At 65.7% G+C, this 47,855-nt stretch carries 42 protein-coding genes; 23 read left to right on the forward strand and 19 right to left on the reverse strand.

Annotation, left to right across the window (positions count from 1 at the left end):
* Positions 1 to 180: 180 nt before the first annotated feature.
* Complete coding sequence (locus tag FV233_RS10555; protein ID WP_147897446.1) at positions 181 to 1,143, reverse strand: LysR substrate-binding domain-containing protein; 963 nt, start codon at positions 1,141 to 1,143, stop codon at positions 181 to 183.
* A gap of 301 nt (positions 1,144 to 1,444) precedes the next feature.
* On the opposite strand from FV233_RS10555, the gene FV233_RS10560 reads away from it, so the two are divergent.
* The 8 genes from FV233_RS10560 (at position 1,445) to FV233_RS10595 (ending at position 10,790) form a co-directional block, all read left to right on the forward strand.
* The gene (locus tag FV233_RS10560) at positions 1,445 to 2,638 is read left to right on the forward strand and encodes an ABC transporter substrate-binding protein (RefSeq protein WP_147897447.1); all 1,194 of its coding nucleotides are present in this window, start codon (positions 1,445 to 1,447) and stop codon (positions 2,636 to 2,638) included.
* 129 nt (positions 2,639 to 2,767) lie between these two features.
* Positions 2,768 to 3,643 carry a branched-chain amino acid ABC transporter permease gene (locus tag FV233_RS10565; RefSeq protein ID WP_147897448.1) on the forward strand — a complete coding sequence of 292 codons (876 nt, stop codon included), beginning with the start codon at positions 2,768 to 2,770 and terminating at the stop codon, positions 3,641 to 3,643.
* Complete coding sequence (locus FV233_RS10570) at positions 3,640 to 5,421, forward strand: branched-chain amino acid ABC transporter ATP-binding protein/permease (protein WP_147897449.1); 1,782 nt, start codon at positions 3,640 to 3,642, stop codon at positions 5,419 to 5,421. The genes FV233_RS10565 and FV233_RS10570 overlap by 4 nt, the downstream gene beginning before the upstream one ends.
* The gene (locus FV233_RS10575) at positions 5,421 to 6,158 is read left to right on the forward strand and encodes an ABC transporter ATP-binding protein (RefSeq protein ID WP_147897450.1); all 738 of its coding nucleotides are present in this window, start codon (positions 5,421 to 5,423) and stop codon (positions 6,156 to 6,158) included. Before FV233_RS10570 ends, FV233_RS10575 begins: the two co-directional genes overlap by 1 nt.
* 80 nt (positions 6,159 to 6,238) lie before the next feature.
* Complete coding sequence (locus FV233_RS10580; protein WP_147897451.1) at positions 6,239 to 6,940, forward strand: cyclase family protein; 702 nt, start codon at positions 6,239 to 6,241, stop codon at positions 6,938 to 6,940.
* A gap of 49 nt (positions 6,941 to 6,989) precedes the next feature.
* Complete coding sequence (locus FV233_RS10585; protein WP_147897452.1) at positions 6,990 to 8,399, forward strand: amidase family protein; 1,410 nt, start codon at positions 6,990 to 6,992, stop codon at positions 8,397 to 8,399.
* A gap of 185 nt (positions 8,400 to 8,584) precedes the next feature.
* Complete coding sequence (locus tag FV233_RS10590; protein WP_147897453.1) at positions 8,585 to 9,988, forward strand: MFS transporter; 1,404 nt, start codon at positions 8,585 to 8,587, stop codon at positions 9,986 to 9,988.
* Positions 9,989 to 9,992: 4 nt separating this feature from the next.
* The gene (locus FV233_RS10595) at positions 9,993 to 10,790 is read left to right on the forward strand and encodes an alpha/beta fold hydrolase (RefSeq protein ID WP_147897454.1); all 798 of its coding nucleotides are present in this window, start codon (positions 9,993 to 9,995) and stop codon (positions 10,788 to 10,790) included.
* A gap of 50 nt (positions 10,791 to 10,840) precedes the next feature.
* On the opposite strand, the gene FV233_RS10600 is transcribed toward FV233_RS10595, so the two are convergent.
* The 14 genes from FV233_RS10600 to FV233_RS10665 form a co-directional block, all read right to left on the reverse strand.
* Positions 10,841 to 11,608, reverse strand: coding sequence for a substrate-binding domain-containing protein (locus FV233_RS10600; RefSeq protein ID WP_147897455.1), 768 nt, complete (start codon positions 11,606 to 11,608; stop codon positions 10,841 to 10,843).
* Positions 11,609 to 11,964: 356 nt separating this feature from the next.
* Positions 11,965 to 13,284 (reverse strand): MFS transporter, encoded by a 1,320-nt coding sequence (locus tag FV233_RS10605; RefSeq protein WP_147897456.1) that lies wholly within the window; start codon positions 13,282 to 13,284, stop codon positions 11,965 to 11,967.
* Positions 13,285 to 13,378: 94 nt separating this feature from the next.
* Positions 13,379 to 14,224, reverse strand: a complete 846-nt coding sequence (locus FV233_RS10610) for an aspartate dehydrogenase (RefSeq protein ID WP_147897457.1) — start codon at positions 14,222 to 14,224, stop codon at positions 13,379 to 13,381.
* A gap of 176 nt (positions 14,225 to 14,400) precedes the next feature.
* Positions 14,401 to 15,480: an amidohydrolase family protein gene (locus tag FV233_RS10615; protein ID WP_246689958.1), complete on the reverse strand. Its 1,080-nt coding sequence runs from the start codon at positions 15,478 to 15,480 to the stop codon at positions 14,401 to 14,403.
* 1,123 nt (positions 15,481 to 16,603) lie between these two features.
* On the reverse strand, positions 16,604 to 17,476 hold the full coding sequence (locus tag FV233_RS10620; RefSeq protein WP_147897459.1) for a MaoC family dehydratase N-terminal domain-containing protein: 873 nt from the start codon (positions 17,474 to 17,476) through the stop codon (positions 16,604 to 16,606).
* Between the two features lie 34 nt (positions 17,477 to 17,510).
* Positions 17,511 to 18,626: a CaiB/BaiF CoA-transferase family protein gene (locus tag FV233_RS10625; RefSeq protein WP_147897460.1), complete on the reverse strand. Its 1,116-nt coding sequence runs from the start codon at positions 18,624 to 18,626 to the stop codon at positions 17,511 to 17,513.
* On the reverse strand, positions 18,626 to 19,789 hold the full coding sequence (locus FV233_RS10630; RefSeq protein WP_147897461.1) for an acyl-CoA dehydrogenase family protein: 1,164 nt from the start codon (positions 19,787 to 19,789) through the stop codon (positions 18,626 to 18,628). Before FV233_RS10630 ends, FV233_RS10625 begins: the two co-directional genes overlap by 1 nt.
* A gap of 202 nt (positions 19,790 to 19,991) precedes the next feature.
* Positions 19,992 to 21,536: a citrate lyase subunit alpha gene (gene citF / locus FV233_RS10635; protein ID WP_147897462.1), complete on the reverse strand. Its 1,545-nt coding sequence runs from the start codon at positions 21,534 to 21,536 to the stop codon at positions 19,992 to 19,994.
* Positions 21,536 to 22,414 carry a CoA ester lyase gene (locus FV233_RS10640; RefSeq protein WP_147897463.1) on the reverse strand — a complete coding sequence of 293 codons (879 nt, stop codon included), beginning with the start codon at positions 22,412 to 22,414 and terminating at the stop codon, positions 21,536 to 21,538. The genes citF and FV233_RS10640 overlap by 1 nt, the downstream gene beginning before the upstream one ends.
* A 10-nt stretch (positions 22,415 to 22,424) precedes the next feature.
* Entirely contained in the window at positions 22,425 to 23,708 is a 1,284-nt protein-coding gene (locus FV233_RS10645; protein WP_147897464.1) for a TRAP transporter large permease subunit, read from the reverse strand.
* Positions 23,705 to 24,292, reverse strand: coding sequence for a TRAP transporter small permease (locus tag FV233_RS10650; protein ID WP_147852822.1), 588 nt, complete (start codon positions 24,290 to 24,292; stop codon positions 23,705 to 23,707). Before FV233_RS10650 ends, FV233_RS10645 begins: the two co-directional genes overlap by 4 nt.
* Positions 24,293 to 24,322: 30 nt before the next feature.
* Positions 24,323 to 25,324 (reverse strand): TRAP transporter substrate-binding protein, encoded by a 1,002-nt coding sequence (locus FV233_RS10655; protein ID WP_147897465.1) that lies wholly within the window; start codon positions 25,322 to 25,324, stop codon positions 24,323 to 24,325.
* 500 nt (positions 25,325 to 25,824) lie between these two features.
* On the reverse strand, positions 25,825 to 26,577 hold the full coding sequence (locus FV233_RS10660) for an SDR family oxidoreductase (protein WP_147897466.1): 753 nt from the start codon (positions 26,575 to 26,577) through the stop codon (positions 25,825 to 25,827).
* A gap of 10 nt (positions 26,578 to 26,587) precedes the next feature.
* A complete protein-coding gene (locus FV233_RS10665; protein WP_147897467.1) occupies positions 26,588 to 27,751 on the reverse strand; it encodes an ABC transporter substrate-binding protein in 1,164 nt (387 codons plus the stop codon).
* Between the two features lie 159 nt (positions 27,752 to 27,910).
* Between FV233_RS10665 and FV233_RS10670 the strand changes: the two genes are divergently transcribed.
* The gene (locus FV233_RS10670; protein ID WP_147897468.1) at positions 27,911 to 29,035 is read left to right on the forward strand and encodes a zinc-dependent alcohol dehydrogenase family protein; all 1,125 of its coding nucleotides are present in this window, start codon (positions 27,911 to 27,913) and stop codon (positions 29,033 to 29,035) included.
* 140 nt (positions 29,036 to 29,175) lie between these two features.
* Entirely contained in the window at positions 29,176 to 29,874 is a 699-nt protein-coding gene (locus FV233_RS10675; protein ID WP_210249482.1) for a GntR family transcriptional regulator, read from the forward strand.
* Positions 29,875 to 29,982: 108 nt separating this feature from the next.
* Here FV233_RS10675 and FV233_RS10680 read toward each other — a convergent pair whose 3' ends face one another.
* Together FV233_RS10680 and FV233_RS10685 are read right to left on the reverse strand one after the other, a co-directional pair.
* Positions 29,983 to 30,393, reverse strand: coding sequence for a carboxymuconolactone decarboxylase family protein (locus FV233_RS10680; RefSeq protein ID WP_243962296.1), 411 nt, complete (start codon positions 30,391 to 30,393; stop codon positions 29,983 to 29,985).
* A 239-nt stretch (positions 30,394 to 30,632) separates the two neighbouring features.
* Entirely contained in the window at positions 30,633 to 31,433 is an 801-nt protein-coding gene (locus FV233_RS10685) for an N-acyl homoserine lactonase family protein (RefSeq protein ID WP_147897470.1), read from the reverse strand.
* A 293-nt stretch (positions 31,434 to 31,726) separates the two neighbouring features.
* On the opposite strand from FV233_RS10685, the gene FV233_RS10690 reads away from it, so the two are divergent.
* The 7 genes from FV233_RS10690 to FV233_RS10720 all read left to right on the forward strand — a co-directional run bounded on the left by FV233_RS10690 (position 31,727) and on the right by FV233_RS10720 (position 38,632).
* The gene (locus FV233_RS10690) at positions 31,727 to 32,953 is read left to right on the forward strand and encodes an ABC transporter substrate-binding protein (protein WP_147897471.1); all 1,227 of its coding nucleotides are present in this window, start codon (positions 31,727 to 31,729) and stop codon (positions 32,951 to 32,953) included.
* 1 nt (position 32,954) lies between these two features.
* Positions 32,955 to 33,815, forward strand: coding sequence for a branched-chain amino acid ABC transporter permease (locus FV233_RS10695; protein ID WP_147852815.1), 861 nt, complete (start codon positions 32,955 to 32,957; stop codon positions 33,813 to 33,815).
* Positions 33,812 to 34,834 (forward strand): branched-chain amino acid ABC transporter permease, encoded by a 1,023-nt coding sequence (locus FV233_RS10700; RefSeq protein WP_147897472.1) that lies wholly within the window; start codon positions 33,812 to 33,814, stop codon positions 34,832 to 34,834. The genes FV233_RS10695 and FV233_RS10700 overlap by 4 nt, the downstream gene beginning before the upstream one ends.
* Positions 34,831 to 35,574, forward strand: a complete 744-nt coding sequence (locus tag FV233_RS10705; RefSeq protein ID WP_246689956.1) for an ABC transporter ATP-binding protein — start codon at positions 34,831 to 34,833, stop codon at positions 35,572 to 35,574. The genes FV233_RS10700 and FV233_RS10705 overlap by 4 nt, the downstream gene beginning before the upstream one ends.
* Positions 35,564 to 36,289: an ABC transporter ATP-binding protein gene (locus tag FV233_RS10710; protein WP_147852817.1), complete on the forward strand. Its 726-nt coding sequence runs from the start codon at positions 35,564 to 35,566 to the stop codon at positions 36,287 to 36,289. The genes FV233_RS10705 and FV233_RS10710 overlap by 11 nt, the downstream gene beginning before the upstream one ends.
* Positions 36,290 to 36,398: 109 nt before the next feature.
* Positions 36,399 to 37,655 carry an alpha/beta hydrolase gene (locus FV233_RS10715; protein ID WP_147897473.1) on the forward strand — a complete coding sequence of 419 codons (1,257 nt, stop codon included), beginning with the start codon at positions 36,399 to 36,401 and terminating at the stop codon, positions 37,653 to 37,655.
* 29 nt (positions 37,656 to 37,684) lie between these two features.
* On the forward strand, positions 37,685 to 38,632 hold the full coding sequence (locus FV233_RS10720) for an NAD(P)-dependent oxidoreductase (protein ID WP_147852819.1): 948 nt from the start codon (positions 37,685 to 37,687) through the stop codon (positions 38,630 to 38,632).
* A 125-nt stretch (positions 38,633 to 38,757) separates the two neighbouring features.
* Here the strand turns inward: FV233_RS10720 and FV233_RS10725 are convergent, their stop codons facing one another.
* Together FV233_RS10725 and FV233_RS10730 are read right to left on the reverse strand one after the other, a co-directional pair.
* The gene (locus FV233_RS10725; RefSeq protein WP_348642235.1) at positions 38,758 to 39,774 is read right to left on the reverse strand and encodes a TAXI family TRAP transporter solute-binding subunit; all 1,017 of its coding nucleotides are present in this window, start codon (positions 39,772 to 39,774) and stop codon (positions 38,758 to 38,760) included.
* A 245-nt stretch (positions 39,775 to 40,019) separates the two neighbouring features.
* Positions 40,020 to 40,865 carry a helix-turn-helix domain-containing protein gene (locus FV233_RS10730; RefSeq protein WP_187277576.1) on the reverse strand — a complete coding sequence of 282 codons (846 nt, stop codon included), beginning with the start codon at positions 40,863 to 40,865 and terminating at the stop codon, positions 40,020 to 40,022.
* 414 nt (positions 40,866 to 41,279) lie between these two features.
* On the opposite strand from FV233_RS10730, the gene FV233_RS10735 reads away from it, so the two are divergent.
* The 6 genes from FV233_RS10735 (at position 41,280) to FV233_RS10760 (ending at position 47,701) form a co-directional block, all read left to right on the forward strand.
* Positions 41,280 to 42,290: an ABC transporter substrate-binding protein gene (locus FV233_RS10735; protein ID WP_246689957.1), complete on the forward strand. Its 1,011-nt coding sequence runs from the start codon at positions 41,280 to 41,282 to the stop codon at positions 42,288 to 42,290.
* 47 nt (positions 42,291 to 42,337) lie between these two features.
* On the forward strand, positions 42,338 to 43,489 hold the full coding sequence (locus FV233_RS10740) for an acyl-CoA dehydrogenase family protein (RefSeq protein ID WP_092044892.1): 1,152 nt from the start codon (positions 42,338 to 42,340) through the stop codon (positions 43,487 to 43,489).
* A complete protein-coding gene (locus FV233_RS10745; protein ID WP_147897474.1) occupies positions 43,486 to 44,616 on the forward strand; it encodes an acyl-CoA dehydrogenase family protein in 1,131 nt (376 codons plus the stop codon). The genes FV233_RS10740 and FV233_RS10745 overlap by 4 nt, the downstream gene beginning before the upstream one ends.
* A gap of 16 nt (positions 44,617 to 44,632) precedes the next feature.
* Complete coding sequence (locus FV233_RS10750; protein ID WP_244537305.1) at positions 44,633 to 45,880, forward strand: CoA transferase; 1,248 nt, start codon at positions 44,633 to 44,635, stop codon at positions 45,878 to 45,880.
* Entirely contained in the window at positions 45,877 to 46,680 is an 804-nt protein-coding gene (locus tag FV233_RS10755) for an enoyl-CoA hydratase-related protein (RefSeq protein WP_147853649.1), read from the forward strand. Before FV233_RS10750 ends, FV233_RS10755 begins: the two co-directional genes overlap by 4 nt.
* Before the next feature lie 205 nt (positions 46,681 to 46,885).
* A complete protein-coding gene (locus FV233_RS10760; RefSeq protein WP_147853648.1) occupies positions 46,886 to 47,701 on the forward strand; it encodes a class II aldolase/adducin family protein in 816 nt (271 codons plus the stop codon).
* The last annotated feature ends 154 nt before the right edge of the window (positions 47,702 to 47,855 follow it).

Below are 47,855 nucleotides of genomic sequence, written 5' to 3' on the forward strand. Positions count from 1 at the left end.
CCCCCGGGGCGGTACGCCTACCGCCGCCATAAGCTCCCCGCTGCCCTGCCATCCACTCAGCCGCTTTCGAGGCTCCCAGTCTAAAGGCAGGCTTTCATAATCAATACTGTTCGTTCGTTCGAGCCTGCGGCTGGGATGCCTTAAGTCGTCCTTGAAATATAAATGAACCCGAGCCACTTTTTACGCACGACTGCGCGCAGGCGCGGTACGGTCCGTTGGCTTAAGCCGGGCACGCCAGATGGAGCGCTCGACCAAATCTCCGATCACGCTCGCCAGAACCTCGGCGACAGCCTCGCTGCCGCGGGCGTTGAGAGTCCGCTGAGAGACGACCACGGAGAGCCGCCAGGATGGGGTCGGATCTACGATCGGGATAGCAACCATCTCTCCGCGCTCGATCTCCGCGGCCAATGCGAAGTGCGGCATGACAGTCGCAAACGCCTGAGCACGCACCAGCTCTGCGATCGCCGGCAAGCTCTCGCAATCCGTAGCAACTGGTGTGACGTCGTGGCGGGCCCCAAGCTGCTCAATCACGACCCGAAGGACGTTCGGCCGCCCTGGAAGTACGACAGGTAAATTCTGCTTGAAGACCTGTTCGAATTTGATTTCATGCTGCGCCGCCAGCGGGTGGGCTGCCGGGACGACGAACATCAGAGCCTCGACCATCATTTCGGTCCAAGCCACATGCTCGAAGGCCTTGTGGTCGTAGAGCAGCGCCACATCCAGGCGGCCGGATTGAATCCACTCGTCGAGCGTACCGCTCATGGCTTCGACGATGTGCAGTGTGATGTTGGGCAATGCCATCGCCATCGCGCGATGCAACGGCAGGGATAGGCCCCGGCAGGCCGACGTCGGCAGTCCGACCGAAATGCGCCCGCTCGGACTCGTCGATTGGGAGCGAACGCTTTCTTTGGCCCGCTCGACCTCTTGGAGGATACGTCGGGCATGCTCGTAAAATTTAAGACCCAGCTCTGTCGGTGTAACGCCCCGGGCATGCCGGAACAGCAACTCGATACCGAGCTCCTCTTCTAGATTTCGCATCTGTTGACTGAGAGAGGGCTGTGCGATCCGCAAGACCTCGGCAGCTCGAGAGACATTTCCGCTCTCGGCGATCTGGGCGAAATAGCGAAGCTGACGAAGATCCATGCTGATCCTATCGAATCTTCGGTAGCATCGGCGCAGCGCGCCGCCGATGTCAAACTGCTCTAGCGCTGTGCAATCTGCGCAAGCTATGTGCACGAGGGCATGTTTTTCGATGTGTTCACAGTGGCTTGGTGAGCGCATCCTCCGGTGTAAATCGCCTATGATTAATGCTCATAGGAAATTCCGATACCTCGTATCGGAATTTGGTCTTTGATGATGGCTGTATTCGGCGCGTAGACTTGCGTTAATTCGTCGAGCATCAGGGCCGAACCCGGGCTGCTATCTGGAAATCGGAGACCATAGCATGGATGCGCACAAGTATTTGCGCGGCCTCTCTCTGGCTGCCCCGCTGATACTCACTATCCCGGATGCGGCCCTGGCGCAGCAGGAGCCGTGTATCGGCAATTCTGCAGCGATAACTGGTCCTGCGGCCTTCGGTGGACAGGCCATCAAGATGGGTGCCGAGATCGCCATCGACGAGATCAACGCCAAGGGCGGCGTTCTGGGCAAGCCGTTGCGCTTCGTACAGTACGACGATGCGGGCGCTCCGCCTCGCGGCGTCGACAACACTCGCCGCATCGCACTCGCTGACAAATGCGTGGTGGTTCTGGGCGGCTACCACTCTACCGTCTCGGTGGCGCAGGTCGAGCCAGTCCATGCCATCGGCATCCCGTTCGTCGGAGTGCTGGCCGCCAACACCCAGGCGATCGAGAACGGTCGCAGCCCGAACTACATGTTCCGCGTCTCAGCCAAGGACAAATGGGTCGCCCGCTTCCTGGTGGAGCAGGCAGCGAAAGTTTCGAAGAGTGGCAAGATCGCGTTCTTCTACGAGAACACAGGTTGGGGCAACGGTGCGGTGCCCGATGTCAAGGCGGCGATCGCCAAGGCCGGCAAGGAGCTTGTCGCTACCGAGACCTTCAACTGGAACGATCAGGACATGACCCCGCAGGCGATCCGCGCACGGGACGCGGGCGCGGATGTGGCCCTTTTCTGGGCTCTCGACCGCGAGGGCAATCAGCTGGTCCGCTCGATGGACAAGGTCGGCTACAAACCCACCGTCATCGGCGCCTGGGGCATCGCCGGCAATCTCGGCGAGCTTGCTGGCCCACTCGCTAACGGCATCGAGGTTGTCCAGACCTACAGCTTCATGGGTGATCTCGACCCGAAGGGTCAGGCGCTCTGGCAGAAGGTTCAGGCCAAGTACGGCCTGAAGGATCCCTCGCAGATCAAGATGGGCTCCGGCATCGCCAACACCTACGACGCAGTCCACATCGTGGCTCAGGCGATCGAAAAAGCTGGCGCTTATGATTGGAAAAAGGTCCGCGAAGCTCTCTACCAAGTCAAGTACGACGGCTTGGTCGCCAAGTACGACCCCGCCTTCGACGCCTCCGACCCGGAGCGGCAGGACGCGATCTTGCCGAGCTACTACAAGCTGACCGTCTGGTCCGACGGCAAGCTGCTGCCGATTGGACAGACTCCCTACGGTAAGTCGAACTGAGGCACGCGCCTTTCACCCCTTCCCTAGCGGGAGGGCTGGGGCGGTTCGTCCGGATCCCCCTCGCCGGGCCGGACCGCCCCGACTCCTGTGGACGCTCTGCACGCTTCGCATTGAGAGGCCCGCGCAGTCATGACGACCGCCCTGCAGTATACCCTTTCGGGCCTGGCGATCGGGGGCATCTACGCCTTGGTCGCGCTCGGCTTCCACATCATGTGGTCGGCTGCCAAGGCCGTGAACTTTGCCCACGGCGATACTCTGATGATCGGCGCCGTGATCGCCGTGATGGGCCTTGACGCCGGCATTCCGCTGCCGCTCGCCTGCCTACTGGCAGTTCTGGCGGGGGGAGTATTCGGCGTCGTGCTGGAGCGCCTTGCGGTGCGGCCATTCATCGGCGCTAACGCCTCGATCGGCTGGATGCTCACCACCATCGCGGTCGGCATCATGGCGGAAGCTCTCGCCACCATGCAGTTCGGCGGCTTCTCACGCCCGCTGCCCTCGCCTGGCGTCGCCCGAGCAATCTCGGTCTTCGGAGCGGGCGTCTATCCTCAGGAACTGGTGATCCCGGCTGTCGCAGTGCTGGCGATGATCGGTCTGCACCTGATGCAGCGGCACACGCTCGTAGGGCGTGCGATGCAAGCGGTCGCCCACAACCGCCAAGCCGCGGCCCTTATGGGCATCGACGTCGACCGGATCGTGATGTTCTCTTTCGGTCTTGCCGCCCTGCTTGGCGCTGGAGCGGGCGTACTTGTTGCCCCCGTGATCCAGGCTTCGGCCAGCATGGGCGTGCTCCTGGGTCTCAAGGGTTTCGCGGTCGCGATCATCGGCGGGATCACCAGCGGGCCAGGCGTCGTCGTGGCCGGCCTCGCTTTTGGCATCATGGAGAAGTTCGTCGAAGGCTACGTCTCGACGGCGGCCCGCGAGATCGTCGGCTTCAGCGTGATGATCTTGGTGCTGCTCGCCTGCCCTCAGGGCCTGTTCGGTCGCCGGGAGATCTTCAAGGTATGAAGGCTCTCCACCTCATCGGCTTCGCGCTATTCGCCGCGATCCTCGTCGCCGTGCCGTTCACCTCCGGCAACGAGTACGAGCTACGCCTGTTCATGCTGTTCCTGATCTACGGCCTGATCGCGGTCGGTCTGAACGTTCTGGTCGGCCTCACCGGCCTCGTTTCGCTCGGGCAGGCGGGACTGTTCGCGCTTGGATCCTATGCCGGCGCGATCCTGGCGATCCGTCTCGGCCTGGACCTCGTGCTCGCGAGCCTTGGCGCTGCTGTCGTGGCGGGGGTCTTTGGCGCGGCGCTCGCTTATCCGAGCGTGCGCGTCCGCGGCGTCTATCTCGCCGTAGTGACGATCGCCTTCGGACTCATCGTCGAGAACGTCGCGATCGAGTGGCAGGGGCTGACCGGCGGCACCACCGGGCTCAGCGGCATCCCAGGCCCGAACCTACTTGGTTACCCCCTATCGGGTTACGCCTTCTACGCCGTGCTCGCCGTCACCCTCTTCCTGGGGACGCTCGCGACGCACAACCTGAAGCACTCTGGCTACGGCCGGGCGATGCTGGCTGTCTCTCAGAGTGAGACCGCGGCGCGCAGCCTCGGGATCGGCGCGACGGGTATCCGGACGCTTGCCTTCGCGGTCGCAGCTGTGACGGCGGGCGTGGCCGGCAGTTTCTATGCCTTCCTCAACGCCTACATTTCGCCAGACATTTTCACGTTCTCGGATTCCGTTCGCTTCCTGCTGATGGTGATCCTGGGCGGAGCGGCCTCGACCTTCGGGCCGGTGCTCGGGGCCTTCATCCTCACCTACCTGCCGGAGGTTCTGCAGCGCTTTGCGGAGTGGCAGAAGTTCGCCTACGGCGCGCTGCTCCTCGCCGTGATGTTCGGGCTGCCAGGCGGCATCCTCGGCACGCTCGGCAATGTCTACGCCCGGCTGCGCCCGGGTCCGCGCGGTGTCGACCCGGCTGACGGTACGGCCGCCACCGCGATCCTGGCTGGGCGTGCACCCGCCGCGCTGGAGACGAACGGTCTCACCGTCCGCTTCGGTGGCCTGACGGCTCTCGACGCGGCAACTGTCCGGGTCGCTCCCGGTGAGATCCACGCCTTGATCGGTCCGAACGGTGCCGGCAAGTCAACTTTCGTCAACACGATCTCGGGTTTCTATCGGCCGAGCGACGGTGGTGTACGTCTCGACGGCACCGAACTCGCCGGTCGGAAGGTCCACGACATCGCCCGGCGTGGCCTGGCCCGTACCTTCCAGAACACCGAACTGTTCGGACAGATGACGGTGCTGGAGAACGTCATGGTCGGCGGCTTCCATCATCTTGGCTACGGTTTGCCGAGCGCGATCCTGCGCACGCCCCGCTTCCGCCGTGAAGAGGCTGCTTGCCACGCCGCAGCCATCGGCCTGCTCGACTTCGTCGGCCTCGCGGACGCAGCTAACGAGCAGGCGCGCTATCTGCCCTTTGGCCATCAACGCCGTCTGGAGATCGCCCGGGCGCTCGCCACACGACCCCGGCTGCTTCTCCTCGACGAGCCCGCCGCCGGCTTGACCACCGGGGAAATCGACGAGCTGGAGGTCATGATCCGCAAGATCGCCGGACTTGGCGTGTCGGTGCTGCTGATCGAGCACCACGTCGACCTGATCATGGCGGTCGCCGATACCGTGACGGTACTCGACTATGGTCAGATCATCGCGAGCGATCGGCCGGACGTCGTGCAGGCCGATCCGCGGGTGATCGAGGCCTATTTCGGCGGCCCTTCCACCATCCTCAGCGAGGAGGCTGCTTGATGACCGACGCTCCCCTTCTCTCGGTCGATGACCTGGAGGTGCGATACGGCGCGGTCACCGCGCTGCGCGGCGCCAGCTTGAGCGTACGCCGCGGCCAGCTCGTCGCTGTGATCGGCAACAATGGGGCCGGCAAGACTTCCCTGATGCGCGGCCTCACCGGGCTTGTGCGGCCGAGCGCCGGGCGTGTCCTGTTCAAGGGTGAGGAGATCACGCGGCTTCCCGCCCACGCCAAGGTGGCTCGTGGCCTCGTGATGGTGCCGGAGGGGCGGCTGATCTTCCCCGACCAGACGGTCGAGGACAATCTCATCCTGGGCGCCTATGCTCACGGCGGTCTGAAGACGATGCGGTCGAAGGAGACCCTGGAACGGTCGCTCGCCCTGTTTCCGCGGCTGCGTGAGCGTCTTCGTCAGCCCGCAGGCAGCATGTCGGGCGGCGAGCAGCAAATGCTGGCCATCGCCCGCGGCTTGATGGCCGAGCCCGACCTCCTCGTCATCGACGAACTCTCGCTCGGCCTCGCCCCCCGGATCGTCGAGCAACTGATCGGCGTCCTGCGCGACCTCAACCGGCAGGGCCTCACCATACTTCTCGTCGAGCAGCTCGCATCCTACGCGCTCGCCATCGCCGACCACGCCTTCGTGGTGGCACAGGGGCGCGTGGTGCGGGACGGCCCGAGCGTGCTTCTCGCCCGCGATCCGGAGGTCATGGAAACCTTCCTCGGCAAGAAGAAAGCCGCCTGAGAACGACACCTCGAAGACCTGATCCGACGCGGCACCAGGCGGCGCTGCGAACGGTCTCTCATGCCCGATAAGGAACCGTCATGCCCCAGCGCGTCGTCGACCTGAGCCTCCTGATCGAGGACAACATGCCGGCCCACAAGCTCTTTCAGAGGCCGGTGCTCACCACCCATCTCAGCCACGAGAGCTCCGCTGCCCTTGGACTCGGCGTCCCCGGCGACGCAATGACGTTCCAGACGAACTTCATCGCGATGCTCGACCATGTCGGCACGCACGTCGATGCGTTCCTCCACGTGAACCCGAACGGCCAACCGGTCGACGAGATGCCGCTTGAGATGTTCATGGGTAAGGCGGTGTGCTTCGACCTGCGCCACATCCCCGACCTCGGCGACATCACGGTCGCCGATATGGAGGCGGCTGAGGCCAAGAGCGGCGTGAAGATCGACGGTCACATCGTCCTGCTCTGCACCGGCTTCCACGCTCGCAACTACCCGGGGCCCGACTCGGTCTGGAAGAACCCGCTGCTCACCGCGGAGGCAACCAAGTGGCTGCACGCGCGTGGCTCGAAGATGCAAGGCGTCGAGGGTCCCTCCACCGACAAGCCGAGTGACAACATTTTCGCCCAGCACCGTCTGTGCCGAGACCTCGGCATGAGCCATTGGGAGTGGCTGGTGAACCTGGAGGAACTCCTGGGCAAGGGCGAGGTCCAGTTCTTCGGCGTGCCCCTGAAGTTCAAGGGCGGGTCCGGCTCGCCGGTACGCGCCTTCGCCATCGTCAACGACTGACTCGATCGCGGCGCCTCTTGGGCGCCGCCCAAGACGGGAGGGTGGATCGATGACGGCCGAATTCGACTTCATGACCGCGCTCGAGTTGCGCCGGCTCGTCGCGACGCGCGCGGTCTCGCCGGTCGAGCTGACTGCGCGAGCCCTCTCGCTGGCAGAGTCCAGCCAAGCGACGCTAAATGCCTTCTGCCACCTGATGCCGGACGAGGCCCGCGCCGCCGCCCGGCGGTCCGAGGAGGCGGTGATGCGCGGCGGAGTCCTCGGGCTCCTCCATGGTCTACCGGTCTCGGTGAAGGATCTGATCGCGGTAGCAGGCGCGCCCTATGCTTCGGGCTCGCGCGCCATGGCGGGCAATATTGCGGCCGCTGATGCCCCCTCCGTCGAGCGGCTGCGGGCTGCCGGTGCGATCATCATCGGCAAGACCACGACAAGTGAATTTGGGGCCAAGCCGGTGGGCGACTCGCCGCTCACCGGAATCACCCGACATCCCTGGAATCTCGAAAAGACGCCGGGCGGATCGAGCGCCGGCGCGGCCGCCTCGGTGGCGGCCGGGATCACGCCGTTTGCCGTGGGGACGGACGGCGGCGGATCCTTGCGCATCCCGGCCTCGCTCACCGGGCTCGTAGGACTCAAGGCCCAGTTCGGGCGCGTGCCGGTCTGGCCAACATCGGCGACGCCGACGCTGGCCCATGTAGGCTCCCTCGCACGCAACGTGGTCGATGCGGCCCTGCTGACGACGGCGATGTCCGGCCACGACCCGCGCGATCCCTTCGCGGTGGCTGGCCCGGTGCCCGATCTTCTCGGCGCTGCGCAAGCTTCAGTGGCCGGCCTGCGCGTCGCCTGGAGCGCGACCCTCGGCTACGCCCGTCCCGATCCGGAGGTCGCCGCGATCGCCCGCACGGCCGCCCTGGCGCTCGCCGACCAAGGCGCGGTGGTCGAGGAGATCGACACCGTCTTCGAGACCGACCCGGCAGATCTATGGACCGCGGAATTCTACGCCGGCATCGGGACCAGGCTGCGCGGCATCCTCGAGACCCGCCGCGACCTGCTCGATCCGGCGGTCGCCGACGTGCTCGACGCCGCGCTCGCCCAGGAGATGCGTGGGTACTACGAGACGGTTTTCGCGCGCTACGCGCTGCGCGACCGCATGGTCCGCTTCTTTGCGGACCATGACGTCCTGCTCTCGCCGACCCTGCCGATCTCGTCCCTGGAGGCCGGCCGGAACATCCCCGAGGGGCTCGGCGACCGCAGCCTCGTCTCCTGGGCGTTCTACACTTATCCCTTCAACCTCACTGGTCAGCCTGCGGCCTCCGTCTGCGCGGGCCTTGCCGCGGACGGCATGCCGGTCGGTCTCCAGATCGTCGGCCGCACTCTGGGCGAGGCCGACGTGGTGCGGACGGCTGCGGCGATCGAGCGAACGCAGCCGCCGGGCTACAACATCCGACCAAACCAAGGCTGGTGAGAGGCCGTGCTGGTGGAAGCGGCCCAGGCCAACGGCTCGACCGAGGGGCCCAATGAGCCCCTCACCGCGCAACCCGTAGAACCGCATGCGCTAGACGCGCCCGGCGGTGCTGAGGATCTCTTGAACTCAGGCTGCTGAGATCAGGGCTGAAGCGCGCGACTGCAAACAACTCCGTTCTCAAGAAGATGCCCATTCGAGCATCCGATTATTCGATCACCATCGGGCTGATGATGACACAAGTACAAGCGGGCCAGTTGCTTGAGAGCCTCGACCGGTCGGATTTCACGGCGAAGCACTGGCGCATGTACGTGACCGCCGCGCTCGGCCATTTGTTCGACGGCTTCGACATCAACATGATGGGCTTCGCGCTGCCCGGCATCGTCGCGGCCTTCACGCTGAGCCCGGCCGAGGCCGGCGTCCTGGCCTCCAGCGTCTTCATCGGCATGCTGATCGGCTCGACCTGTGTCGGCTTCCTTGCCGATCGGTTCGGGCGCAAATGGACGATGGTCGGCTCGATCGCTGCCTACTGCGTCCTCAGCTGCGCCGTCGCGTTCGCCTGGAGCCATGACTCGCTCCTAGTGCTGCGGATCCTTCAGGGCATCGGTCTGGGCGCGGAGGTGCCGCTCGTGTTCACGTACCTCTCCGAATTCATCCCGGCCCGCCGACGCGGGCTCATGCTCGCCTCGACCGTTGCGTTTTGGCAGGGCTCAAGCTTCATCGCGGCGATGGTCGCCCTCCTCGTCATCCCGGCGTTCACGTGGCGGGGGATGTTCATCGCGGGAGCCGTTCCCGGCCTCGTACTGATCGTGCTCTGGGCGCTTTTGCCCGAATCCGTTCGCTTCCTCATCGCTCGCGGTCGCCTCGACGAAGCCGACCGCATCGTTGACGGCCTCAGCACCGTCGACCCGCGGACGCTGCCGCCGACCGTCCATCGACCGCCGGCCGAGCCGGCGCGCCTGAGCGCGATCCTGCGCGGCGGCTACTTCCGACCGACCGCGAGCATTTGGCTGATGCAACTCACCGGCGGGGCGGTGTTCTTCGCTGTGGCGATCTGGCTGCCGTCGATTTTCGCACGCATGGGCTTTCCGGTCGTGAAGAGCTTCGCCTTCACCGGTCTGATTGCGGGGACGGGCGCGCTGGGCAACATCGCGGGCGGCCTGCTGCTGGATCGCTGGGGGCGTCGCACGACCGTCCCGGTGTTCCTGTGCGTCGGTGGTCTCCTCATGTTTGCTTGGGGGCAGGCCACCGAGTCCTGGTCGATCCTTGGGCTCGGCGCGCTGACGGCGTTCTTCGCCTCGGGCGGTGCGGGCGGACCACTCTTCGCCTACACGAGCGAGGTCTACCCGACGCGGTACCGCGCCGTCGGGACGGGCTGGGCCGCGGCCTGGCAGCGGATCGGCGGGATCGTCGCGGCGCCGGCGCTCGGATGGATGCTGGGTAACGGCGCCCCCAATTACGCCTTCTTCACCGCCCTGGGCATGCTGCTGCTGATCGGAGGCGTCGGGGGCTACCTCCTCGGCTACGAGACCCGCGGTAAATCGCTGGAAGCGGTCACGGCGGAACTCTCCGGTACGACAGGTCAGGTCTAAGACGATGCCGCACTTCGAACGCGACGGACGCCGGCTGCACTACGAACTGCTCGGCCGGGGCGACCCGGTGATGCTGATCCACGGGTTCACAAACGCCGGCTGGTCCTGGATGAACCAGGTCGCCGCTTTGGTATTCGCCGGCTACAGCGTGATCGTGCCCGATCTCCGCGGGCACGGCCTGTCGGATCCGGCAACCGACGTCACGACCGTGGACGATCTGACTCGAGATGTCATCGGGTTGCTCGACCATCTCGCGCTCGAGCGCGTCTCGGTCTGCGGGTTGTCGCTCGGGGGCATGATCGCGCTGACGCTCGCGCTCGAGCAGCCGCAGCGGATTGACCGGCTCGTCGTCGCGAACTCGCGGGCTGCGTTCAACGACCCGGCGACGGCGGATCTTGTCGCCGGCTGGGTAGAAATGTTTTGTCAGCCGGGCGGGCCACTCAAGCGTTTTCAGGCGACGTGGCCTGTGATGCTCAATGCGGCGTACCGGCAGAGCTCGGCCGGACGAGCGACCTTCGCGACGTGGTGCCGCTTAGCCGAGCGACACAACGGATCCTCGCTCGCGAACGTTGCCCTCGGCATGCGCGCGTTCGACGTCGCCGGTCGCCTCCGGACCATCACGCATCCCACCCTGGTGATCGCGGGCGAGGAGGATAAGCTGTTTCCGCCCGCCGTCGCGCGCGAGGTCAGCAACGCCGTGGCCGATGCGCGGTTCACGGTCATTCCTGGGGCGGCGCATATCTCGTCTCTCGACAGCGCGGAGGCGTTCAATACCTGCCTGCTCGACTTCCTCGCCGATTGATCGAGACCGCTGAACCCCTTGATGATGCCTTGCTGGTACGGGTGCTCCGCTCAGTGCGGTGGGACGTTCCAACCCGCTTGCTTCAGCCGGGCGCTGCCGGTCGGTCCCGTCACGAAGGCGATGAAGGCGCGTGCCGAACGCTGGACCTGAGTCCGCGTCGTGACGGCGGCGGCGTAGGGCGTACTCGCGTTGAGGGCGTCGGGCAGGAAGCCCGCGAACGCCACTCCGGGTGCGTCGATGAGTTCGCTGGCTTGTGTCAGGCCGATCGTCGCCCTGCCCGAGGCGACGGCTGCGGCGACCTCGGCTCCGGTGGCGCAGAGAACGGCCTTCGCGTGCACCGCATCGATGAGCCCGAGTCGCGTCAACATCACGTCGAAGAAGGCGCCCGACGTGCCGCCACCCCTCGGATCGATGTAGGCCACGGTGGGTGCCGCGAGGAGCGTCGCACGAAAACCCGCCTCGCCCGTCAGGTCGGGGAAAGCGGTCCCAGACTTGACGGCGGCGCCGAGCCGCATGCGTGCGACTTCGACCTTGGTCTCCGCGCGAACGTCCCCGCGCGCGACGAGCGTGTCGACGCCGGCCGAGGCGGTCATGACCACGTCGGCGTCTTCGTGCGCGGCAAGCTTGGCGAGGACGCCGCCCGCATTGGTGATCGTCAGGACGAGGTGGTCGCCGGTCTGCCGCTCGAACAACGCGATGAGGTCGCGCAGGCTCGACGCGTAGACGCCCGTTGCAAGCACGCGGATGTCGGCGGCCGCCGCGGGCGTGCTCAGCACGGTCGTACAGCAAGCGATCGACAGAAGCTGAGCTCGGCGCATGGCATCTCTCCTTGGGCGTGACGCCTCCGTCTCGCGGACCAGCTGGGCGCGCTTGATTTTGCAGCACGGAGCGCCGTGCTCCACAAACCGTGGGTCGCGTCCGCCGTTGTCTGTCCCTTATTGGGGGAGCCCTCCCCCGTCCGAGCGCGGCCCCGGTGATGCGGGACCCGGTGGTACCCGGACGCGTCTCCTCGCGGCATCGCCGCCCAATCGCCCGGGGGGCAGCACTCCCGGACGGTGATGCCGGGCTGTCGGCTAGATGGCGAAGAGCGGGCGGTAATCGAAGCTAGGGCGTGCTGCTGACATCGTCTCGCGGAACTCCCGCCCGAACCGCGGTGCAGGGCGTCGTTTATGTGCTACGCCTGCTCGCCTGGCAGGACGGGGATCAACGGGGGGCGCGTGCGGCCCAGTCCCAACGCGAGCGCGGCGCCCGTGGCCGTGACCAGCGCGAGCGGCAGCAAGCCCAGCGCGTAGCTGCCGCTCGCGTCCTTGATCACGCCCATCAGATACGTTCCGATGAAGGCGCCGAGGTTGCCGATGGCGTTGACCTGCGCGATCCCGGCCGCGGACGCGCCCGGCGGCAGCCATTCCGTGACCAGCGCCCAAAACGGGCCTTTGACTGCGTAGGTCCCAAGGATTGCCAGGAACAGGATCCCGACTGTCGGCCAGAGCCCCTGCGCAGCCAGCGCTGCCGCGAGGCAGAGTGCGGTGAGCGCCTGAGGCCCGGCGACGTGCCAAGCTCGTTCCCCCGTACGGTCCGAGCGTCGGGCCCAGAGCACCATCAGCCCGGCCGCGATCCCGAACGGCACCGAGTTGAGCATGCCGATCTCCATCGTCGTAAGGCCGTAGGACTTGAAGATCTGTGGCTGCCAGATCGACAGGCACGCGCTCGCGCCGACACTTCCGGCGAAGATTAAGCCCGCCGCCATCACGCGCCGATCGGAGATCACCCGCCAGACGGAAGGCCGCACTGTTGGCTGCTCCGCGCGCTCCGCGGCCAGGCGTCCAATCAGCCAACCGCGCTGCGCCTCGTCGAGCCAGGGCGCTCGGTCCGGCCCCTCCGGCAGAAATCGCAGGACGAGCAGGCCGAGAACCACGGCCGGCGCCGCCTCGACGATTGACATCAGCTGCCAGCCGCGCAGACCCAGCCAGCCGTCGAGCCCGAGCAGGGCCGCCGAGATCGGCGAGCCGACGAAGTTCGACAGGGGCACGGCCACCGCGAAGAGGGCGATCACGCGGGCGCGGTAGGCCTTCGGGAACCAGCGCGTCAGGTAGAAGATCACGCCGGGATAGAAGCCGGCCTCCGCCGCGCCGAGCAGGAAGCGCACCGTGCAGAACGAGAGTGGGCCGATGACGAGCGCGGTGGCCGCGGAGATGAGTCCCCAGGTGATCATGATGCGGGCCAGCCAGAGGCGGGCGCCGAACCGCTCGAGCATCAGGTTGGAGGGCACCTCGAACAGGAAATAGGCGACGAAGAAGAGACCGGCGCCCAGGCCGAAGACCGAGGACGACAGGCCGGCATCGGCGTTCATCTGCAGGGCGGCGAAGCCGACGTTGACGCGGTCGATGAAGGCGACGAGGAAGCCCAGCATCAGGAGCGGCATGAGCCGCATCGTCACGCGCCGCATCGTTACCCGCTCGATCTCGGACAGGATCTCACCGCTCGCCGATGTCACGGACCGCTCCGGGATCTGAGAGACAACCGCGCGCGGCCTCGGGCCCAAGCGCGTGAGCGTGGCAGCACAGGGCGTGCCAGCCCGGATGGGTCCTTTAGGTCCCGACCCTGAGCGGGGCGGCGAGCTTGCGCAGGTAGGCGATGACCGACAGAGCGGTGATGCGACCCGTGCGGGGGTTCTCATCAGTCGGCACGTTCTCGATCGTCATCGAGAATCGCGCCGCGTCGGCCTCGACCTCGATGCGGTGGGTGTTGCGGTCGAGGATTGGGTCGGCCCAGATCTCGAGCTCGGTCCGATCCGGTCCGATGCCGGCGAGCGAGAGCGCGACCGCGACGTTGAGGTTTGTCGGAAACCCGCGGGCCGCCTCGCGTGGGCTGCCGGCAAAAACCCGCATCGGCTCGGTGATCCCAGCGATCTCGATGCCGTTTTCAACGAGGTAGGGCGCGCCGACGAGCCCGCGCACGGGCTTGCGGGTAATCATGCGCACCGTGTGGATCGTGCCCTCCGCGGCGGCCGTCACGGCGTCGAGGCCGAGCAGCGCGCCAGTCGGGACGACGATCTGCCCCCCGTGGGCGCGGGCGAGCTCCACGAGGTCCTCGTTGTCGAGGAGCGCTCCGCAGCTCAGCACGACGGCCGTCTTGCCCGCCGTCACGAACGGCCGCACGATCGCGGGGAGGTGCTGGGATGGTGCGCATTCCAGAACGATATCGGCCCGCGGCTCCAGGGCGTCGAACGCGGTGACGACCTCGGGCGGCTCGGCCAGCGCCGCGAGTTCGGCGCGAGCCTTAGCGGCGTCGCGGACCGCGACGGCGGTCAGGCTCAGTCCCGGTATAGCGCCCCCGTCGAGCGCCCGCGCTACGGCGCGCCCGACCGTGCCGAGGCCGGCGATCGCGACGCGGCCGCCTCGGACCGGCGACCTGGATGCTTCTTGCAGCGCCATTCTGGATTCCCATTCAACATGGCCGGGGAGGCTGGCCACAATCCGTCTGCATCGGCCATGCCGAGGAGCTGAATCGATTGGCCTCTATCGACTCCCGTCGCGGACCAGCGGGCAAACGCGCGGTCGCACAGAAGCCGTTCTGTCGGGCCATCTGTGTCATCAAATTGGATATTCGTTTATGGCATCAGATCGGCCGATTTAAGTTTGCTTGCGAGTCGCGGGTAGACCTTCAATGTATTTCCGGCGTAGATCTTCGCCCGGTCGGTGTCGGACACTTCAGCCGCATCGACATAGCGCTTGGTGTCATCGTAGGCGTGGCCGGTTTCAGGATCAGTGCCGTTCACCGCGCCCACCATCTCCGAGGCGAACAGCACATTCTCATGCGGCACGACTTTGAGCAGCAGGTCGATGCCCGGTTGATGATAGACGCAGGTGTCGAAGTAAACGTTGCGCATCAACTCGGACAGAGGCGGCCTCTTCAGGTCCTGCGCGAGACCTCTGTAGCGGCCCCAATGGTAGGGCACAGCGCCGCCGCCGTGGGGGATGATCAGGCGAAGCGTCGGGAAGTCCTTGAAGAGGTCCGAGGTGACGAACTGCATGAACGCACTGGTGTCACCGTTGATGTAGTGCGCGCCCGTCGCGTGGAAATTGGGATTGGCCGAGGCGCTGACATGCACCATGCCCGGCACGTCCAGTTCCACCATCTTCTCCCAGAGGGGGTACCAGAATCGATCGGACAGAGGTGGGTCCGTCCAGTAGCCCCCCGAGGGGTCTGGATTGACGTTGCAGCCGACGAAGCCGAGATCATTTACACAGCGCTCCAGCTCGGCCGTGCAGTTTTTTGGCGAGACGCCGGGTGTCTGTGGCAGCTGGCACACGCCGACGAAATTCTTCGGCATCAGGCTTGCGACACGGTGGATCATGTCATTCGATACGATCGACCAGTCGAGGCTGGTGCGCGCGGTGCCAATATGGTGGCCCATGCCCCCCGCCCGCGGTGAGAACAGGGCGAGTGAGATGCCCCGCTCGCTCTGAAGCTTCAGCTGGCGCCCGCTCACGCTCTCGCGGATCTCGTCGTCGCTCACTCGTAGACTGGACGGGCTCGGCGATTGAGCGGGGTCGTTGATGGCATCGATCTGACGCTTGCGCCAAGACAACAGGGCCGGCGGCTCGGTGGTGTAGTGTCCGTGGCAGTCGATCACGAGGCCTGTATAGCGGGGCCCCTGCGGCGCTGGCTCGGCGCGCGCGGTGTCCATCGTGATGGCCGCGGCGACAGCTCCAAAGCCCGCGAGGCCGCGGATGAAGCCGCGGCGCTGCAGGCAGCAAGGGCAGGCGGCGGCCCCGGTCGGGTCGGTCGCGGCGATCATCGCGATCCCCCCGCAGAAGCGCGTTGGACCAGGTGGGGTTCATCCGGACCTGACGGAGCCGCGAGGGCAGGACGAACGACAATCCCTAAACGTCGTAGCATGCCGGCGCCTCTAGATTTTATGCTTCAATCTCGACCGCACAACTGACGCCGCAAAGTCAAATTCGTCCAGTCGCACGGCTGACACCCCGTCCAGGTTCAGCGACGCATTTGGCCGAATGTCGCTCCCCATGGACCGGCAATCGAAGGAGGTCTGCAACTGAGCTGCCGATGATGTCACGACAACGCGTTCGAACACGATTGACCGGTGACCGTCGCTTCCCGGCACATAGCCGGCGCCCCGGAGCGACCGACTGGACGCGGCGCCAGAAATCGGCTTGCTGGGGATGTCGGCGCTGTGTTGCCACCGCGCTCGGGGCTTATTCTCGCCGCTAAATCCTCAATCAGCAAACGGCTCGCAGTTCGAGGATATGATCTGCGATCGCGCGTCGTTAAATTAATACGCGGGGTCGCAACATAAATCGATGCGTAGGTTTAATATTGACATGAAGCATGTTGGGTCTATTTTAATAACGCCGATACAAATGTGTCGGCGGCGCCTCACTCTTGGTTGCGGGATTGACTTTTACAACAAATCTAAAATCTTTTGATTGGTCCTGCTGTGCACAGCAGATAGCTCCTCTCGCACCACTTTTGCTCCTCTCAAACCCCTTCTCATCAGAGTGAGGCGTCTCTCAGTGGGGGCGCTCGATATCCGGGGGCCGCCTCGCCGCTTACCCTGCGGGTAGGACAACGCGAGTTTGCAAGCCGAACGGCATTGGTGAAAGGCGATCACCGAGTTTACGTAGGCGGACCGCAAGGCGTGAGGAACGGCTCGCCGCAGATCTCCAGTCCGAGTCAGAAAGCCAGCTGACCGAAACAGCCGGGTCTGATCGTTCGCGTTGAACAGGGTCATGACGCGTCTCAGTCAGAGGGCGACGTCGTTCAGCGCTCTGGCGAGAACCTCGAGGGCGTCATGCCGCCCCTCCGTGGCCCTCTGCCCGCATGCAAACCTCGTCGGTCTGATCCAGCGTCACACCGTCAAAACGGCCGTCGCCGTCGAGACGCCCACAGATGCGAAACGTCTGGTTGGCAGTGAGCGCGGACACGCCCCGGTGCATGAAGTGGCGCGGAACGTGGCCGATCAGCCGGGCGGCCTGATTCATCAGCAGCGTCGCCTGGATGGGACCATGCACGACTAGATCGGCGTAGCCCTCCACCTCGGTGGCGTAGGGGCGATCGTAGTGGAAGCGATGGCCGTTGAAGGTCATTGCTGAGTAGCGAAACAGGAGCGTGGGCGTCGCTACGATAGACAGTGTCTCCGCGTAATCCGACGGTAGGTCTCGCTGCGGCGTCGATGCCGCGACCGATGAGGCGCCCGGCTTGTCCCGGTAGACGATGTCTTGCTGTTCGCGGATGGCGACGCCGCGCGCCGTCGACACGACATGATCGACTGTTACGAAGCAGAGGCGACCGCTGCGGCCCTCCTTGAAGACGACGTCCCGCACCGTCTCACGGCGCGTCACCAGGTCATCCAGGCGCAGGGTGTCGAGAGTTTCGACCGTGCCACCCGCCCACATCCTTCGGGGAAGTGGCACTGGCGGCAGGAACCCACCCTTGGCCGCGTGTCCGTCCGGCCCGAGGGCGTCGGCCGGCGGCGTTTCGGGCGCCAGACACCAATGGAGCGCTGGCGGAGCAACATCTCCCTCCCCCGGTGCCAGAAGCTGCCCGAACGTAGCGTGGAACGCGTCGAAGATGCGCGGTGTGATCCGGTCTGCCTTCTCGCGCGACCGACCGATCCAGGATCGTAGAAGGTCGATGTCCACCGGCTCCGAGTTGCGCTTCATGGGATCACCCGTCGTCGCGAGGTCGGCCTATCGTTCATGGGTCGAGGAGGTTCGATCGGCCAAGTGACGGGACCGGGCCATAGGTGCGCTCCTCGCCCCGCACGACGGCAGCCGGGGCCGGGAAGGCGACGGGGCCGGTCGAGGTGTCCACGGTGATCCGCCGTAGGTGCGGATGGCTCGCCAACGCCTCCATATCGTTGACTGACGCGAAAGCGGTATCTGCCTCCGTCAGCCGGGCTGTCGCCTGGGCCTCGTCGAGGCCCCCAAAGGCGCGCGCGACCAGGGCGTCGGTCTCGCCGCGGTTGCGCGTGCGCGCGACGTTGGTGGCGAAGCGCTCGTCCTTAGCCACCGCGTCGTCGCACAGAAGTAGGGCGCAGAATTTCACCCATTCCCGGTCGCTCTGGATCGAGATTAGAATCTGTTTGCCGTCCCGCGTTTTGAATACGCCGTAGGGGGCGATGGACGGGTGCGCGAGGCCGACCCGCTTTGGCGACCGTCCACCCTCGTGATGCAACAGGGGCACGGTCAGCCAATCGGCCATCACGTCGAACATCGAGATCCGAATATCGGCGCCGCGGCCGGTAATGCCACGGGCAATCAACGCTTCCAGGATCGCCGCCTGCGCGGTGGCACCCGTGGCGATGTCCACGATCGAGATGCCGACGCGCGCCGGCTCGTCAGGGCCCCCCGTAATCGAGGACAGGCCGGACTCAGCCTGAATCAGCAAGTCGTAGGCCTTGCGACTCGCGAGCGGCCCCGTCTCGCCGTAGCCGCTGATCGAGCAGGCGATCAGACGGGGGTACTCGCCGCAGAGGGTCTCGACCCCAAGCCCCATCCGATCAAGAGCGCCGGGCTTGAGGTTTTGCACGAGCACGTCCGCTCCGACGATCATATCACGCAGTGCGCGTCTGCCTGCGTTCGTAGCGAGATCGAGAGTCCAGGATTCTTTACCGCGGTTGAGCCACACGAAGTAGCTGCTCTGCCCGCCGGGGACGACGTCGTCGTAGCCCCGGGCGAAATCGCCCTCCGGCCGTTCGACCTTGATCACCCGCGCGCCCGCATCCGCGAGACGGGCGGTGCAGAACGGCGCCGCCACCGCCTGCTCGATCGCGACGACAACGAGACCCTCGAGGGGAAGCCGCGTCGCCATCAGAACGACCGCGGCAGGCCGAGGATATGCTCGGCGACGTAGGAGAGGATCAGGTTCGTGGAGATCGGCGCGACTTGGTAGAGACGGGTCTCGCGGAACTTGCGCTCGACGTCGTACTCCGCCGCGAAGCCGAAGCCGCCGTGAAACTGGATGCAAGCGTTGGCCGCCTCCCAGGACGCTTTCGCCGCGAGGTACTTGGCCATGTTGGCCTGGGCGCCGCAGGGCTGGTGCGCATCGTACAATCGGCAGGCCTCGTAGCGCATCAGGTTGGCCGCCTCGATCTCGATGAAGCTCTCGGCGATCGGGAACTGCACGCCCTGATTTTGTCCGATCGGGCGGCCGAAGACATGGCGCTCCTTGGTGTAGGCTGTGACCTTGTCGATAAACCAGTACCCGTCGCCGATGCATTCGGCTGCGATCAGGGTGCGTTCGGCGTTGAGCCCGGTGAGGATGTATTTGAAGCCCTGGCCTTCCTCGCCGATCAAATTTTCGGCGGGGATCTCCAGGTCGTCGAAAAATAACTCGTTGGTCTCGTGATTGACCATGTTGAGGATCGGTCGAACGGTCATGCCTTTTTTCTGAGCTTCGTGCAGGTCGACGATGAAGATCGACATGCCCTCAGATTTCTTGGTGACCTGATTCAACGGTGTGGTGCGGGCGAGCAAAATCATCAGGTCAGAGTGCTGGACCCGTGAGATCCAGACCTTTTGCCCGTTGATCACGTAGCGGTCGCCTTTGCGAACCGCGAGAGTCTTGATGCGGGTCGTGTCGGTGCCGGCGGTCGGTTCGGTCACACCCATCGACTGGAGCCGCAATTCGCCCTCGGCGATGCGAGGCAGGTACTTGCGTCTCTGCTCCTCCGACCCGTGCCGGATCAGAGTGCCCATGTTGTACATCTGCCCATGGCAGGCACCTGAGTTGCCGCCTGAGCGGTTGATCTCCTCCATGATCACAGAAGCCTCGGTAAGCCCGAGACCCGAACCGCCGTATTCCTCCGGGATCAGGGCGGCCATCCAGCCGGCCTTGGTCAGCGCGTCGACGAATGTCTCAGGGTAGCCACGCGCCTCGTCGATCTTCCGGTGGTATTCCGCGGGGAACTCAGCACAGAGGCTTCGCACCGCATCGCGGATGTCACTGTAGCTGCCGTGATCGATCGTCTGCATGGTTCGTTCCCTGGACGTTTTTAATTTCGATGTCCGAACGTTGCCGTCAACGCATCGCATGGGGGCCGGGCACGTCCTGTGTGAGCCTGCCTCCAGTCCCTGGATGTCACGCGCTCACCGACGCCGAACCAGTAACGGCACCGGCATCGAGCGCGTTAATTCAGTCCCGTGCAGCGCTGACCGGCTGGGCTATTGAGCACTCTCATGTCTCAGGAACGGCACGCACGACGTCGATGACCGTCCCGTCTCGGTACTCGACGACGGCTACGATCCGACCGTCGTGGCTTCGGTCTCGGGGCGGAACTGGCGCCAGTTCCGCCGCACGGTTGGCCAATGAGTCGATGGTGGTGAGCGGTAGGCCAGCCGCGTGGAGCCGCTCGGCCAGCTCCGGGCGACGTGGGTTCACGGCGATCCCGCCGTCCGTTACGACGACATCCACCGTCTCGCCCGGCGTGGTGCGCGTGGTGACACGTTCAACCACCTTTGCGTGGCGCCCGGCGGCGAGCGAGGTCGTGATCACAGTCAACTTGGCGCCCGCCGCGGTATCGGCGTGCCCTCCGGATCCGCCCAGAATAACGCCGTCGGTCCCGGTGGTCACGTTCACGTCGAAGGCGCGGTCGATCTCGGCAGCACCGAGGATCGTGGCATCGATGCGGTTCACGACGCAGCCGCGGTTGTGCGGGTTGGCATACATCGAGGCCGACATGGTCTGATGCGCCTCGCTGCGGCGAAAGCTGTCCACCGCCGCGTGGTCGAAAGCCTGCACATCCATCAGCGCGCGGAACAGGCCGGCGTCGAACATCTCGACGATGCCCGCCGTGATGCCGCCCGCCGCGAAACTCCCCTGCACACCCCGCTCAGACATGATCCGCCCGAGGTATGCAGCCGCCGCCAGTGAGGCCCCCCCTGCCCCCGTCTGGAACGAAAAGCCGTCCTTCAAGAGGCCGGATGCCGCGATGACTCGGGCGGCCGTGTCTGCGATGCCGAGCGCGATCGGGTTCGTGGTCGCCATCGTCGTGCCTGAGACGATCTGCGATGGGTCACCGATCGAGTCCACGGCCACCACGAAGTCCACCCAGTCCTGGCCGATCTCGATCGGCACCGCGGGATAAGGCACGAGGGTGTCGGTGATCGCCACGACGCGTTCGGCCCCCTGAGCGTCCGTCACCGCGTAGCCGAGCGGACCGCAGGCTGCCCGGCCGACCGCGCCAGTGAGATTGCCGTAGGCGTCGGCGGTGGGCGCGGCGACGAAAGCCACGTCGATCCGGAGGTCCCCGGATTCGATGCAGCGCGCCCTGCCCCCGTGCGTGTACATCAGCACCGGACGCGCCAGGATGCCGTGCGAGACTGCCTTCGCCAGGGGCCCGTAGATTGTGCTCGCGGCGAGGCCGGTGACGACCCCGCTGCGGATATGGCCGATCAACGGCGCGTGGACCGGAAAGAGCGCGCTGGCCGCCACGGTGATGTCTCGCAGCCCCGCGCGCGCGACCGCGTCGAGGACGCGGTTGAGCACGCCGTCGCCGTTGCGCAGATGATGGTGGAACGAGATCACCGCGCCGTCGCGCAAGTCGCAGGCGCGAATCGCGGCGTCGATATTGGGCAGGACTTTGTCGGCTCCGGGCCGAGCGGCGTGCACCGTCCGGACGGCACGCGTCAGGGTGCCGAGATTGTCGAAAGCGCCCGTATAGGGTCGGACCGCTCCATAACCGGCAATCTCGGAGGGAAGCTCACGGACCGTATCGGCCATCAGGTGCTCGCGGACGCCAGGATGTCGGCGGCACGGCGCACCACCGGCGCGTCGATCATGCGCCCGTCGAGTTCGAACGCACCGCGTCCCTCCACCTGTGCAGCGATGTTGCCGGCCACGACGCGGCGCGCCCAATCGATTTCCACGGCCGTCGGTCCGAATCCTTCGTTGAGGATAGCCACTTGCGCCGGGTGCACGGCGAGCGAACCACGGAAGCCGAAGCGTCGGGCCCGCTCCACCGTCGCGCGAAAGGCGTCCAAATCGCGGTATGCACCGATGCTGTCGATGAAGCCGAGAGGTAAGATTCCTGCGGCCCGCGCCGCCCGCAGGACGGCAAAACTCGGCACCAGCAACGTGTCGGGGTCAGGCACGCCGCCCATCGCGGCGGCGTAGTCCTCGGGGCCGAGAGTCATGGCCGCGATGCGGGGGTGCGAGGCGATCGCGTCGAGATGCGGGAACGCCGCCGGCGTCTCGACCTGCAGGACGAGGCGTACGCTACCGTGCAGCATACCTCGCTCGGCCTCGATCCCGGCGACTGCGTCAGCCACTTCCGCAACGTAGCCGGCATGCTCGACCTTCGGTACGACCAGCGCGGTTAGCCCCGGCACCACCGCGGCCTCAAGGTCGCGCACGAGGTCGCGCAGGCCGTGATTGACCCGGACCATCGCCACTGCGCCATCGCGGGAGACCGCGCGGATCGCGTCCGCCAGCCGGTCGCGGGCACCGGCTTTTTCGCCGGCCGGCACGGCGTCCTCCAAGTCGAGGACCAGCCCGTCCGCACCGCGCTTGTGCGCGCCGTCAATGAAGCGCGGCACGTGCGCGGGCACGAACAGCAAGGAGCGCCAGCGCGGGGCTGGTTCCGGCGTCGGGGTGCTCATGGGCGTCTCCTCATATCGCCCCCAGCGCCCTGGGCAGCCACAGCGACAGGCCCGGCCAGTAGGTCACGAGGACGAGGAAGGCCAACATGGTCAGCAGCCACGGCATCACGGCGACGGTGAGTTCGGAGATGCCCATATGGGCGATACCGCTCGCGACGTAGAGGTTGAGCCCGACCGGTGGGTGGCACAGGCCGACCTCCATGTTCACCGCCATGATGATCCCGAAGTGAATCGGGTCGATGCCGAGCTTGATCGCGATCGGGAACAGGATCGGCGCCATGATCAGCAGGATCGAGGACGGCTCCATCACGTTGCCGGCGATGAGCAGGATGATGTTGACGACAAGCAGGAAGACCAGCGGGCTGAAGTTCATCGCGATGAGCCACGCCGCCATCGTCTGTGGGATGTTCTCCGAGGTCATCAGAAACGAGAACAGCACCGCGTTGGTGATGATGTACAGCAGCATCGCGCTCATGTTGGCGGAGGCCAGCAACACGCGCGGCACGTCGGAAAGTTTCAGGTCCCGGTAGACGAACACTGAGATGACGAAGGCGTATACGGCGGCGGTGGCCGCCGCCTCAGTCGGCGTGAAGATGCCGGCGTAGATGCCACCGATCACCATCACCACGAGGAACAGGCCCCAGGCGCTCTCCCGGAAGGCGCGCAGACGCTCCGTCCAGGACGCTTTCGGCATCCGGGGATAGCCGCGCTTCTTGGCAATGATGAAGGTGACGGCAGCCAGCATCGCCGAGAGCACGATGCCCGGCATCACCCCGGCCAGGAACAGGTTGCCGATCGAAGAGTTCGTCGACACCCCGTAGAGCACGAGGATGATCGAGGGCGGCACAAGGATGCCGAGCGCGCCCGAGGTGGTGATCACGCCGGCGCCGAAGCGCTTTGGATAGCCCTCGGCTACCATCGCCGGCAGGATGATCGATCCGATGGCGACCACCGTGGCGACACTCGACCCTGAGACGGCGGCAAAGAGGGCGCAGGCCACGACGCCCGCGAGGCCCAGTCCCCCCGGCCAGTGGCCGACGAGTGACGTGGTGAAGTTGATCATCCGCTTGGCGACGCCGCCATGAGCCAGGAAATTGCCGGCCAGGATGAAGAACGGGATCGCCATGATCGAGAAGTTTTCAATCCCGGTGAACAGCTTGAGCGCAACGCTCTCGATTGGCACCTGGGTCAGGGTGAACAGGAATGTCAGCACCGTCAGGCCGAGCGCGATCGAGATCGGCATGCCGGTGAGCATCAGGGCGATGAGCAGCCCGAAGATGATCAGTCCACTCATGCCGGGCCTCCCTCGCGCGCCAACTGGATCGGGTCGACGCCCTCGACGGTTTCGACGCCGTCGACATGGGCGTGATCGCGCGCTGGCAGGTGTCCCGTCCTGTAGAAGGTCCAGGCTACTTGCAGGAAGCGAAAGCACATCAGGTAGGAGCCGAGCGGGATCGCGAGGTAGACGATCCAGACCGGGATCTCCATGTCCGGCGTGGTTTGCTCGGTGTGGCCAATGCGCCAGACGAAGTTGGTCCCGAGCGTTCCGACAATGCCGGTAAACAGCGCGCCTGCTCCAAGGCTGACGAGAACCATGGTGCGACGCGCGCGCGGTGGCAGGCGGTTGACCAGCACGTCCACGCCGACGTGAATGCCGGTGCGCACGCCGTAGGCCGCCCCGAACTTGGCGACCCAGATGAACATGTAGATGCACAATTCCTGCGACCAACCGAAGTCGAGCCGGTCGGTATAGTCTTGCAACGCTGGGATGCCCGAGAGAAAGCGATGCACCACGGTGGCGAAGGTGATGACCGTGGCTGCCGCCATCAGCGTGCCGATCAGTAATTCTTCGAGCCGATCGAGAATCTTGAGGATCATGGTGTCGAGACCCAATAGCGGATTATCGGATCAGTTGTTCGGCGCGCCCTCGGCTTCCTTGTTCAGGGCCGCGACCAGGTCCTTGCCGACGCGCGAGGCCATCTCCTTCTGGACGGGGTTCAAAGCCTTGCGCCACGCGGCGTTCTCGGCCTCGGTCGGGGTGTAGACCTCAGTCTTACCAGTGGAGCGGATGTCAGCGAGCGCCTTCTCGTTCTGCTTGTCGGCGATCTGGTGCTCGTAGTCCGTCGCATCCTTGATCGCGCCCTCGAGCGTCGTGCGGATGTCGGCGGGAAGGCCGTCCCAGAAGCCCTTGTTCACGATCACCGCGTAGCCGACGTAGCCGTGATAGGTCAGGGTCGCGTGTTTCTGCACCTCGTTGACCTTCTGCGTGGTGATGTTGGACGGCGGATTTTCCTGGCCGTCGACCACGCCGGTCTGGAGCGCCTGGTAGAGTTCTGAGAACGCCAGCACCTGCGGCAGCGCGCCGACCGCCTTGAACTGCGCCTCGAGCACCTTCGAGGACTGGATGCGAAACTTCAGGCCTTTCACATCTTCCGGCCCGTGCATCGGCCTGTTGGACGTCAGGATCTTGAAGCCGTTGTCCCAGTAGCCGAGGCCCTTGATGCCCTTGGACTCCAGCTTCCTGAACAGGCCCTGGCCGATGGGACCATCCTGTACCTTCCGCAGCACCTGCTCGTTTGGAAAGATATAGGGGAGATCGAAGGCCTCAAATTCCTTGACGCCGAGCGGCCCGAATTTGCTCGTGGACGGCGCCAGCATCTGCACGGCGCCGAGTTGAAGCATCTCGACCTCTTCCTTGTCTTTATAAAGCGTGCTGTTCGGGTAGATCTCGACCTTGACCGCACCCTTGGTCCGCTCTTCGGCGAGTTGCTTGAAACGCTCCGCACCCTGACCCTTGGGCGTGTCTGTCGTCACGACGTGGCTGAATTTGATGACGATCGGACTCTGCGCTGCCGCCGGCGCGACGAGGGCGAGCGCACAGGCAAGCGTGCTTAAAATGTGGGCTTTCATCGACGCCTCCCGATGTGATCCCGCGTCGTCGCGCGGTTTGTATTTTGGATAGCCTTACAGCTGACAAAGCATGGGGCAAGTCCTAATGCCTGCCGCGCGCTGACGGATCGCGCGCATTCTCTAGGGTGCAGATCATGGTATTGGCGATGACGGTATATATCTGGGCTAAATCATAAGCGCCCTCGATACGTCGTGGGGGTCGGAGTGGCGGCGAGAGCTAGGCTGATGCTCACCGATGCCAGCATCATCGTCGCCCTCTTGCTCTCGGAACCTTCGCCTCTGGAAACCGAAGTCTGGCCAAAGCCAGTCTCCAGCGGACGCGCGGGGGACAGCTGTATTTGTCTGATGGGCCTTGCTCGCCCAAGTTTTCGTCAGGCGCCGGTGCGATATTTTTGTGCTTGAGCCCTCATTCGGCACCAAGTCGAGCGGTGAGTTTGAGTCACTGTCAAACGACCTCCGCTGATTTGGCGCCGAATCCCGGCGACCATCTGCAAAACAGCCTACCAGGCGGTCGTTCCGCCATCGGCTGTGAGCACGCTGCCGACGACGAACGCGGAATCGTCGGAGGCGAGGAAGAGAATGGCCCTGGCGATCTCGTCCGGCCGGCCCATGCGTCCGATCGGTGCTCGCCCGTCCAACTCACGCTGCATCGCCGCAGGATCTGGGGCAGCGGCTAGCATCTTGTCGAAGTACGGCGAGAAGATCGTCCCCGGGGCGATGCAATTCACCCGGATGTTCTGATCGATGTGGTCGAGCGCCATGGCCCTGGAAAGGGCGACCACGCCACCCTTCGAAGCGACGTAGGCGGCGCGGTCGCGAATGGCCGCGCTCGCGGTATACGAGCCGGTGTTGACGATGACGCCGCCGCCCTGTTTTTCCATCAGCGGGATGACCGTCCTGGCGCACAGATAGACGCCCTTCAGATTGGTGGCCATCAATGCGTCCCAGGCTTCTTCCTCGGTTTCGACGACCGAACCACGTGCCCCGTATCCTGCGTTGTTGACGAGAATATCGATCCGCCCGTGGCTTGCGACTGCCGCTGCGACCCCCGCCGTTACCTCGGCTGCACGTGACACGTCCATCTCAACGGCGGTGGCGCGATCTCCGATATCCCGTGCCGCCTGTTCGGCTGCCGCGCCATCGCGGTCTGCGATGACGACAGCTGCTCCCTCCGCGGCGAAGAGCGAGGCGGTCGCACGGCCGATGCCGCTCGCGCCGCCGGTAATCAGAGCGACCTTGTCGACGAGGCGCATGAGGCAGATCCTAGCTCTTCAGGTACGGGCAGCGGGTCTCGGATAGGGGCTGCATCGCGTCGCCGCCGGCGATGTGTCCGGTCAGCTTGTAGTAATCCCAGGGGCGTGCCGACTCCTTCGGGGATTTTACTTCGACGGTGTAGAAATCGTGGATCAGCCGACCGTCCGGCCTGATCTCGCCATCGCTGACGAACACGTCGTTGACGCGCGTGGCGCGCATTGTTTCTGCGACGACACGGCCATCGTCCGAGCCAGCTTTCGCGATGCCGCGCAAGTAGTGGAGCACGGAAGAATACACGCCGGCCTGGATCTGGCCGGGCATGCGTTTGGACCGCTGAAAAAAGCGCTGGCCCCAAAGCCTGCTTTCGTCGTTGCGATCCCAATAGAAGCCGGTCATGAGCAGCAGACCTTTGGCTTGCTCGAGGCCCAGGGCGTGTATGTCGCTGATCACCGCCCCCGGGAGAAATAGTTTCTGGTGAGATGTAATTCCAAATTCGTTCGCCTGTTTGACGCAATTTATCGTATCGCTTCCAGCATTCAGAAGCCCGATAACCTGCGCTCCCGATCCCTGCGCCTGCAGAAGGAAGGACGAGAAATCAGGGGAGGCAGTCGGATGCTGCGCGCTCCCCAAGACTCGACCCCCTGCACGCTCGACGCTCCGGGTCAGATCTGCGCGCATCTGATGGCCGTAGGCATAGTCGGCAACGATCAGGAACCACGTCGTCTTACCCTGATCCATGAGGATGCGGGCGGGGCCAACAGTGTTAGAGTAGGTATCGAGAACCCAGAGGAAACCTGTCTTCGAGCAGCCTTCGTTCATCAGTTGCCCGCTTGCCGGTCCGCATAAGAGCGTGATCTTCCCACGATCCGCAGCAAGGTGCTGGACGGCCAAAGCGACGGATGAGTTCGGCAGATCGGCGATTGCGCCAACGCCCTCCACATCGAACCATTGCCGCGCGATGCCGGCGCCGACATCCGCCTTATTTTGATGATCCGCTGAGATGATTTGAATCGGCCGGCCGAGTACTGTGCCGCCAAAATCTTCGGCCGCCATCTGGGCCGCAATGATGCAAGTCGGGCCACTGTAATCCGACAGTGAGCCGGACAGGTCGCTCAGGACGCCTATCTTGATCGGGTCCGCCGCCGAGGCCGGCCCGGTGAGCAGCGCCGGCATGCACAAACTGCTCGACGCCCCGGCCAGCACAGTGCGACGCGTCAAGTATCGGCGTTCCGCCACCATCGGTGACCCTCCCGTGAGAAGCGCCGATTCCGGCTATTCACACTGACCTACCAGCTGTATGACTGTATGACAATACGTTCGAGGAGAGGCCCAGTGAGATCTCGGTCCGCCGTTCTGCGCGCCACGCCATGCGCGAAGCCCTATGCGCAGACCTTGCCCTTGACGATTGAGGAGATTGAACTCGACGATCCGGGTCCGGGAGAGGTGCTGGTGCGCGTTGCAGCGGCCGGACTGTGCCATTCGGACCTCTCGGCCATGAACGGCGATCGCCCCCGGCCCGTCCCGGTGGCTCTCGGGCATGAGGCGTCAGGCGTCGTGGCCGGCCTCGGTGCGGGCGTCGACGATCTTAAGGTTGGCGATCATGTGGTGATGTCGTTCCTGCCGACTTGCGGTGTCTGCGGTCCCTGCGCGGAAGGGCGTGGGGCACTGTGCGAACCGGGGCACGCAGCAAACGGGCGCGGTACGCTGCTGTCCGGGGCGCGGAGATTTCACTGCGACGGCATTGAGCTCAACCATCACAGCGGTGTCTCGGCCTTCGGCGAGCATACTGTCGTCTCACGGCGCTCGGTCGTGCGGATAGGCCAAGACATCCCCCTCGTCGAGGCTGCCTTGTTCGGTTGTGCGGTCATGACGGGCGTGGGCGCCGTCGTGAACACTTGCGCAGTGCGCCTCGGCGAGAGCGTAGCCGTCGTCGGACTCGGTGGTGTCGGACTCTCGGCCGTGCTTGGAGCGGTGGCGTGCGGCGCCAATCGCATCGTGGCGATCGACCTTTCGCCGGCCAAGCTTGACGTAGCACGCGAGATCGGCGCGACGGATGTGTTCTTGGCTGATGCGCCCAACGTCATCGAGGCCGTCCGGGACCTAACGGGGGGCGGGGTCCACTATGCGGTGGAGATGGCGGGCTCGGTTCAGGCCTTCGATCTTGCGCTGCATGTCACTCGCCGCGGCGGCATCACAGCAACGGCGGGACTGGCGAATGCCGCCCAACGGTTCCAGATCCCGCCGCTGGCTCTCGTCGGCGAGGAGAGGGTCATCAAGGGCTCGTACATGGGCAGCTGTGTGCCCTCCCGCGATATCCCCCGCTTCATCGACCTATGGCGTCAAGGTCGCCTGCCGGTGACGCGGCTTTTATCGAGCACGGGACCGTTGATCGATATCAACGCGGCATTCGACCGGCTCGACCGAGGCGAGGTGATCCGACACCTCGTTGTGATGTGAGGCGGCCTGTAGACGATCGCTACGTGTCAGCCATTGGAAACGAAGGATATTTGACCCCGTGGCCCATCGAAGAGGATGACACGCCTGGACCCGTACTCCCCACCCAGGCATCGTAGCGCACTGTGACGGATTGAATGTCGATGAGTGATACTCTGCGGGTAGTCCCCACGCCCATGCGGCGGCAGGTCGAGGAGGGGCTTCGCTCGGCGATCGTGAGCGGGCGCTTCCTGCCCGGAGAGCACCTGTCCGATCGCGTACTCTGCGAGTTGACGGGGGCCAGTCGTAGCGTGGTGCGAGAGGCCGTCCGGCTGCTCGAGGCGGAGGGGCTGGTCACGGTGCAGCCCAACCGCGGCCCGTTCGTCGCGCATCTCTCCGTCGAGGAAGCCTCGCAGATTTACGAGCTACGCAGCGTACTGGAGGCGTTGGCCGGTGAAGGGTTCGCGTTGCGTGCGACCGACGAGGAGCGCCGTGCGTTGCGAGAGGTCTTCGAGGAACTCGCTCGCTGCGGACCAGACACTGAGCGGGAGACCCTGCTTGCGATCAAGCAACGGTTCTACGGAGGGCTGCTGAAGGGCGCGCGCAATGCCTATGTCGCCCGCATGCTTGAGCAGCTGATGAACCGCAATATGCAACTGCGCGCGATGTCGTTGTCGGATCCAGGGCGCCTGCCTTGGACGATCAAGGAGATCCGGCGGGTCGTCGAGGCGATCGAGCGACGCGATCCCAACGAGGCATTCATTGCGTGCCGTGAGCACGTGCAACGGGCTGCAGACGTAGCGCTTCGGATCCTGCGAGCGCAGCGAGACGTCCCCTTGAGTGGGCCATCTGGCAGCGACTGAGAGCGAGCGCGTGCCCCGGTCTGATCGCCTGCCGGGAGGGGAGCTCGATGCTCAGGCGACGTATGTGCCGTGAATGGCCGCAAAGCGCGACATCCACGGCCGCCACGATCAGGCGGGCCCGACGGGCTCACCCGAAACCGCGCCCTCAGCCTTCAGCACCTCGTGTGCGGCTTTGAAGGCATCGAGGCCCGCAGGGATGCCGCAATAGACGGTCGCGTGAAGCAGGATTTCCTTGATTTCCTCCACGGAGACGCCGTTGGCGAGCGCGCCCTTCACGTGAAGTTTCAACTCAGCTGGCTTGCTGAGCGCGGTGAGCATCGCGAGGTTGAGCATGCTGCGCGTGCGCCGATCGAGGCCGTCGCGCGTCCAGGCGTAGCCCCAGCACCACTCGGTCGTGATGCGCTGAAACGCCATCATGAAATCGTCGGCCTTGGCGAGCCCGCCATCGACGTATTCTGCGCCGAGTACGGCGCGCCGCACCGCCAAACCCTTCTCGAACTGTTCGCTCTCAGCCATCACACCCGCTCCACACCACAGACCGATCGAACAGTCCGCAATCACATACTGTATGTCAATAAGACAAATGCGATCGGTAATTCAGTCGGAGGTCGCGCTCGTGGCGCGACAGCGATTTTTCGTCTCGCGTGACATCGTTTCACGCCACCGGTCGCTCAGCGGGGAATCACGCTGGATTGCAGCATTCCCATCGGCGCCTCCACGCCCATACGGGCTCGGTATGGGCTGCATGTCCGTGAACACTAGGCAGATGGCGGCACGTGAAGTTGAACGGCCTCGACGTCAGGCCGGTCGAGGCGTGGATAGCGCGCCATCACCAGTGGATCGTGTCCCGGAATGATATGCGCTTCGCTCTCGGCGAGTTCATGGAGGCGCGCCCAGCTCTCGGCCATCGCCGCCACGTCTACGACGATCGGGTAAGGATTTCCGGTCTCCATATTGGCGTAATAGTGCGCGGCGTCGGAGGCCAGCACGACGGCGCCCCGGATGGTCTCGACGCGCACGCATTGCAGGCCGCGGGAGTGGCCTGGGACGAGGTGCACCGACACGCCGGGAAAGAGCGTTGCGTCGCCGTCGGTGAAGCGCACCCGGCCGGCGTAGACCCGCCGGACCATCTCAACCACGTCTTCGACCGCGAAAGCGTTGCGTAGCCGGCCGTGGCACATGCAGCGGCCGGTGGCGAAGGCCATCTCCGCGTCCTGGAGGTGAAATCGCGCCGCGGGAAACGCCGGCAGATTGCCCGCGTGGTCGTAGTGCAGATGCGTGATGATGACGTCGGTGACGCTTCCTGGCTCGACGCCGACCGCACGCAGCGCATCGCCCGGGTGCTGCAGCAGGACCCGGCCTCGGGCACAGGCTTCCGCCTCGCCAAAGCCCGTATCAACGAGGATCGTTCGCTCCTCCGAGCGCAGCAACCAAACAAAATAGTCCATCGGCATTGGCGTATCGTGCGCGTCTTGGTTGCCATCTGGTGGGAAAATGAAGTTTTCGTGCGCAAATCTGGCATGGGTGGCGTAACGGATCGCAAGGACTTCGTAGGTCATCGTTCTCTCAACCCCCCTTCTTCGCCTGAAACAGAGCCGTCAGGCTGGGCATTCAATTCGTGAAATCGTGGGCCTCTGGGTCTGCCCCGTGGGTCAGCGTGTTGGCGAAACGCCAGAGGCAAGCCCCCAACCCAAATGTGACCACCGTGCTACCCCGCGGACGCGAGCCTCTGCAGTCGACAATCCACACTGTCTTACAATCAGATTGACGGAGTGTCGATTGACGCGCTGCGACCGGTTTGACAGTGTGCCGGTCAACGATGGGCCGAACACGGACCACTGGGAGGACGACAATGTCGGACAATGCCGCCGGAGATCGGCGTTTGCGGCTCGACCGGAGGCAGTTGGTTGGCGCGCTGGGCGGAGCGGTCGCGGCGCCCTTCCTGATCCGGAGCGCGCAGGCTGCTTCAGCGGTTAGCATTGGGGTTATTCTGCCCCTGTCCGGAGCGAATGCTCAGTTCGGGGTCAATTCCCGGAATGGCATCCAGCTCGTTGCAGATCAGATCAACGCGGCCGGCGGTATCAAGAGCCTCGGCGGCGCTCGGATTGAACTCGTCGTGGCGGATGCCACCTCGACGCCGACGCAGGCCGCGACAGTCGCGCAGCGCATGATCACTCAGAACCGAGTTTCGGCGATCCTCGGCGCATTTGCGTCGTCGCTGACACTCGCAATTTCCGAAGTGACGGAGCGACGCGATATCCCGCTCCTGACGATGTCGTTCTCGGACCAGATCACCGAACGCGGCTTCAAGAGCGTGTTTCAGGTCGTCGCCAAGGCTTCCATGATCGGCGCAGCTCAGTTCGATGGAACGCTTGCGATCGCGAAAAAGGCCGGGACCGACCTGAAGCAGGTCGCGATCCTGTTCGAGGATACCGCCTACGGGACATCTCAGGCCGGCGGGCTGCGCAAGGCTGCGGCGAAGGCCGGCGTGCAGGTCGTGATGGACGAGGGCTACCCGCTCGGCATCACCGACGTGACCCCGCTGATCAATAAGCTGCGCACATCCGGTGCCCAGGCGGTGTTTCCGGTCTCCTACCTCAACGACAGCCTGCAGATCATTCGGGTGATGCGCCAGCAAGGGCTGACCATCCCGGCGATCGGCGGCGCGGCGGGCTACGTCATTCCGGACTTCAAGAGCGGTCTCGGCGAGTACGCGGAGGGCATTCTCTCGATCAGCCCCGCAAGCTGGGACCAGGATCCAGCACTGACCGACGCGTTCAGCCAGCGCTACGGCTACTTCATGGTGCACGAGGCGCTGGAGCACGCGGTCTGCCTCGACGTATTGGCGCAGGCCTTGGAGAAGGCCGGCAAGTCGGACCCGGCCTCCCTGCGCGATGCCCTACACGGCACGCGTTTCGATGGCGGCTGGACCAAGGTGATGACCGGAGGGGCCGTCCAATTCGATGCGGCCGGTCTGAACACGCTGGCTGAGCCGTTGATGGTGCAATGGCGGGGCAAGGAGCCCGTCACCGTTTGGCCGGAGCGGTTCGCCAAGGCTCAGCCGGTCTGGAAAGCCTGACGTGGCGCTCATCCAGGCCATTCTCGACGGGATAATGATCGGCGGCGTCTACGCCGTGATCTCGATCGGTCTGACGCTGGTGTTCGGCGTGATGGGCATCATCAACTTTGCCCAGGCCGAATTTCTCATGCTCGGCATGTTCATCGCGTGGTTTGCCTGGGCCAAGCTCGGGCTCGACCCGCTGATCGGCGCCTTCTTGGCCTTCGGACTCGTCTTTCTCCTCGGCCTCGCCGTGCAGCACTGGCTGGTCCGTCGGGTGATGCGTGCGCCCGAAGTCGCGCAGATCTTCCTGACAGTCGGCTTGCTGATCGTTCTGGAGAACGCCGCGCTGCTCGCCTTCGGCTCAGATTTCCGCTCGGTATCGACACCCTACCAAACCGCCGCTCTCCGGCTCGGGCCGCTGTTCATCAGCGTGCCCTATCTCGCCGCCTTCGCGATGTCCGCACTCAGTGGCCTGGGGCTGTGGTGGTTTCTGCGGGTGAGCTGGTTCGGCCGGGCGATGCGGGCGACAGCCCAAGACCCGATGGCGGCGCGGTTGTCGGGCATCGACGTCGACCGGATGCGTCGCCTCGCTTTCGGCCTCGGTGTCGGGCTCTCCGCGTTCGGAGGCGCGGTGATCCTGCCGTACCTGACGGTCTATCCCACGGTCGGCAGCCAGTTCACGGTCTTGATGTTCACGGTGGTGGTGCTCGGTGGCCTGGGCAGCGTGGCGGGCGCCGTGGTCGGTGGCCTCGCGGTCGGGGTGATCCAATCGCTCTCGGGACTCGTCTTCCCGATCCAGCTTCAGAACCTCGTGCTGTTCGTGGTGTTCATCGCGGTCCTAGCGGTTCGCCCCGAGGGTCTTCTGGGGAAGGCGCGATGAGCGTCTTCGCCACGTCCCTGCCCTCAGCGCGATCTCCGCTCTCACGGCTATTTGTGCCCGCCGCGGCGCTCGCGGTTGCGCTGATCGTGCCGCTCGGGCTCGACGGCGACGGCTACGCGATCCGCGTCATCGCCCTGGTGTTCCTGTTTGCGGCACTGGGCCAGAGCTGGAACATCGTCGGGGGGCTCGCAAACCAGATCTCGCTCGGGCACGCGGCCTTCTTCGGGATCGGTGCTTACACCTCGACGCGACTCCTGATCGACTTCGGTCTGTCGCCCTGGTTCGGGATGCTCGCCGGCGGCGTCTTCGGGGGAGCCGCCGCCGCCTTGATCAGCCTCCCGACGATGCGGCTGCGCGGCCACTATTTCGCCCTCGCCACCCTCGCCTTCGGGGAGGTCATGCGCGTCGTCGCCAACGCCTGGACCGGCCTGACCGGCGGCCCCGTAGGCATTTCCGTTCCCTATTCTGCGCCGGGGCTGTGGATGCTGAGCTTCAAGGGCACGCTCCCGTTCTACTATTTGAACCTCGCCGCACTCGTGGGGGTGACGGCGGTGTTTGTCGGCATCCGCCGCTCGGCCTTCGGCTACCGACTCCGCGCCGTGCGAGAGGACGCGAGCGCCGCCGAGGTCGTTGGCGTCGACACCGCGCGTATCAAGATCCAGGCGGCCGTGATTTCCGGGGCGTTGACCGCGATGCTCGGGACGCTCTACGCCCAGATGAACTTCTTCTTTGATCCCGACGCGGTGTTCGGTGCGGCGCCGATCTCGGTGCGCATCGCCCTCATCGCGATTGTAGGCGGCATCGGTACGGCAGCGGGCCCGATCCTCGGTGCGATCCTGATCGTGTCGTTGGAAGAGATCGCCAACGTACTGCTCTCGGGTCAGGTCGCCGGACTGTCGAACCTCGTCTACGGCGTGATCCTGATCTCGGTGATCATGATTCAGCCGCACGGACTCGTCGCCTTCGGTCCAGTCTTCCGGTGGCCCCGGCGCGTCCCAGCCGTGGATGCACCGAAGTGACCGCGCCGGGCACGCCGATGAGCCCGATCCTGGAGTTGCGCGGCGTCGGCAAGCGCTTCGGCGGGCTGCAGGCGCTTCAGGATGTGAGCTTTGAGGTCCGGCGTGGGGAGATCTTGGGTCTGATCGGCCCGAATGGCGCCGGGAAAACCACCCTGTTCTCGACACTGGTCGGCCTGCACCGGGCGGATGCCGGGACGATCCAGCTGGAGGGCCGGAATCTCGTCGGGCTCAAACCCCACCGGATCGCACGGCTCGGTCTGACCAAAACCTTCCAGAACGTCGCGCTGTTCATGGACACGGACGTTCTCGACAACGTCGTCATCGGCGCTTTGCTGCACCACCCGTTGCCCGAGGCACGCGTCCGCGCGCTCGCCTGCCTGGAGCGCGTCGGGCTCGCCAGTATCGCGCACAAACGGGCGGGCGATCTCTCGTTTCCCGAACGCGCCCGCGTCGAGGTCGCCCGTGCCCTGTCGACCGAGCCGAAGTTGCTCCTGCTCGACGAGGTCATGGCGGCGTTGAACGCCGTGGAGATGGCGGAGATGATGGACCTGATCCGGGCACTGCGTGCGGACGGGCTCACCGTCATCGTGGTCGAGCATCACATGAAGGCGATCATGGCGCTGTGCGACCGCATCGTCGCGCTGAGCTTCGGCCGGCTGCTGGCGGTGGGTTCGCCAGACGAGATCGTTCGACACCCCGATGTCGTCACCGCATATCTTGGGCGCGCCTATGCCGAGTGAGGCCGTCGACCTCCTGAGCGTGCGCGACCTCCATGCCGGCTACGGCAAGGCGGACATTTTGCACGGCGTCTCCCTGCGCGTCGGCGCGGGCGAGTTCGTCTGCGTCATCGGAGCCAATACCGCGGGCAAAAGCACGCTTCTGCGGGCGATCTCCCGCCTCGTGCCCCGGGCACGTGGGGCCATCAGCTTTTGCGGCACCGACCTGATGTCTATGCCGGCCCACGCCGTGCCGGCGCTCGGCATCGCCCACGTGCCCGAAGGGCGTCACGTCTTCGGTGACATGACGGTCGAGGAGAATCTGTGGCTCGGCGCGTTCAGCCGGCGGCGGGAACCGAGCCTCAGCGAGCGGATCGAGACGGTCTACGCCCTCTTCCCCCGGCTCGCCGAGCGGCGCAGGCAGCGCGCCGGCTCGATGTCGGGGGGCGAGCAGCAGATGGTGGCCCTCGGGCGCGCGCTCATGCTCGCCCCGGGTCTGCTGATTCTCGACGAGCCAAGCCACGGACTCGCGCCGATCATCGTCGAGGAACTGCACCGAGCCCTATCCGACATACACGCCCAGGGAACCGCCATCCTCTTGGTGGAGCAGAACACGGCGCTCGCCCTTGATGTCGCAAGCCGGGGCTACGTCTTGGAGGCTGGTCGCATTGTGATCGAGGGGACCGCGGAGATGTTGCGGACCAACTCGCAGGTGCGAACCGCCTATCTCGGGATCTGAGCGCCGGATGTCCCATCTCCCTTTCCAGGCTGCCGTCAGAACAAATGACCATCCGGCCGAGGGGGCGGTGCGTTTGGCTGCCTCCTGGGCAACGGGCTGAGGGACCGAGATGCTGGATTTTATCGCGACGCTGACAGCGCGCCTCCCCCACGCTTTAGACGATCCCGAGTTGCGGGCGTCGGCGCGTGGCCTGGACGCGCGCGTCCAGCTCGCGTGCGGCGACGCGGCGGTCGACCTCGTGTTCGCGCCGGATACGCCGACGCGATGGTGTGATTCCGCCGGCGGCGTTGTCGACGTCGCTCTGACCGCGCCGCCGGCCGTTTGGGAGGCCGCCCTGGCGCGGGTGCCGCCGCCGCGGCACCAGTCCTTTACCGCCCTGCAACTGGCAAATCCCGACGCGACCGTGTCGGGCGACCCATTGCGGGTGGCCCAGGCGCGCCCGGCCCTGGAACGGTTGCTTGAGGTCCTGCGGCTGGTGGTCGGGCCAGTCACCACCGGTGGTTCGCCGCCTCAGCCGGTCGCCCGGGACATGGGCCAGGTGATCGGAGGCTACGTGTCCCTGACCACTCAGGAGGGGCCGTGCGAGGTCTTTTTCGAGACGGCGGGCTCTGGGTCACCGGTGGTATTCCTGCACACCGCCGGGGCGGATTCGCGGCAGTACGGCGCGTTGCTGTCGGACGTGGCATTGGCGAGGGACTGGAAGCTCCTGGCATTCGATTGCCCCTTTCACGGGCGATCGCTGCCACCCCTGGATTGGGACGGGGGCGCGTACCGTCTCGACAGCGTACGCTACGCTTCGTGGGTCACGACGTTTCTGGAGACCGTTGTGGCGGCGCCAGCGATTCTGGTCGGCTGCTCGATGGGTGCGGCGATCGCCCTCACGGTCGCTGCCGACCGCCCCGACCTGCTGCGGGGAGTCATCGCTCTGGAAGCGCCGCTGCGCTCATCGGGGCGCCGCAACCCCTATCTCGCCCATGCGGCCGTCTCGGGGGGAATGCACAACAGCGCCTACGTGCGCGGTTTGATGAGCCCAACCAGCCCGGAAGCGTGGCGGCGGCGCGCCGCATGGATCTACGCGCAGGGTGGGCCGGGCGTTTATACCGGTGATCTGGCCTTCTACAGCGACGAGTTCGACGGGGCCCGGATCGCGCCGCGAATCGATGCGGGCCGGCTTCCGGTCCACCTCCTCACCGGGACCTACGATTACTCGGCCACCACCGACGATGGTGCGGCGCTCGCGGCCCTCATGCCGGGCAGTAGCTTCCACGAGATGCCAAACCTCGGGCATTTCCCGATGTCCGAAGACCCGGACCTGTTCCGCCCTTACTTCACGCGGGCACTCGAGGCGATCCGGGCTGCCGGCTGACGAACATCACATCCATGGAGGAGAGAACGATGGCGGACCACAAGATCATGCCACCCGCGACGCTCGGGTTTATCGGCCTGGGTAAGATGGGACTTCCGATGGCCGTACGACTGATCGAGGCCGGCTACGCCGTGCGCGGCTACGATCCAGCAGAGCAGGCCCTCGACAACTTGGTCGGCGCTGGCGGCACGGCATGTACGTCCGCCGCGGCAGCGGCGGCGGGCGCGGCGGCGGTGATCACCATGTTGCCCGATGGCGATACCGTGCGCCGCGTGGTTCTCGACGATACCGATCCGGTCGGCACGGCGATGACCCGGGGCACGGTCTTGATCGAGATGAGCTCCTCGGCACCACTCTCGACCCGAGCGCTCGGGGAGAGACTGGCGGGGGCTGGGATCGATGTCGTCGATGCGCCGGTCTCGGGCGGTGTGAAGAAAGCTGTCGCCGGTACTCTGTCCATCATGACAGGCGGTGAGCCGGCAGTGATCGAGCGCATCACGGGCGTCCTGGACGCGATGGGCGGCTCCATGTTCCGAACCGGCGCCTTGGGTTCAGCGCATGCCATGAAGGCGCTCAACAACTACGTCTCTGCCGCCGGGTTGATCGCCGCCTGCGAGGCGGTGCAGATCGGCGCTGCGTTTGGCCTCGACCCAGAATTGATGACGGATATTTTCAACGTCTCCACCGGCCGCAACAACTCTACTGAGAACAAGCTCAAGCCCTTTATCATCACGGAAGCCTACAATTCGGGCTTCGGGCTCGCGCTCATGACCAAGGATATCGGTATCGCGGTTGATCTCGCCAAAGAGCTGGCGCGGCCCGCACCCTTTTCCCAAGACGTCGTCGCATTCGCCCGCCGCGCTCTGGAACAGCTGGGCCCCGCCGCCGATCATACCGAAGTCGATCGTTATCTCAAGAACTTGGCCGCCAAAGCTGTTGGTGAGCCTGGTGCGTCAGCACAAACCCTTAAGTCATAGTGACACCAGGAACGCCGCAACGGTACCCCCTCACTGTTGCCCCTTAAAAGGGTCAGAGGTGCTGGCTAGGGCCGGGTCCTCGCAGTGCTACGCGAGAGACTGCGGCCGGGAAGGCTCCGCGGGGCTCACTGCGGAACGGCGCCGATCTCCCGCAGATAGATTGCGGTCGCCGGATGCAGCCACGCGGCCGGCACGTTCGAGACCAGGTTGCGCGGATCGCTCTCGTGTCCCTGTGCATAGTGGCGCGCCAGCGTGTTCCGCCCCTGATCGATCGCCCGCACGAGGCGCGAGACGTAGGCGTCATCGAGCCCTGGCCGGCCTAGAATGAAGCTCCAAGAGCCGACGGTCTCGATCGCCGCGTCCTGTCCCTTGAACGAGCCCGCCGGGACGGTCAGGCGTCGCAGCGACGAGCGGAGCGCGAGGATCTTCGGGACTGCTTCCGGCGCCGGGCCGAAGAACCGAGCGCCGCCGGGCGCGTCCGCGAGGGTCTTGAAGCCCGGCCAGCCGAGGCTCGCGCCCCACAGGGCAGCCGCTCGGCCATCGCGGACTTGAACGGCGCCGTCGCCGGCATCGTCGAGAAGGATCGGGCGGATGTCGTGCTCGGGATCGATGCCTGAACCCAGGAGCACGGTACGCCCCATCAGCGTAAAGCCGGAGGCGCGCGTGCCGAGCGCGACGGCGCACCCGCGCAAGTCCGCCACGCTGTGGATTGAGCTGGCCGTCGGGACCACGAACAACCCGGGCGATGCGTCGATCGGGGCGACGACGGTCAGGCCGGGTCCGGAAGGTGGCTGAGCATTCAACGCGTCGAAAGCGTACTCGCCCTGCACGAGGGCCAGATCGAGCTTGCCTTCCCGCAGCAGTGCGAGGTTCTCGGTCGAGCCCTTCGTGATGCGAGGCTCGATCGTCAGAGCGGGATCAACCTCGTTGACCGCTGCGACGAGCGCGCGACCGAAGGCGGGGAACGAGCCTCCCGGCGTTGCCGTGCCAAGCACGATAGGGCTGTTCGCTGCGCCCTCCTGACCCCGGCTCGATGTCGGGGCGAGGGCTAGACATGCTAGGAGAAGACGGCGTGAGATCACGATAATCGGCCTTTCCGTGGATGAGCCAGACCGAACTACGCGACCGTCCCTGGACCGCACCGCGTCTTGTGCCTCGCACCACCATCTTGATGGCGGTGCCCCGGCCCTGCTCAGGAGGCCGAGATACGTGCCTAAGGTTGAGCGATAGGTCCGGTCGGTGATGGCCCCAGCCTATCGGCCGCACAGGAGGGAGCAGATGATCTTGAAGCTAACGGAGTGGTCGTCACGCCGCCTCACTCAGAACGAGCTGCCACGGCGCAATCGCCCCCTGCCCTGACTGGCCGCGGATATGCCGATTCATCGTCCTAGTCCATGTGTACGAGGAAACGTGCGATCGCATCGTGAATCAGCGCGACGATCTGTGCCTCCCGTCGCTCGAATTCCTCGAGCAGTCCTGAGACCGCGACGGCGAGGGGACGGCCCTTGCGGTCGATGCGGTTGGGTAGTGGCACCGCGATCGACCCGGCGCCGGACGTGACGAGGCCATGCGAGAAGAAATGGCCGTCCTGCCGCAAACGGGCCACGTTGGCCAAGACGGCTGCGACTTGAATCGGGGGTTGCTCGGGCGGGGCCTCCGCGTTCGTGCGCCGTACGAGTGGGCCGATCTCGGCATCCGGGATCCCGGCGAGAAGCGCGGTGCCGGTCGCCGACCACACCACAAGTCGGCGCGTGCCGGGTGGGACGTGAAAGCGCATCGCGGTTTGCGCCTGCAACACGTGGACGTACTGCGAGTAGATGGTGTTGCGTGCCGCTAGGATCACCGTGCCGCCCGTGCACTCGGACAGATGCTCGAGCATGCGCACGAGACTACCGTCGCGCACCGGCCCCTTGTCGAGCCACGCGCCCAGCAGCGCGACCCGCGGCGACGGCAGGAAGCTGCGGCTGTCGGCGTCGTAATCGAGATAGCCGAGTTGGGCCAGGCTCTTCAAAAGCATCGAGGTTGAGGATTGCGGAAAGCCTAGGCGTTCGGCAATCTCCGAGACCCGAGCTTCGCGCTGAAGCTCGTCGAACAGCTCCAGGATCTGAAGCACGCGGCCCGCGGACTTCACGAAAGCCAAGGAGGGACCGACTGCATCGGCCCTGACCAAGAGGTCCGTGCTCGAACCCGCTCCGGTCTTTACCCGAGGCGTGAAGCGGTCGGGGGCAATCATACCCGGCTCCAGGCCGGTAGTGCGAGGAGGCTGTGAACGGCCTCGAACGTGATATCCGCGCGCCGTGAAGCCCACCAATAGGCTGCCCGCCCGGCAATCATCTGAGTCGCCCGCAACTCGAACGAACATGGCGTTTGCGGCGCGATCTCATGGCATGTCCAATCATCGTGAATGGAGTACGGGCCGCTTGGGTCCAGCTGCCGTCATGAATGCATCACCGCATCCGCGCTCGACGACGTATAGTGCGAATCATCCGCCGCTCCATCACAGATGTGATATCGCTCAGCAGATCCACGATGACGGTTGAAGACCAATCCCGGCTCTGTCCTACTCGAGGGCGAGCGCCGGACAGTGATGCTGTCCGGACGTGCTGAGACCGCGCGCCAAGGGCGGCTCTGCTCGGGAGGAATGCCGATGTCGATCCGCCTCGCGGCCGTCGCCGCGCGTCTCGTCTCCGTGGCGCTGCTATTGTCCGCTTTGAGCGGACCGACCCTCGCCGAGACGAACACGGTCCGCATCGGCCTGCAATACGGCCTCGTCTACCTGCCGGTAATGATCGCTCAGAACGAAGGTTTGTTCGATAAGCGCGCCAAGGCGGCAGGCCTCGACGGGCTGTCGGTCACGCTGAGCCGCTTCAGTGGCTCGGCCGCGATGAACGACGCACTGCTTTCCGACAGCATCGAGCTGGGCACACTCGGCGCGACCGGCGCCTTGATCGCCTGGGACAAGACCCGCGGTCGTCAGCAGATCAAGAGTCTCTGCGCCCTCACTTCAGTCGTCTACACGCTGTTTACGGGCAAGCAGGGCGTTACCGCGCTGAAGGATTTTACCTTTGGCGACAAAATCGCGGTCCCAGCCTTCAACTCGCCGCAGGCTATCCTGCTGCGGGTGGCCGCAGCCCGGCAGCTCGGCGATCCGGCCAAGGCGGATACTCTGATGGTGAGCCTGCCCCACCCCGACGCCACCGCGGCCATGCGCGCCGGGCAAGGCATCGCCGGCTACTTCTCGACGCCACCCTTCACCCAGATCCTACGGGCGGATCCCAAGCTCCGGGCGATCATGACCTCCACCGGTCTGATCGGCGACAGTGACCCTACCGCCGCGACCCTGAACGCCAAGCAGGGCTTCGTCGACGCCAATCCCAAGGTGACGCAGGCCATCCTCGCCGGCATGGAGGACGCGGTTTCGCTCATCCGCAGCGACCCGAGGCGGGCGGCGGCGATCTACCTGGCTTCAGAGCAGGTGCAGATCGATCAGGCCCAGGTCGAGTCGACCCTCACCGACGGGTCCCTCGTCTACGGCGTGGCCCCGAAAGACATGGTCAACCTTGCCAAGGCGATGGCGGCGCAGGGGCTCCTGCGCAAAGTGCCGACCGACTGGCAAGAGCTCTTCTTTCCGGGCCTCAAGGAACGCGACGGAAGCTGAGCGAGCCATACGGGCGAGCCCCTGATCTGACAGACCACGGAGCAGAGATGCAGAGCTTCCGCTTCAGCGCCGAACCGCTCCCGGCCGAGGCCGAGGCGGCCCGTGCGGCCGTCCGGGTTTTTCTCGACGCTGAACTGGCGGCGGGGCACTTCGTGCCACATCGGACCTCGTGGACGACCTTCGACGCCGGCTTCAGCCGACGTGCCGGGGCGGCCGGGTTCATCGGCCTGACCATGCCGGAAGCGTATGGTGGCCATGAGCGGTCCGGCCTCGTCCGCTTCGTCGTCACCGAGGAGATGCTGGCGGCCGGCGCGCCCTGCGGGGCGCACTGGATCTCCGACCGCCAGTCTGGCCCACAGATCCTGCGGCACGGTTCCGAGGCGGCCAAGCGGGCGATCCTGCCGCGGATCTGCCGCGGCGAATGCGCCTTCGGCATCGGCATGAGCGAGCCGAACTCGGGCTCGGACCTCGCCGCCGTGCGCACCCGCGCGGCGCGCGACGGCGACGATTGGTTGATCAACGGCTCCAAGATCTGGACGACGAACGCCCATCAGGTCGATTACCTGCTCGCCCTGGTCCGGACCGGTGAGCCCGGACCAGACCGGCACGGCGGCTTGACCCAGTTCATCATCGACATGGCGGCTCCCGGGGTCACGGTGCGACCGATCCTCGACCTGTCAGGCCACCACGAGTTCAACGAGGTGTTCTTCACCGACTACCGCGTCCCGGACGCCATGATGGTCGGCGCGGAGGGCGAGGGCTGGGGGCTCGTCACGGAGGAACTCGCTTTCGAGCGCTCGGGGCCCGACCGCTTCCTGTCGGACTACCGGCTGCTCGTCGAACTCGTCGACCGGATCGGGCCGGAACCCGACCGGTTCCAGGCGGTCGAGACCGGCCGGATGGTGGCGCAGCTCACCGCGCTCCTCGGCATGTCGGCCTCGGTGGCCCGGCTCCTCGACAAGGGCGTCGTCCCTGGCGTTGAGGCGGCGCTCGTGAAGGATGTCGGCAACAGCTTCGAGCGCGCGGTGCCGGAGATCGCCCGGCGGCTCGTGCCGGTTGAGCCGAGCCTCACCGCGCAGGGCGAGCCGTTCCGTGAGGCGCTCGGCGGCGTGACCCTGCGGGCGCCCTCCTTCACCCTGCGCGGCGGCACCCGCGAGGTTCTGCGCGGGGTCATCGCGCGGGGACTGGGCTTGCGATGAACACGACCAACCACGCACAGGATGGGGCGGCCGACGAGGTCGCCGACATCGTCCTCGATCAATTCGAGCGGCTGCTGGCCCAGCATCTCTCGCCGCAAGTGCTGGCGGCCTGCGACGGTGCCGTGGACGACGCGGCCTGGCCCGCGGATCTCTGGAGGGCGCTTAACGACAGCGGTCTGCCGCTGGCCCTGGTGCCCGAAGCGGCCGACGGGATCGGCTTGGAGGCCAGGACGGCGGCCTTGCTGATCCGGCGCTGTGGGCAGGCGGCCTTGCCGCTGCCGCTACCCGAGACCATCGCGGGTGCGGCGCTCTGGGCGGCGGCAGGCGGCGGCGCGCCGGAGGGCGCCCTCACCTTGGTCCCAGCCGGCAGCCCCGTTCGAATCACGCGGCGGGCCGACGGTTTCGTCCTCGACGGGCGGGCGGCGCAGGTGCCCTGGGGCGGTTCGGTCGCGGCCCTGCTCGTGGATGCGATCGACGGCGCAGGCGTCCGCCACCTCGTGCGGATCACGGCGCCGGGCACGGTTCGTGATACGCGCCACAACCTCGCGGGTGAGCCGCGCGACGCCCTCGACCTCACAGGCTGTACCGCCGCCATCGACGAGGTACGGACAGCGCCGGACTGGGCCGCCGAGGTTGGTGTCGGCTCGGTGGAGGCAGCCGGCGCCTGGGTGCGCGCGCAGCAGTTGGTGGGCGCGATGGAGACCTGCCTCGCCTCCGCCCTCGATCACGCCCGCGAGCGGCAGCAATTCGGGCGGCCGCTCGCCAAGTTTCAGGCGATCCAGCACATGCTGGCCGAGGCCGCGGGCCACGTCGCGGCGGCGACTGCATCGGCTGATCTCGCTGCCGCGTGCTGGGGAGATGCGCGCTTCGTCCTCGCCACCGCGATCGCTAAAGCGCGCTGCGGCGAGGCGGCGGGCCACGTCGCCGCGATCTGTCATCAGATCCACGGGGCGATGGGTTTCACCCAGGAGCACCCGCTGCACCGCGCGACGCGGCGGCTGTGGTCTTGGCGAGACGAGTTCGGCTCCGACGCTCTGTGGCAGGAACGGATCGGGCGCGCGGTCTGCGCGGGCGGAGGCACCGCTCTCTGGCCAATGCTGGTCCGGCTGCGGGCCGGTGCCGGCTAACATGGGAGATCGCCGCGTGCTGGATCATTCCGCCGAGACGAAAAAGGCCGGTCCCCTGGCGGGCGTGCGGATCGTGGATCTCACCAGCGTCATCATGGGACCGTCGGCCACGCACATTCTGGCCGATCTCGGCGCCGACGTGATCAAGATCGAGACGCCGGAGGGCGATTCCTTCCGTCACTACCGGCCGGCCCGCAACGCTGGGATGGGCGGCAACTTCCTGCACCTCAACCGCAACAAGCGCAGCGTCCGCCTGGACCTGAAGCGGCCCGAGGCGCGGGCGGCCCTCGACCGGCTGATCGTGACGGCGGACGTCTTCGTGCACTCGATGCGCCCGGACGCGATCCTGCGCCTGGGCTACGGCTACGAGCGAGTCCGCGCGCTCAAGCCCGAGATCATCTTCTGCGGGGCCTACGGGTTCGGGGCTGACGGCCCCTATGCCCACAAGGCAGCCTACGACGACCTGATCCAGGCGGGCTCCGGCCTCGCCGCCCTCCAGACCGCCGCCACCGGTGAGCCCGGCTACCTGCCGACCGTGCTGTGCGACAAGATCGCCGGCCAGGCTATTGCCTGTGCGATCCTGGCGGCCCTCTACGAGCGTCGGGCCGGCGGCGTCGGGCAGGCGGTCGAGGTGCCGATGTTCGAGACGATGGTCGAGTTCAACTTCGTCGAGCACATGGTCGGCTACGCCTTCGAGCCGCCACTTGGGCCGCCGGGCTTCAACCGGGTGCTCAGCCCGAAGCGCAAGCCCTACCGCACCCAGGACGGCTATGCCTGCATCCTGCCCTACTCCGACCGGAACTGGCGCGACTTCTTCATCCACACCGGCCGGCTCGAATTCGTGGACGACCCGCGCTTCACCCCGCTCGCCGTGCGGGTGGAGAACATCGAAGTCCTGTACGCGCTGGTGGAGGAAGAGGCTCCGCGCAGGACCACCGCCGCTTGGGTGACGTTCTGCGATTCGGTGAGCATCCCGTGCATGCCCGTCCTCGGGTTGGAGGAACTGCCGGACGACGCGCACCTGAAAGCGGTGGGCTTCTTCGGGGCCGCCGAGCATCCGAGCGAGGGGCGCTACCGCACCATGCGCCGACCGGTTTCGTTCAGTGGCAGCGACTTCGCGATTCGCCGGCACGCCCCCCGGCTCGGCGAGCACACCGCCGAGGTTCTGGCCGAGGCGGGCCTCGACCCGGCCGAGATCGCTGCCCTCACCGGGGCGGCCGCCCCGCCGGACCCGTCCACGCAATCCGAGGAGACCGCCCGATGACGCTTGAGGCCGAGACACGCGGTGCGGGCGGAGACCTGCTGTTCTCCGTCGCGGAGGGTGTGGCGACCATCACGCTGAACCGGCCCGAGCGGAAGAACGCCTTCACCTTCCCGATGATCGAGGCCTGGACGGCGGCTCTGCAGCGCTGCCGCACGGACGATGCCGTCCGCGTCGTCGTCGTGACCGGCGCGGGCCCGGCTTTCTGCAGCGGTGGCGACATCGTCGAGATGGGCGAGCGCCTCGACCAGCCGCCTCAGCGGCGCAAGGACGAACTCTACGGCCGAATCCAGCGCATCCCGCTGGCGCTCGAGGACCTCGACAAGCCGGTCATCGCCGCTCTGAACGGCGTGGCCACCGGGGCGGGCCTCGACCTCGCGCTGATGTGCGACCTGCGCTACGCCGCGAAAAGCGCCCGCTTCGCCGAGACCTACGTCCGTGTCGGTCTGGTGCCCGGGGCCGGTGGCGCTCACTTCCTGCCCCGCCTCGTCGGCACCGCGAAGGCGCTGGAGCTGTTCTTCACCGGCGATTTCGTCGATGCGGAGGAAGCGCTCCGGATCGGCCTCGTCAACGGCGTTCACGACGATGTGGCCCTGATGCCGGCGGTCGGGGCGCTGGCGCGTCGGATCGCCAAGGCGCCACCGCTCACGCTGAGCCTGATCAAGCGCGCAGTCTATCAGGGGATGCGCAACGACCTGCGCACCAACCTCGACCTGATCTCCTCGCACTATGCGGTGATCACCGCGACGCCCGAGCATCGGGATGCGGTGCAGGCGTTCATCGGCGGGCGCAGCAAGCCTTGAAATGAAGGGCGCCCACTTGAGTGCTGGGGGGCTTCCGGTTGGGTTAACCCGCCCCCGTACGTGATGTGGGGAAGAGGACGTCCCAGGAACGAAAGCAGCAGAAGCAAAACAGCATCGGCATTGTGTCAGCCAGTTCCATTTTTTGATTAGACTGATCGCGAAAGATAATATCAAATACCATTCGAACGATTAAAGGACTCGCCAAATGAATGTTGCAGCCAAGCGGTCGGTGTACGAACCTGACCAAGCCGGTCTGGCTTTCCCCCGCTACCCCGTGTTCGATGATGCCGCGCAGGAGCGAAGGCACCGCAAGGTTCGGTTGGCGGCCGCCTGTAGGCTTTTTGCTGATCTGGGCTACGAATATGGATTCGCCGGCCACATCACCGTCCGCGACCCGGAGGATCCGAACCTCTACTGGACGAATCCGTTCGCCATGGAATTCGGGGCGGTCAAGGCGTCGGACCTCCTCCTCGTCGACCACGACGGCCGAGTCATCGAGGGCGCGCGTGCGGTGAACCGCGCCGGCTTCGTCCTGCACGCCGCCATCCACGAGGCGCACCCCGGCATCCTGGCATCGTGCCACTGCCACACGATCAACGGCATGGCTTGGGCCGCCCTGGGCCGGCGACTGGATCCGATCACTCAGACGGCCTGCGGCTTCTACGGTGATGGGCAGGCCCTGATCACCGAGGAAGCTGGCGCCGTGGTGGTGGAGCGCGGGGCCGGCCACAGCGTCGCCGCCGCGTTCGGACGCGACACCAAGGTCGCCATTCACCAGAACCACGGCCTGTTCAGCGCCGGCCAGGAGAGCATCGAGGAGGCCGTTTGGTGGTTCGTGGCCGCCGAGCGGGCCTGCGAGATTCAACTTAAGGCCGAGGCGACGGGCCACCCCCTGAAGCTCGTTCCCGAAGCCAACGCGGCGCACTCCGCCAAACACCTCGCCACTCCGTTCATGGCGTGGCTTCATGCCCAGCCGATGTTCGACCGCACTTTGCGCCAGCATCCGGACTTGATCGACTGATCGATTGCTGCACACCGCGGCGCGCGCATCTATGCCGAGCAACAATACGGCGCGGATCAAGAGCTCGCGGTGCCGGGAATGATTACGGCATCCTATGTCTTCAATTGTAATATAAAATAATCATACCGACTGCATCGGGAGGTGCGAATGGGCA

This window comes from Methylobacterium sp. WL7 (assembly GCF_008040085.1).
Classification (GTDB): domain Bacteria; phylum Pseudomonadota; class Alphaproteobacteria; order Rhizobiales; family Beijerinckiaceae; genus Methylobacterium; species Methylobacterium mesophilicum.

What these genes read in the sequence shown, in the direction of transcription:
- FV233_RS10555 (WP_147897446.1), bottom strand. Translation starts at nt 1,143, where the DNA reads ATGGATCTTCGTCAGCTTCGCTATTTCGCCCAGATCGCCGAGAGCGGA.
- FV233_RS10560 (WP_147897447.1), top strand. Translation starts at nt 1,445, where the DNA reads ATGGATGCGCACAAGTATTTGCGCGGCCTCTCTCTGGCTGCCCCGCTG.
- FV233_RS10565 (WP_147897448.1), top strand. Translation starts at nt 2,768, where the DNA reads ATGACGACCGCCCTGCAGTATACCCTTTCGGGCCTGGCGATCGGGGGC.
- FV233_RS10570 (WP_147897449.1), top strand. Translation starts at nt 3,640, where the DNA reads ATGAAGGCTCTCCACCTCATCGGCTTCGCGCTATTCGCCGCGATCCTC.
- FV233_RS10575 (WP_147897450.1), top strand. Translation starts at nt 5,421, where the DNA reads ATGACCGACGCTCCCCTTCTCTCGGTCGATGACCTGGAGGTGCGATAC.
- FV233_RS10580 (WP_147897451.1), top strand. Translation starts at nt 6,239, where the DNA reads ATGCCCCAGCGCGTCGTCGACCTGAGCCTCCTGATCGAGGACAACATG.
- FV233_RS10585 (WP_147897452.1), top strand. Translation starts at nt 6,990, where the DNA reads ATGACGGCCGAATTCGACTTCATGACCGCGCTCGAGTTGCGCCGGCTC.
- FV233_RS10590 (WP_147897453.1), top strand. Translation starts at nt 8,585, where the DNA reads ATGCCCATTCGAGCATCCGATTATTCGATCACCATCGGGCTGATGATG.
- FV233_RS10595 (WP_147897454.1), top strand. Translation starts at nt 9,993, where the DNA reads ATGCCGCACTTCGAACGCGACGGACGCCGGCTGCACTACGAACTGCTC.
- FV233_RS10600 (WP_147897455.1), bottom strand. Translation starts at nt 11,608, where the DNA reads ATGCGCCGAGCTCAGCTTCTGTCGATCGCTTGCTGTACGACCGTGCTG.
- FV233_RS10610 (WP_147897457.1), bottom strand. Translation starts at nt 14,224, where the DNA reads ATGGCGCTGCAAGAAGCATCCAGGTCGCCGGTCCGAGGCGGCCGCGTC.
- FV233_RS10615 (WP_246689958.1), bottom strand. Translation starts at nt 15,480, where the DNA reads ATGGACACCGCGCGCGCCGAGCCAGCGCCGCAGGGGCCCCGCTATACA.
- FV233_RS10620 (WP_147897459.1), bottom strand. Translation starts at nt 17,476, where the DNA reads ATGAAGCGCAACTCGGAGCCGGTGGACATCGACCTTCTACGATCCTGG.
- FV233_RS10625 (WP_147897460.1), bottom strand. Translation starts at nt 18,626, where the DNA reads ATGGCGACGCGGCTTCCCCTCGAGGGTCTCGTTGTCGTCGCGATCGAG.
- FV233_RS10630 (WP_147897461.1), bottom strand. Translation starts at nt 19,789, where the DNA reads ATGCAGACGATCGATCACGGCAGCTACAGTGACATCCGCGATGCGGTG.
- citF (WP_147897462.1), bottom strand. Translation starts at nt 21,536, where the DNA reads ATGGCCGATACGGTCCGTGAGCTTCCCTCCGAGATTGCCGGTTATGGA.
- FV233_RS10640 (WP_147897463.1), bottom strand. Translation starts at nt 22,414, where the DNA reads ATGAGCACCCCGACGCCGGAACCAGCCCCGCGCTGGCGCTCCTTGCTG.
- FV233_RS10645 (WP_147897464.1), bottom strand. Translation starts at nt 23,708, where the DNA reads ATGAGTGGACTGATCATCTTCGGGCTGCTCATCGCCCTGATGCTCACC.
- FV233_RS10650 (WP_147852822.1), bottom strand. Translation starts at nt 24,292, where the DNA reads ATGATCCTCAAGATTCTCGATCGGCTCGAAGAATTACTGATCGGCACG.
- FV233_RS10655 (WP_147897465.1), bottom strand. Translation starts at nt 25,324, where the DNA reads ATGAAAGCCCACATTTTAAGCACGCTTGCCTGTGCGCTCGCCCTCGTC.
- FV233_RS10660 (WP_147897466.1), bottom strand. Translation starts at nt 26,577, where the DNA reads ATGCGCCTCGTCGACAAGGTCGCTCTGATTACCGGCGGCGCGAGCGGC.
- FV233_RS10665 (WP_147897467.1), bottom strand. Translation starts at nt 27,751, where the DNA reads ATGCCGGCGCTGCTCACCGGGCCGGCCTCGGCGGCGGACCCGATCAAG.
- FV233_RS10675 (WP_210249482.1), top strand. Translation starts at nt 29,176, where the DNA reads ATGAGTGATACTCTGCGGGTAGTCCCCACGCCCATGCGGCGGCAGGTC.
- FV233_RS10685 (WP_147897470.1), bottom strand. Translation starts at nt 31,433, where the DNA reads ATGACCTACGAAGTCCTTGCGATCCGTTACGCCACCCATGCCAGATTT.
- FV233_RS10690 (WP_147897471.1), top strand. Translation starts at nt 31,727, where the DNA reads ATGTCGGACAATGCCGCCGGAGATCGGCGTTTGCGGCTCGACCGGAGG.
- FV233_RS10700 (WP_147897472.1), top strand. Translation starts at nt 33,812, where the DNA reads ATGAGCGTCTTCGCCACGTCCCTGCCCTCAGCGCGATCTCCGCTCTCA.
- FV233_RS10710 (WP_147852817.1), top strand. Translation starts at nt 35,564, where the DNA reads ATGCCGAGTGAGGCCGTCGACCTCCTGAGCGTGCGCGACCTCCATGCC.
- FV233_RS10715 (WP_147897473.1), top strand. Translation starts at nt 36,399, where the DNA reads ATGCTGGATTTTATCGCGACGCTGACAGCGCGCCTCCCCCACGCTTTA.
- FV233_RS10720 (WP_147852819.1), top strand. Translation starts at nt 37,685, where the DNA reads ATGGCGGACCACAAGATCATGCCACCCGCGACGCTCGGGTTTATCGGC.
- FV233_RS10730 (WP_187277576.1), bottom strand. Translation starts at nt 40,865, where the DNA reads ATGATTGCCCCCGACCGCTTCACGCCTCGGGTAAAGACCGGAGCGGGT.
- FV233_RS10735 (WP_246689957.1), top strand. Translation starts at nt 41,280, where the DNA reads ATGTCGATCCGCCTCGCGGCCGTCGCCGCGCGTCTCGTCTCCGTGGCG.
- FV233_RS10740 (WP_092044892.1), top strand. Translation starts at nt 42,338, where the DNA reads ATGCAGAGCTTCCGCTTCAGCGCCGAACCGCTCCCGGCCGAGGCCGAG.
- FV233_RS10745 (WP_147897474.1), top strand. Translation starts at nt 43,486, where the DNA reads ATGAACACGACCAACCACGCACAGGATGGGGCGGCCGACGAGGTCGCC.
- FV233_RS10755 (WP_147853649.1), top strand. Translation starts at nt 45,877, where the DNA reads ATGACGCTTGAGGCCGAGACACGCGGTGCGGGCGGAGACCTGCTGTTC.
- FV233_RS10760 (WP_147853648.1), top strand. Translation starts at nt 46,886, where the DNA reads ATGAATGTTGCAGCCAAGCGGTCGGTGTACGAACCTGACCAAGCCGGT.